This is a genomic window from Endozoicomonas sp., assembly GCF_965196975.1.
Classification (GTDB): Bacteria; Pseudomonadota; Gammaproteobacteria; order Pseudomonadales; family Endozoicomonadaceae; genus Endozoicomonas.
The window spans coordinates 5,952,545-6,010,215 of record NZ_OZ239981.1 but is presented as its reverse complement, the minus strand read 5'-3'; the positions used below and the strand labels follow the sequence as shown (position 1 = coordinate 6,010,215).

43 protein-coding genes (2 of these 43 running past the window's edge) are annotated in these 57,671 nt (G+C 45.6%); 17 read left to right on the top strand and 26 right to left on the bottom strand.

The window, feature by feature from the left end; all coding sequences use genetic code 11:
* From ACOCLE_RS26535 to pyrI, 4 genes are all read left to right on the top strand, one after another.
* A protein-coding gene (locus ACOCLE_RS26535) for an extracellular solute-binding protein (RefSeq protein ID WP_419534968.1) crosses the window boundary here: on the top strand, positions 1–942 show its 3' portion. It extends 708 nt beyond the left edge of the window; only the last 942 of its 1,650 coding nucleotides appear in the window; its start codon lies off the left edge, out of view; it ends in the stop codon at positions 940–942.
* Positions 943–1,004: 62 nt separating this feature from the next.
* Positions 1,005–1,952, top strand: coding sequence for a bile acid:sodium symporter family protein (locus ACOCLE_RS26530; RefSeq protein WP_419534967.1), 948 nt, complete (start codon positions 1,005–1,007; stop codon positions 1,950–1,952).
* Positions 1,953–2,229: 277 nt separating this feature from the next.
* A complete protein-coding gene (gene pyrB / locus ACOCLE_RS26525; protein ID WP_419534966.1) occupies positions 2,230–3,150 on the top strand; it encodes an aspartate carbamoyltransferase in 921 nt (306 codons plus the stop codon).
* Between the two features lie 10 nt (positions 3,151–3,160).
* A complete protein-coding gene (gene pyrI / locus ACOCLE_RS26520) occupies positions 3,161–3,619 on the top strand; it encodes an aspartate carbamoyltransferase regulatory subunit (protein WP_419534965.1) in 459 nt (152 codons plus the stop codon).
* 38 nt (positions 3,620–3,657) lie between these two features.
* On the opposite strand, the gene tnpC (ACOCLE_RS26515) is transcribed toward pyrI, so the two are convergent.
* Positions 3,658–5,163 carry an IS66 family transposase gene (gene tnpC, locus ACOCLE_RS26515; protein ID WP_419532963.1) on the bottom strand — a complete coding sequence of 502 codons (1,506 nt, stop codon included), beginning with the start codon at positions 5,161–5,163 and terminating at the stop codon, positions 3,658–3,660.
* Between the two features lie 256 nt (positions 5,164–5,419).
* Between tnpC (ACOCLE_RS26515) and ACOCLE_RS26510 the strand changes: the two genes are divergently transcribed.
* From ACOCLE_RS26510 to gdhA, 4 genes are all read left to right on the top strand, one after another.
* Positions 5,420–5,731: a hypothetical protein gene (locus ACOCLE_RS26510; protein WP_419534964.1), complete on the top strand. Its 312-nt coding sequence runs from the start codon at positions 5,420–5,422 to the stop codon at positions 5,729–5,731.
* 365 nt (positions 5,732–6,096) lie between these two features.
* Positions 6,097–7,509 (top strand): ATP-dependent RNA helicase RhlB, encoded by a 1,413-nt coding sequence (gene rhlB / locus ACOCLE_RS26505; RefSeq protein ID WP_419534963.1) that lies wholly within the window; start codon positions 6,097–6,099, stop codon positions 7,507–7,509.
* A 271-nt stretch (positions 7,510–7,780) separates the two neighbouring features.
* A complete protein-coding gene (locus ACOCLE_RS26500) occupies positions 7,781–9,184 on the top strand; it encodes a PhoH family protein (RefSeq protein WP_419534962.1) in 1,404 nt (467 codons plus the stop codon).
* Between the two features lie 161 nt (positions 9,185–9,345).
* On the top strand, positions 9,346–10,695 hold the full coding sequence (gene gdhA / locus ACOCLE_RS26495; protein ID WP_419534961.1) for an NADP-specific glutamate dehydrogenase: 1,350 nt from the start codon (positions 9,346–9,348) through the stop codon (positions 10,693–10,695).
* Here gdhA and bioF read toward each other — a convergent pair whose 3' ends face one another.
* The gene (gene bioF / locus ACOCLE_RS26490; protein ID WP_419534960.1) at positions 10,696–11,871 is read right to left on the bottom strand and encodes an 8-amino-7-oxononanoate synthase; all 1,176 of its coding nucleotides are present in this window, start codon (positions 11,869–11,871) and stop codon (positions 10,696–10,698) included.
* Positions 11,872–12,197: 326 nt separating this feature from the next.
* Here bioF and ACOCLE_RS26485 point away from each other — a divergent pair, with 326 nt between their 5' ends.
* The 3 genes from ACOCLE_RS26485 to yaaA all read left to right on the top strand — a co-directional run bounded on the left by ACOCLE_RS26485 (position 12,198) and on the right by yaaA (position 14,759).
* Positions 12,198–13,088 (top strand): IS982 family transposase, encoded by an 891-nt coding sequence (locus tag ACOCLE_RS26485; protein WP_419533099.1) that lies wholly within the window; start codon positions 12,198–12,200, stop codon positions 13,086–13,088.
* 282 nt (positions 13,089–13,370) lie between these two features.
* A complete protein-coding gene (locus tag ACOCLE_RS26480) occupies positions 13,371–13,847 on the top strand; it encodes an avidin/streptavidin family protein (RefSeq protein WP_419534959.1) in 477 nt (158 codons plus the stop codon).
* A gap of 135 nt (positions 13,848–13,982) precedes the next feature.
* Positions 13,983–14,759 (top strand): peroxide stress protein YaaA, encoded by a 777-nt coding sequence (gene yaaA, locus ACOCLE_RS26475; RefSeq protein ID WP_419534958.1) that lies wholly within the window; start codon positions 13,983–13,985, stop codon positions 14,757–14,759.
* A 9-nt stretch (positions 14,760–14,768) separates the two neighbouring features.
* On the opposite strand, the gene ACOCLE_RS26470 is transcribed toward yaaA, so the two are convergent.
* From ACOCLE_RS26470 to ACOCLE_RS26455, 4 genes are all read right to left on the bottom strand, one after another.
* On the bottom strand, positions 14,769–15,530 hold the full coding sequence (locus tag ACOCLE_RS26470) for a VacJ family lipoprotein (protein WP_419534957.1): 762 nt from the start codon (positions 15,528–15,530) through the stop codon (positions 14,769–14,771).
* On the bottom strand, positions 15,523–16,839 hold the full coding sequence (locus ACOCLE_RS26465; RefSeq protein WP_419534956.1) for a hypothetical protein: 1,317 nt from the start codon (positions 16,837–16,839) through the stop codon (positions 15,523–15,525). The genes ACOCLE_RS26470 and ACOCLE_RS26465 overlap by 8 nt, the downstream gene beginning before the upstream one ends.
* Positions 16,840–17,037: 198 nt before the next feature.
* A complete protein-coding gene (locus tag ACOCLE_RS26460) occupies positions 17,038–17,604 on the bottom strand; it encodes a hypothetical protein (protein WP_419534955.1) in 567 nt (188 codons plus the stop codon).
* Between the two features lie 162 nt (positions 17,605–17,766).
* Entirely contained in the window at positions 17,767–19,020 is a 1,254-nt protein-coding gene (locus tag ACOCLE_RS26455; RefSeq protein ID WP_419534954.1) for an OmpP1/FadL family transporter, read from the bottom strand.
* 292 nt (positions 19,021–19,312) lie between these two features.
* Between ACOCLE_RS26455 and ACOCLE_RS26450 the strand changes: the two genes are divergently transcribed.
* Entirely contained in the window at positions 19,313–21,355 is a 2,043-nt protein-coding gene (locus tag ACOCLE_RS26450; protein ID WP_419534953.1) for a hypothetical protein, read from the top strand.
* A gap of 78 nt (positions 21,356–21,433) precedes the next feature.
* On the opposite strand, the gene ACOCLE_RS26445 is transcribed toward ACOCLE_RS26450, so the two are convergent.
* The 4 genes from ACOCLE_RS26445 to ACOCLE_RS26430 form a co-directional block, all read right to left on the bottom strand.
* Positions 21,434–22,264, bottom strand: a complete 831-nt coding sequence (locus ACOCLE_RS26445) for an amino acid ABC transporter ATP-binding protein (RefSeq protein ID WP_419534952.1) — start codon at positions 22,262–22,264, stop codon at positions 21,434–21,436.
* Positions 22,265–22,286: 22 nt separating this feature from the next.
* Positions 22,287–23,378: an amino acid ABC transporter permease gene (locus tag ACOCLE_RS26440; protein WP_419534951.1), complete on the bottom strand. Its 1,092-nt coding sequence runs from the start codon at positions 23,376–23,378 to the stop codon at positions 22,287–22,289.
* A 22-nt stretch (positions 23,379–23,400) separates the two neighbouring features.
* Complete coding sequence (locus tag ACOCLE_RS26435; RefSeq protein WP_419534950.1) at positions 23,401–24,618, bottom strand: amino acid ABC transporter permease; 1,218 nt, start codon at positions 24,616–24,618, stop codon at positions 23,401–23,403.
* A 138-nt stretch (positions 24,619–24,756) separates the two neighbouring features.
* Positions 24,757–25,782, bottom strand: coding sequence for an amino acid ABC transporter substrate-binding protein (locus ACOCLE_RS26430; RefSeq protein WP_419534949.1), 1,026 nt, complete (start codon positions 25,780–25,782; stop codon positions 24,757–24,759).
* Positions 25,783–26,077: 295 nt separating this feature from the next.
* On the opposite strand from ACOCLE_RS26430, the gene folE reads away from it, so the two are divergent.
* On the top strand, positions 26,078–26,629 hold the full coding sequence (folE, locus tag ACOCLE_RS26425; protein ID WP_066014916.1) for a GTP cyclohydrolase I FolE: 552 nt from the start codon (positions 26,078–26,080) through the stop codon (positions 26,627–26,629).
* A gap of 61 nt (positions 26,630–26,690) precedes the next feature.
* On the opposite strand, the gene tdh is transcribed toward folE, so the two are convergent.
* The 5 genes from tdh to ACOCLE_RS26400 all read right to left on the bottom strand — a co-directional run bounded on the left by tdh (position 26,691) and on the right by ACOCLE_RS26400 (position 32,047).
* Entirely contained in the window at positions 26,691–27,716 is a 1,026-nt protein-coding gene (gene tdh / locus ACOCLE_RS26420; RefSeq protein ID WP_419537270.1) for an L-threonine 3-dehydrogenase, read from the bottom strand.
* A gap of 70 nt (positions 27,717–27,786) precedes the next feature.
* Positions 27,787–28,983: a glycine C-acetyltransferase gene (locus ACOCLE_RS26415; protein WP_419534948.1), complete on the bottom strand. Its 1,197-nt coding sequence runs from the start codon at positions 28,981–28,983 to the stop codon at positions 27,787–27,789.
* Between the two features lie 305 nt (positions 28,984–29,288).
* Positions 29,289–30,155, bottom strand: coding sequence for a CPBP family intramembrane glutamic endopeptidase (locus ACOCLE_RS26410; protein WP_419534947.1), 867 nt, complete (start codon positions 30,153–30,155; stop codon positions 29,289–29,291).
* Complete coding sequence (locus tag ACOCLE_RS26405) at positions 30,139–31,419, bottom strand: ISKra4 family transposase (RefSeq protein ID WP_419532972.1); 1,281 nt, start codon at positions 31,417–31,419, stop codon at positions 30,139–30,141. Before ACOCLE_RS26405 ends, ACOCLE_RS26410 begins: the two co-directional genes overlap by 17 nt.
* Positions 31,420–31,483: 64 nt before the next feature.
* Positions 31,484–32,047, bottom strand: coding sequence for a DUF6444 domain-containing protein (locus ACOCLE_RS26400; protein WP_419534946.1), 564 nt, complete (start codon positions 32,045–32,047; stop codon positions 31,484–31,486).
* Between the two features lie 214 nt (positions 32,048–32,261).
* Here ACOCLE_RS26400 and ACOCLE_RS26395 point away from each other — a divergent pair, with 214 nt between their 5' ends.
* Positions 32,262–32,975, top strand: a complete 714-nt coding sequence (locus tag ACOCLE_RS26395) for a hypothetical protein (RefSeq protein WP_419533971.1) — start codon at positions 32,262–32,264, stop codon at positions 32,973–32,975.
* Between the two features lie 247 nt (positions 32,976–33,222).
* Here ACOCLE_RS26395 and ACOCLE_RS26390 read toward each other — a convergent pair whose 3' ends face one another.
* The 5 genes from ACOCLE_RS26390 to cysD all read right to left on the bottom strand — a co-directional run bounded on the left by ACOCLE_RS26390 (position 33,223) and on the right by cysD (position 39,048).
* Complete coding sequence (locus tag ACOCLE_RS26390; protein ID WP_419534945.1) at positions 33,223–33,837, bottom strand: hypothetical protein; 615 nt, start codon at positions 33,835–33,837, stop codon at positions 33,223–33,225.
* 387 nt (positions 33,838–34,224) lie between these two features.
* Complete coding sequence (locus ACOCLE_RS26385) at positions 34,225–35,115, bottom strand: IS982 family transposase (protein WP_419533099.1); 891 nt, start codon at positions 35,113–35,115, stop codon at positions 34,225–34,227.
* Between the two features lie 73 nt (positions 35,116–35,188).
* Entirely contained in the window at positions 35,189–36,127 is a 939-nt protein-coding gene (locus tag ACOCLE_RS26380; RefSeq protein WP_419534944.1) for a hypothetical protein, read from the bottom strand.
* Positions 36,128–36,544: 417 nt separating this feature from the next.
* Positions 36,545–38,140, bottom strand: a complete 1,596-nt coding sequence (gene cysN / locus ACOCLE_RS26375) for a sulfate adenylyltransferase subunit CysN (protein WP_419534943.1) — start codon at positions 38,138–38,140, stop codon at positions 36,545–36,547.
* Positions 38,140–39,048: a sulfate adenylyltransferase subunit CysD gene (gene cysD, locus ACOCLE_RS26370; protein WP_419534942.1), complete on the bottom strand. Its 909-nt coding sequence runs from the start codon at positions 39,046–39,048 to the stop codon at positions 38,140–38,142. The genes cysN and cysD overlap by 1 nt, the downstream gene beginning before the upstream one ends.
* Positions 39,049–39,220: 172 nt before the next feature.
* On the opposite strand from cysD, the gene ACOCLE_RS26365 reads away from it, so the two are divergent.
* Positions 39,221–39,379 carry a hypothetical protein gene (locus ACOCLE_RS26365; RefSeq protein WP_419534941.1) on the top strand — a complete coding sequence of 53 codons (159 nt, stop codon included), beginning with the start codon at positions 39,221–39,223 and terminating at the stop codon, positions 39,377–39,379.
* 43 nt (positions 39,380–39,422) lie between these two features.
* A complete protein-coding gene (locus tag ACOCLE_RS26360) occupies positions 39,423–43,913 on the top strand; it encodes a hypothetical protein (RefSeq protein ID WP_419534940.1) in 4,491 nt (1,496 codons plus the stop codon).
* 108 nt (positions 43,914–44,021) lie between these two features.
* Here ACOCLE_RS26360 and ACOCLE_RS26355 read toward each other — a convergent pair whose 3' ends face one another.
* Together ACOCLE_RS26355 and ACOCLE_RS26350 are read right to left on the bottom strand one after the other, a co-directional pair.
* The gene (locus tag ACOCLE_RS26355) at positions 44,022–45,338 is read right to left on the bottom strand and encodes an anaerobic C4-dicarboxylate transporter family protein (protein WP_419534939.1); all 1,317 of its coding nucleotides are present in this window, start codon (positions 45,336–45,338) and stop codon (positions 44,022–44,024) included.
* 454 nt (positions 45,339–45,792) lie between these two features.
* Complete coding sequence (locus tag ACOCLE_RS26350) at positions 45,793–46,581, bottom strand: Nif3-like dinuclear metal center hexameric protein (RefSeq protein ID WP_419534938.1); 789 nt, start codon at positions 46,579–46,581, stop codon at positions 45,793–45,795.
* Between the two features lie 92 nt (positions 46,582–46,673).
* On the opposite strand from ACOCLE_RS26350, the gene ACOCLE_RS26345 reads away from it, so the two are divergent.
* Complete coding sequence (locus ACOCLE_RS26345; protein WP_419534937.1) at positions 46,674–47,783, top strand: S1C family serine protease; 1,110 nt, start codon at positions 46,674–46,676, stop codon at positions 47,781–47,783.
* Between the two features lie 169 nt (positions 47,784–47,952).
* Here ACOCLE_RS26345 and ACOCLE_RS26340 read toward each other — a convergent pair whose 3' ends face one another.
* From ACOCLE_RS26340 to ACOCLE_RS26325, 4 genes are all read right to left on the bottom strand, one after another.
* Complete coding sequence (locus ACOCLE_RS26340) at positions 47,953–49,065, bottom strand: porin (RefSeq protein WP_419534936.1); 1,113 nt, start codon at positions 49,063–49,065, stop codon at positions 47,953–47,955.
* Positions 49,055–50,560, bottom strand: a complete 1,506-nt coding sequence (gene tnpC, locus ACOCLE_RS26335; protein WP_419532963.1) for an IS66 family transposase — start codon at positions 50,558–50,560, stop codon at positions 49,055–49,057. Before tnpC (ACOCLE_RS26335) ends, ACOCLE_RS26340 begins: the two co-directional genes overlap by 11 nt.
* Positions 50,561–50,869: 309 nt before the next feature.
* Entirely contained in the window at positions 50,870–56,548 is a 5,679-nt protein-coding gene (locus ACOCLE_RS26330; RefSeq protein WP_419534935.1) for a hypothetical protein, read from the bottom strand.
* Between the two features lie 479 nt (positions 56,549–57,027).
* A protein-coding gene (locus ACOCLE_RS26325; protein ID WP_419532972.1) for an ISKra4 family transposase crosses the window boundary here: on the bottom strand, positions 57,028–57,671 show its 3' portion. Its footprint extends 637 nt past the window's final position; 644 of the gene's 1,281 nt are visible here — the last part of the coding sequence; its start codon lies off the right edge, out of view; its stop codon occupies positions 57,028–57,030.

The following is a 57,671-nucleotide window of genomic DNA, read 5'->3' as shown; positions in this document are numbered from 1 at the left end:
GCGATTCAAAAAGGTGACATCGTTAAAGAGAAGCTCAAACTTAAACACCCTCATGGTATGAATGCACTGGTATTCAATACTCGCAAGTCATTATTTCAGAATCGAAAGGTTCGCATAGCTCTCAACTTACTATTTAATTTCGAGTGGATTAATAAAAGCCTTCTTTACTCTGAATATCAGCGTACAAACAGCTTTTATGTCAACAGCCCAATGGCCTCCCTATCACCTCCGTCAACTGGGGAGCTCAAGCTGCTACAGCAGTACAAAGAACTTCTCCCACCTGAAATATTACATGAAGTATTTGAACAGCCAGAATCCGATCATAATGGTCAAAACAGGCATAATAAAATCAGAGCGTTACAACTTTTAAACGAAGCTGGATGGCAATTAAAACATGGTGAGATACGCCATACAGTAACCAACCAGCCGATGGTTTTTGAGCTTCTAGTATCACCTGCATCTTCAGAACGTCTATTCGCTTCCTACCGAAAAGCATTAGCTGAAGTAGGTATTCACATGAATATCAAAGTATTGGATCACAGCCTTTTTAGAAAACGAGCCCAGCGTTTTGATTTTGATATGATCGATTGGCACTTCTGGCACTCATCTTTTCCTGGCATTGAGCAGCAGCACTCATGGAGCAGCCAGGCAGCTAATGAACAAGGCAGCAACAATCTGGCAGGAGTAAAAGACCCTGTCATTGATAATTTACTGACCCTCTTCAATCATGTTAACCACTATCAAGAAAGCATTGATATCTGCAAAGCGATGGATCGTATACTGCTTTGGAATAACTATATGATTCCTAAATGGCACAAAGATAAAATATTTATAGCTTATAGAAAAAACCTAAAACACCCAGATATACAAAACCTTAACTGGCTCAATATCAACCTATGGTGGCAAGGTACGAATACCGTGTCAGTCGCGGGGAAACCCTGACCAAAAATACAGTCTATAGTTTCAGGATCTCTTTATTATCTTAAGGTTTCACAACTTCCGAAATGCGAGACTATTTTAGCCTTCTGTTGCCATTATGGGCTCTGTTAGCCAGCATCATTGGCTATGTTTTCAGTCCGGAGCTTACCCAGTTTAAGAATGCACTGATCCCCTTAATAGCGCTTATCATGTTTGTAATGGGGCTAACCATCACAACTCAGGATCTACAGGAGACCTTTAAAGAACCACGACCATTACTTATCGGAGTTATTCTCCAATTTCTACTTATGCCGGCTCTCGCCTGGTCTATCAGCCTTTTCCTGGAACTTCCCCGGGAAATACTGATTGGGATGATTCTGGTGGGTTCAGCCCCTGGGGGAACTTCGTCTAACGTATTGACTTACCTTGCAGGTGGTCGGGTAGCACTTTCAGTCAGCATGACAGCCATATCAACTCTGGCTTCTGTTATCGTAACCCCATGGGTTACGGCGCTTTACCTAAAAGAAGTCATTGAAGTTGACCGGGGTGCAATGCTGCTCAGCATTGCGCAAATGATCATTATTCCGGTGCTCTTCGGAATGCTCATCAAAGCCAAACTGCCAAAACTGGTCACACGGGCTCAGCCAATACTCCCTAAAATAGCGGTATTCAGTATTGCTGCGGCTATTTGTCTGGTAGTCGCATTAAATGCTGGTGCATTAATTTCCCTAGGCACTTTGACACTATTTGCTGTGGTTCTTCATAACCTGTCAGGTCTGATTGCAGGCTATACCCTGTCGCGTGCGATGGGGCAAGATCAAATCACTGCCCGAACCATTGCAATTGAGGTTGGTACCCAGAACAGTGGAATGGCATCAGCACTGGCTGTAAAGCACTTCTCTGTTTTAGCCGCCATCCCTTCTGCCTTGTTCAGTATCATCCAGAATATTATTGGTACAGGCCTGGCCAGTTTTTGGGCAGCCCGCCCTTCCTCAGACCAGACAGCCAGAAATCGCTTGACCAACGACAACTGAAGTGTAAAATTTCGAACAATTTGTCAACCAGATAGCTTTTATTACTTGGCAAAGCTGACTCTTTTACCAGAAAGAGTTAACCTGAGAGAAATGCATCCAAAATGGGACTCCGATGAAACTGCGCTTGTACACGAAACATAAGTCAGTCACAAGAGAAAGCAGGATTCTTATTATTGGTTCAAATTCAACCAAGCTATCAGTATTTCTAAAAAAAGCCCCTTAATCCAGGGGCTTTTTTTTGACTTAAAAATGACCAAAGGCGACAGGTATTACCCCCATGGGAAACAGGTTCTTTAACAGGAACATTATCTCCATAGCTGACCTTACCCGGGAAGACATGGAGCAAATTCTTGAAGTGGCAGCTGAGCTCAAACAAACGCCACGCCCCGGTCTATTGCAGGGCAAAGTGATTGCCAGCTGTTTTTTTGAGGCATCAACCCGTACACGTCTCTCGTTCGAAACGGCGGTTCAACGGCTGGGTGGCACCCTGATTGGTTTTGCGGATGGTGGCAACACATCGGCCAAAAAAGGGGAAACGCTAGCGGATTCCATCAAAATCATCAGCTCCTACACCGACGCAGTGGTGATGCGCCACCCCCAGGAAGGTGCTGCTCGCCTGGCCTCAGAATTCTCCAGCGCCCCCGTTATTAATGGCGGTGATGGTTCCAACCAACACCCAACCCAGACCCTTCTGGACCTGTTCAGCATAAGAGAGTGTCAGGGACGACTGGATAACCTGAAAGTCACCTTTGTCGGTGACCTGAAATATGGCAGAACAGTCCACTCTCTGGCTCAGGCCCTGACCCACTTTAATGCAGAATTTAATTTTATTGCTCCGGATGCATTGGCAATGCCGGACTACATCCTGCAGGAGCTGGATGAAAAAGGTATCAAGTGGCGTCGGGCTGAAAGCATAGAAGAAGTGGTTGCCGATACGGATATCATCTACATGACCCGGGTTCAGAAAGAACGATTCGATGAAACCGAGTATAAGCACATTGCCTCAAACTATGTGCTAACCAATGAAACTCTGAAAGAAGCACCAGCACATCTGAAAGTACTGCACCCTCTTCCAAGAGTCGATGAGATAGCCGTTGAAGTCGATCAGACCCCTCATGCCTATTACTTCGAACAGGCCAGAAATGGGGTATTTGCCCGTCAGGCACTGTTGGCACTGATTCTGAATGAAACACTGTGAGGAATGATCGATGAGTAACAAACTTCAGGTTGAAGCCATCTGCCAGGGAACCGTCATCGACCATATCCCTGCTGGCCAGGGCGTTAAGATCCTTGACCGTCTTCACTTGCTGAACAGTGAGGCCCGCATTACCGTTGGCTTCAATCTACCCAGTAAAGCCCAGGGTTTCAAAGATATCATCAAAGTTGAAGGCCGAATGTTCACTGAGCAGGAGGCCAATGAGCTCGCTCTCTTTGCCCCAAGCGCAACCATCAACGTGATTGATGACTACCGGGTAGTGGACAAGTTTACTATGGCCATCCCAAAAACTCTGCGAGCGGCCTTCCCATGCCCCAATTCTAACTGTATTACTCATAATGAGCCGGTAGAAAGCTATTTTTACCTTCGCCAAAAAAGCAATGATATTCAACTAAAGTGCCACTATTGTGAGAAGTCCTTTAGCAAAGAAATTGTTGCAGAACTGCGGTAAGGATATAGAAATACGATTTACTTAAATTATAAATGTAACTATTCAGCACCCAGCAAAGGCGTATTGTTGTAATTTCGAACCGCTTTAAGAAGCGCCTGAAATATGTTCAACCCCTGCTTTTTAGCAGATGATAAATAGCTTCGGATTCGGGTAAACATGGTACCTCCGTCTTCGCTTCTGAAGCAGCCTGAGATCTTCTGCTTAAGTTTGGCCATCCTGGCATCACGTTCACTGCCATTGTTATCGAAGGGAATTGAAAAGTCCGACATGAAGCGCAACGTTTCAACCTTAAACTCAATAAGCCTTTTGAACAGGTTGTAGGCCTTGGTATTCCTGACCTTCTTACGTCCAAGCACCTGTCGTTGTTTTTCCATATAAGCGGTTTCCTTCGTGAGAGCCCTTTGAAGGATTTGGTCGTATATCGTCTCAATGCGAAGCTGTATTGCACCAGGCATTTGAGTCAGACCGGCTGCTTTGTATTTCTTGCAGAAGTGCCAGGAGAGCGTAAGCAATTTCATCAGCCGCAGAGCCAGCTTATTCGCATCCCTATCGACAACTCCCTGAAGCTCTCTCAGATGATGGGCATTACAAAGCACATGCACTGCCGCATAGGCAAAGTAGGACTTCCAATGATCGTGAACCAGAATGCCTGCAAAAGTCAGCAGGATGCCCATTGCATCCATTGCTTCACAACCTCGCCTTTCTGAGAGGTAGTAAAGCGTCCATTGGTCATCTCGCATAATGTGTAACCACCACAGTGAACCGTCAACCCGCATGCCAGTTTCATCCGCTCCTGCAACCGGACTTTCTTGTAAAGCATCGCGGATACTCTGCTCAGTAGAGGCCAGGTTCTCATGGGTATAGGCAACAAAATTGGCAACAGAGCCTGCGCTGACACTCATGCAATAAATAGTATTGAAATACTCAGACACCCGGTGATATGGGATGAAGTGATACTGGTTTAAATGAACAGCCATTGCCTGAGTCACTTCTCCGTATTGAGCAGCGGCTTTCACTCCTTGGGGAAACTCAGCGGTGTTCCGTTTACCACAAGGACATACTTTAACGTCTGCCCAGTACGCGGTAACTTCAAATTCTCCGGGTCTACCTGGATCAAAAACCTGTCGCTCAATGTATTTGGTGGGTTTAATATCGATAAGCGAAGACTGGCAACAGCAACATTTTTCAACCTTCAGATGCCTGACATAATCGGGTAAGGCGACACGTCTCAAACAAGAGCCTTGATGACCTTTCTGGCCACCTGGTTTATTGCCTGAAGATGGTCTAAGGCTTTTGGGGTTCGGTGTTTCCTGTGAGGAGCAGGGGGCTTCTTTGGAAGATGTATCACCTTTATCACTCCCTTTTTTACTGGGCTTTTGATAACCATCTGACGATGGTGGCTTACTACTGTTTTGACTGTTTTTATTAACCCTTTCTTCCAGTTCGCTGCAACGTTCCCGTAAAAGCGCATTCTCGGTCCGAAGCTCTTCATTCTCTTTAAGGAGAGCTTCGGTAAACGGAGTAGCTGGGAAGTCTGGTTCCATACTGGAGATTTGTTAGAAAAATTGAGTATAAGATGATGGTCGAAAAATCAGAAAATTCCAGATTTATATGAAGGGTGCTGAATAGTTACTTATAAATAACACACGGCAAGAACACAGAAGTTCTCGATTTCATCCGGGGTCACCCGGATGCCCTAATGATCAGAAGCGATCCACCCCTTATGACAATAGGGGGACTAATGTCTAATTTAAAATCTGATAGAATCTGACTATTATTTAATTTTCAGGCAGTTAGTGGGTGATAACAATGAGTTCTTGTCCGTTATCTAACTATATTGGTAATCGCTGTATGCCAGACCCTGTTCAAGCAGAGTCTTTAGCAGCAAAAAATCAGAAGTTTGCAGAAGAGGCGAGCTTTTTTGCGGCTGTATTCAAGCATTTATCCGTCAGGTCGGTTCCCGACCCAGCATTGATTCTGGTTCTTAACAAGCAGTGGCTTGAAAGGAAAAAAAGAAAAGTTACCAAAAAAACCAAATCAGAGCAGTTATGGCTGGGCAAGAAGCCTGAGGACGACCCTTCTGACGACATGGATAAGCACGATACATTTTGATCAGATGTCACCATAAGTCACCTCACACATAGCCATAAAAATTTTCCACCTTGCCTTCAAAACGTGCCAGGTGGAAAATACTATTTCATTGATTCATGCTATTCCGTAGAGTTCGTTTGATTTGTCCATTAGATCGGCGCGATAATACGCTATGTCATTTATCGTGAAAATTCTGAATGCTATTCAGACTTTTTCACGAGGTACCACTTTCGTAACTGGTAAAGTAGAAATGGTACCTACCAGCTAACTTCTTCCTCGCCAATCTCTGCGACGACCAGGATAAAGATTGTATCCTTATAGCTGGCTCACCCGGCTTTCAACAGGTAAAGCCATTTTTCAGGACTGAAAGGAACGAGATTAAGGCATTGAGTGGTTTTCTAGGTTTTTTCAAGAAAAGAAGTGCAAATAAAGACTCTTCCACCCCTGAAAAGGGTAGAAAAGAGTCTTCTGGCAACAGCAAACAGGCTTCACGTTCCAGAAGCAGTAGCCAGAGCAAATCATCAAAACGTCCAAAACAAACAGGCAGAAAGTCAGTTCGCAAAACACCAGAGCATGACAATTGGAGTATCAGCCAGTTTCAGGTAGCTCCTGATCCTGAAAAGACCCGTTTTCATGATTTTGAATTGCCCAGTGAACTGATGCATGCGATTGCTGACCAAGGCTTTAAGTACTGCACACCTATTCAGGCGGAGGTACTGGGTACTACTCTGGCGGGTCGCGATGCTATTGGTAAAGCTCAGACAGGAACTGGCAAAACGGCAGCATTCCTCATCAGCACAATCAAGCAGCTGATTCAGACTCCACCTCCAGACACACGCTACCTTGGCGAGCCTCGCGCCGTTATCATCGCACCTACACGGGAGCTGGCTTTGCAGATTGGTAAAGATGCAGAAGCCCTGACACAGTATCTGCCAATGCATGTTGTCACCGTTGTGGGCGGCATGGATTATGAAAAGCAACGCAAACGTATCAGCGAGAATTATGTTGATATTCTTGTTGCAACTCCCGGGCGCCTGCTGGATTACTGTGAGCGCAAAGACCTGTTTCTGGATCTTGTCGAAGTTATGGTTATTGATGAAGCTGACCGGATGCTGGACATGGGTTTTATCCCACAGGTGCGACGTATTATCCGCATGACCCCGAGACCCGGAGACCGCCAGACGCTATTATTCTCAGCAACATTTACTGATGATGTATTAAGACTTGGGGAACAATGGACCTGGAACCCGGTAAAAGTAGAGATTGAGCCTGACAGTGTTGCTACGGACACAGTGGAACAGAAGGTTTACATACTTTCTTCTGAGCAGAAGTTTCCCCTGTTGGTCAATCTGATTAACCACCACCAGTTGGAGAAAGTCATTGTCTTCACTAATCGCAGAGATCAGACACGAAAACTGACTGAAAAGCTGCAAAGGATTGGCATCAAGGCAGACCAGATCTCAGGTGAAGTCCCTCAGAACAAACGTCTAAGGACATTAGAAAATTTCCGCTCAGGAAAAATTTCTGTACTGGTAGCTACCGATGTTGCAGGCCGTGGAATCCATATTGATGGGATCAGCCATGTCATCAACTACAACCTACCTGAAGACCCTGATGATTATGTCCACAGGATTGGCAGAACGGGTAGAGCAGGGGCAAGCGGCACCAGTATAAGCTTTGCCTGTGAAGATGACTCGTTTCTTATCCCGGATCTTGAGGCGCTGCTGGGCGATAAACTGAAGAAAGACTATCCTCCGGAGCAGCTTCTTGTTGATCCCCGAAGCAGCAAACACCATTAAACTCGTCGTGCAGGCGGAGTAAACACCTCCGTCTGGTCAAACGAGCTAAGATATTAATAAGAAAAAGAAATAACAAATCAAGAAATAGTAAATTTTTTATAATAAAAGGCGATACATCCTATTAAGCATAGAAGTAAAACACGTCAATTTAAACCCTTTTGGAGGACAAAAATTTTTTTTTATTCTTCATCGAAATTTAACCTTGCCGGATTAAATCTTTTCGATAAGAATCAAATATGAGTGACCCCAAAAACAGACAAGGGAGCTGCCTATGGGACATGCCTTGGAAACCAGGCCAAATAACTCACCCATCACTACCACCTACATATTGGACAGTAACGTCCTTATTCATGACCCTAACTCGATCCTTAATTTTGAAGAACATCAGGTACTAATTCCCATAACCGTTCTGGAAGAGCTGGACAAACTCAAGAACGGAAAACAAACCATTGCGGCTGATTGCCGTCAGGCCATTCGACTCATAGATAACATTCTTGGTACAGCAACACCTGCGGAGATTGAGCAGGGTGTTCCCATCCAGAGAAATCACATCAATAAAACGTCTGGTACGCTCTCCATCATGATGAGCCATGCCGATGATAAAATTGCAACACTGCCTAGCACTAATAATGACAATCAAATAATTAACGACATCTGTCAGTACCAGAAAGCCCATCCAAGCCGGCAGTTTATTCTGGTAACCAAAGACATCAATATGCGTCTCAAAGCCAGAGGCTGCGGGATTCTCACTGAGGACTATCACAGCGATCAGTTGGTCAGTGATATTGGTTTACTGACCAAAGGCTATATCCACTATGAAGGCAACTTCTGGGATCGAGTAAATGAGGTAAAAACCATACAACTTGATGGAAAAACCATCCATACACTGAACAAAAGTGAGTTTTCAGAAGAACTTTATCTCAATAAGTTTCTCTTAGACGACCAAGGATTTGTAGCAAAAGTCATCGATATATCAGACGACCAGGTAAGTCTTCAGCACTACAGCAGAGAAAGCTTGATGCATCAGGAAGCCTGGGGGTTAAGACCATTAAATATTAACCAGGCCATGGCCTTAAACCTTCTTCTCGATCCGGATGTTCATCTCGTTAACCTTAATGGAGCAGCTGGTTCTGGTAAGACGATTCTGGCTCTTGCAGCCGCTATTGAAATGACGATTGCAACCAAGCAGTACCGTAGGATTATAGCAACGCGTTCCACCCGAGGACTGGATGAAGATATTGGTTTCCTGCCAGGTACCGAGGCAGAAAAAATGGAGCCATGGCTGGGTGCTATTACCGATAACCTCGAAGCGCTGCATAATGATGATGAATCCACCAACAGCAGCGTGGAATACATTCTTGACCGAGTACCACTGCACTTCAAGTCGCTGAATTATATTCGCGGAAGGAGTTTCCAACAGAGTCTGATTATCATTGATGAGTGTCAGAACCTGACACCCCACCAGATCAAAACCATCATCACCCGCGCTGGTGTAGGCAGTAAAGTAATCTGCCTGGGGAACCTGGCCCAGATTGATACACCTTATCTGGCAGCCACCAGTTCCGGGCTGACCTACATGACCGAACGTCTGAAGCACTTCCCCCATGGAGGTTCTATGCAGCTTCAGGGAGTACCCAGATCACCTCTGGCCGCTTATGCAGAAGCCCACCTTTAATTAATTCATCACCTTCGCAAAGCCCCGGAACTTAAAAGCCGGGGCTTTCTATTTTTCGGTAATGATTACAGACACCAGAAAGAGGAAGTTGATAAGCTGGCTATGTGGTTCGGTAAGACAAAATATAGAAAATAAATCACTCTTTCCTGCAGGTGTCTTCCATGTTCGCCAAAAAGCTTGAGCTTGATGATTTCATGAATGGCCTGGCTCGCAGAAACCCTAATGAGCCTGAGTTCCATCAAGCAGTCCATGAAGTAGCTGAAAGCGTTATTCCCTATATTAATCATCACCAGAAATACATTGATGCCCGAATTCTGGAGCGAATGACAGAACCAGATCGAATCATTATGTTCAGGGTCTGCTGGGAAGATGATGGAGGTCATATCCGTGTAAACCGTGGATATCGGGTGCAGTTTAATAATGCCATAGGCCCCTATAAAGGTGGCCTTCGATTTACCAGCAATCTCTCACTGGATACTCTCAAATTTCTTGGTTTTGAACAGACCTTCAAAAATAGTCTTACAACCTTGCCCTTGGGTTCAGCCAAAGGCGGTGCTGACTTTAACCCAAAAGGTAAAAGTGACCGGGAAGTCATGCGCTTCTGCCAATCCTTTATGACCGAGCTACACAAACATATTGGTGCCCATACCGACGTTCCTGCAGGCGATATTGGTGTAGGCGCTCGGGAGATCAGCTATATGTTTGGCCAGTACAAACGCCTGCAGAATGAATTTAGAAGTGTACTGACGGGTAAAGAGTTAGCCTACGGGGGAAGCTTGATTCGTAAAGAGGCCACTGGCTATGGCACAGTCTTTTTTACCCGAGAAATGCTTAAAGCTCATCAGAATGAACTGGAAGGGAAGCGGTGTGTCGTTTCCGGATCGGGCAATGTTGCACTCTACACTGCACAAAAAGCCATGCAGCTCGGGGCTATGGTTGTCGCCATGTCTGACTCTGCTGGCAGCTTCCATGTTCCTTCCGGGATGACTCAAGAACACCTCGATTATCTGATCGACCTGAAAGAAAAACATCGTGGAAGAGTCAGCGAGTTTGCTGAACATTTTAACTGTGATTATTACCCAGATAAAAAAGTGTGGGGCTTTCCCTGTGATGTTGCATTTGCCTGTGCCACACAAAATGAGCTGGAACTTAATGATGCGAAAGCACTGGTCAAAAATGGCTGCATTGCGCTGGCTGAAGGCGCTAATATGCCAACTACAATGGAAGCCAGCCACTACCTGAGAGAAGCCGGTATCCTTTTTGCACCTGCCAAAGCAGCCAATGCTGGAGGTGTGGCTGTTTCCGGTCTGGAGATGTCGCAAAACAGCATGCGCCTTTCCTGGCCAAAAGAAGAGCTTGAAAAACGATTGGAAGAGATCATGTTCAAAATCCACCAGCAGAGCAAAAGGTATGGTCAGCAATCGGATGACACTATTGATTACGTACGTGGCTCCAACATTGCCGGCTTTACTAAAGTGGCCGACGCCATGCTGTCGTACGGTGTCGTTTAATTAGTTTGAAGTATTCAAAAACTCCTTAACCTTGGCTAACGCCGTCAGTAAATAATCAACATGCTTGCGAGAGTGACTGACGCTCAAAGTCACTCTCAAGCGAGCCTCTCCCCTGGGTACCGTTGGAGGACGAATAGCCGTAATCAAAAAACCAAGCTCTGCCAATTTCTGACTGACCAGTAGTGCCTGCTCCACCCCTCCCACCAGAATAGGCTGTATGGGTGTCATTGATTCCATCAGTGGTATGCCCATAGCATGACAACCATCCCTGAATAGTTTGATCAGATCGGTAAGGTGTTCGCGACGCCAGCTCTCAGATTCCAAAACCTTAAGACTGACTTGAGTTGCATCAGCAATGGCAGGGGGCATAGCCGTTGTATAAATATAAGAGCGGGAAAACTGTATTAATGTTTCAATCAGCTCTTCACTGCCAGCAACAAAAGCACCGGATGTGCCAAACGCTTTCCCCAAAGTTCCTACAAGCACCGGTACTTGCTTTATTGAAAGCTGCCAGTGACTGATACTCCCCCGCCCTCCTTCCCCCAGAAACCCAAAACCATGGGCATCATCCACCATAAGGCAGGCATCATTTTTCTCCGCTGCATTCGCCAGCGCACACAAAGGTGCCAAATCACCATCCATACTGAACACACCATCCGTCACAATCAGCTTACGGTGCGCATGACTACTCGATAAGCGATTCGTTAACGCCTCTGAGTCAGCATGACGATATCGCAGGACCCTAGCCCCCGAGAGTCTTCCAGCATCAAGAAGGGAGGCATGATTCAGCCTATCCTGACATACAAGATCCCCCCTTCCTACAAGGGCACTGATGACCCCCAGGTTGGCCATATAGCCTGTTGAAAACAGTAATGCTCTTGGCCTTCTGGTAAACGATGCTAATGCTTCTTCCAGCTCATGATGAGCCCGGCTATGGCCTATGATCATGTGAGAAGCACCGCCCCCAAGACCATATCGATTTGCAGCCTGCTGAAACCGTGCAATAACCTCAGGGTGATTAGCCAATCCCAAATAGTCATTACTGCAAAAAGCCAGATAGCGCTTACCATTAACCAGAACCTCTGGCTCTTGAGGACCATCAAGCACCAGCCGCTCACGATATAATTGCTCTGAACGTCTTTTCTCCAGGACTTCCCTCAACTGAAAGCCTGCCATAAGCCTTTGTTCCCCTTAAGACACCTGTAGCCAGATCATATCTTTGGCTTGATTAAAAAACCTGTTTAAAACTAGACATATTTATGGAATTAAGAAGGTTGATTTTGTGTCAAATTGAAAACAGTAATCCATTGAGCCCTCCTCATCAGCATCAGAGATGCCTAAACAATACGTAAATCAGTTCAAACCAGCCTGAGAAAAAATCTCTATCATCGTCTAGATTTAACAGGTTTACGCCATGTGCGACTTTTAGGTTTGCATAAGGAGACATGACTGATCCTGCTTTCTGCTATTAAAAGCAGTAGAAAGCAAAGAAGGTTTCAGTCATGCCCGTTGAAGAGTTTATCACTACAGTCTACTGCTTGATCGACGATTTGGTAAAAGAGCTTTTTCCTGTACCACTGCGACTTCGAGGGTTTCCACCAAAGCTCACTGATAGTGAAGCGATCACCATGGAAGTTGTCGGTGAATGGCTTGGGCATCATAAGGACACTGAGATTTGGAAGTATTTTACCCGACACTGGCGACACCTGTTTCCTGACATTCCTTCACGCTCGGCATTTGTCAAACAGGCCGCCAACTTATGGCATGTGAAACAACGACTGCAAATTCGTATAGTCCAGATGATGCATGCAGATAATGCAGATATCCATTTAATCGATGGTTTTCCGATTGATGTTGTCGTCAGAACCCGTGCACCACAGAGCCGTATCTTTAAAGCTGAGGCTGGTTATGGTTACTGCGCTTCCAAGGACAAGAAGTTCTATGGCTTTCAGGGGCATTTGCTGGTTGAAGCACGAGGGATTCCTGTGGGTTTTACTCTGACCGCAGCGAACGTAGATGAGCGTGATGCAGCCTATGACATGCTCGAGACCATTTCTGGCCTCTTGCTTGGCGATAAGGGCTATATAAGGCCTGAGTTTAAAGCTGATTGTCAGGAATTAGGTATTGATCTTCAGACGCCACTGAGAAAAAACATGCAAGATGAACGTCCGAAGTCGTTTGTAAAGCTGGTATTACGGGTACGACGGAGAATAGAAACAGTGATAGGTCAATTGACAGAGCGCTTTGAAATAGAAAAGTGCCATTGTCGAGATAGATGGCATATGACATCACGTATCGCTCGGAAGTTACTGGCACATAATATTGGTTCTTATCTGAATATAATTGCTGGTCGTCCTGCAATACAGTTTGAGAACCTTATTTCCGAAGATTAAAAAACGGAAAGCAAATAATTGCGTGATTTTGAAGATACAACTTGGACTTACCATTATGCTAGCCCGGATATTTCATAAACGTGCTCCCGTTCTCGCTTGTCCTTTGCCGCCCTAAGGGAGTTTTGCTCGGTCGACCGTACTCCCCGGTACGGCACTCCCTCACAAAATCCCTTAGGGCGACAAAGTCCTGCCCGAGATTCGGGGCAGTTTATGAAATATCCGGGCTAGTAATTTGAGATAGTTTCAGACAAAGTCGCACATCGCGTAGGTTTAGTAAGGAGTATGATGATGAAGTCAGGTATATATCTTCTTCTTTTGATGGTGGTATTGCTGATTACCGGACTATCTATTGAGGCAGCAAAGCGAGTTCCCCCCTCAATTGCCCAGGATTCAAACTCAGACAGTCATGTCAACTTTTCAGGCACGTGGAAAAATCAACGTGGGTCTCTATTAACACTGCAAAGCACAGGAGGAGACCTGTTAAAAGGTTACTTCACCACTGCAGTTGCCAATACTCAGGCCTGCATTGGTAAGGAAGTTCCAGTACAGGCGGTCCACAATAGCAATTCGTTTGCCTTAAGCCTGAGTATGAAGAGCTGTGGCTCTCCCGTTACAATTGCAATGAGTGGTTTGCTGCGCAAGTCTGAAACCGCAGGAGAACCCGATAAAATTGACACCATGGCCCTAATACAGTGGCAGGGTCAGGAGACTTGGAAATCAAGGGTCATTACCAATGACACATTCATGAGAGTGAATTGACCGGTTTGGCTTTCAACGATAGCTGTTATCAATAGTAACAATAGGCTTTATTAACCTTTTCACTCTATTAAACGAGCCCTCCCTGCTCTACTATTATCATCAATATCACCCTTTTGAATAATCAGGGAGTGTTTAATGCTGCTCGTTATTTCTCCAGCCAAAACTCTGGATTTCGAAACACCATCCATAACAAAAAAATTCACCCAGCCAGACTTTCTCGACCAGTCAGCTCTTTTAATTGAAGAACTGCGCGAATTAAGTCCAGCAGATATTAGCAGCATGATGAGTATCAGCGATAAGCTGTCTCAACTCAATGCAGCTCGCTTTCAGGCATGGTCTACACCATTCAGTCCAGAGAATGCCAAGCAGGCTCTGCTGGCCTTCAAGGGCGATGTTTACACAGGTCTTAATGCTGAAACCCTAAATGAAAAACAGCTTGCTTTTGCCCAGCAGCACTTGAGAATTCTCTCCGGCCTCTACGGTCTTCTCCGCCCATTGGACCTGATGCAGGCCTACCGTCTGGAGATGGGAACACGGTTTGCCAATCAGCGGGGAAAAGATCTCTATCAGTTCTGGGGAAGCATGATTACAGAACTGCTGAATAAAGAGTTAGCCAGTCAGAAGAGCCAGGTACTGGTCAACCTTGCTTCCAATGAATACTACAAATCTGTTCAGCCCAAACAGATTAATGGGAAGATTATTACGCCTGTGTTCAAAGACTGGAAGAACGGTCAGTACAAAATTATCAGCTTCTATGCCAAAAAAGCCCGAGGTCTGATGTGTCGATACATCATCGACCATAACATTGACCAGCCAGAAAAAATGAAAGGTTTTGACTATGAAGGTTATGCCTTCAATGAAGGCATGTCCTCCGATAAGGAGTGGGTGTTTACCCGGGAGGATCAAAGTTAAACAACCGTCTCAGTAGACAGACTGTAATTGCAGCTCCCGCTTTCTGGTATACAGAAAGCGGATTACGTCATAGCTGAAAGGCGATTCAAAATCTTCATAAGTAAACTGAATTTCTGACCGATAATTGATTCCATAGACTGCAAAGACAGCGGGATCAGAATAGTAATGTTCAGGTACCTTCAGAAAATTAATCTTGTCCTCAACCAGAATATCACCAGCAAGTCCAAAAGCATCACGAGCATTACTTGGTCCAAGCACGGGCAGCATTAGGTAAGGGCCAGCTCCCACACCATAATGGGCCAGAGTCATGCCCAGGTCATTGCGTTGATACGTTAACCCTATCGCTTCTGCAGGATCAAAAAAGCCAAGAATACCTACGGTCGTATTGAGAACCAGGCGCATACCTGAACGTATAGCAGCTTTACCTCTAAACTGCACAAGACTATTTAACGTATTAGGAACATCATTCATATTCTGAAAAAAGTTAGAAACCCCTTTTCTCAAAAAGGATGGAACCGTGACACGATAAAGGTTTAAAACCGGCTTTAGCAAGTAGCGATCCAGCCAAGAATTAAAGCGAAAAAAGAAGCGATTAAGGGGTTCAAGCGGGTCATTTACATTGATGAACGTCAGCTTTTTTATGTCACTCTGAACCTGACTTCCGTGCTGTTCATAGAAAGCAAGCCGATCCATAGGGTTTGAATAGGGTATCCTTTCCTGAGCGAATGCAGAACATACAAACAGAGAGATCAGCATGAACAAACTACGCATCGGGAAAGCGTCCTGTTTTAATGAAACTGACCATATCCTGTACATTGACTGAAAACTGAAGGTTACCCATATGACCGCCATAGGGATAAATCTTTGCACGATGCCCAAATGTGTCGTAAATAAAGGTTAAACCCGATTGATCCAGAATTAAGTCATCCGCATTGTGCATCACACCAACGTTTTTCGACCGTTTTAGCCAACGTCTCAATGCAGGCAAACTGCTCTGTAAAAATATTTCCTTTCTTGTCAGAAACAATTCGCTGTGTTGCTTTCGCTGTCTATTGAGAGACGGTAATAACATACGATCCAGATACTGCTTAAAGCTCCAGTGCATTGACTTATGAAAGAAAGGTGTTCGGCTTTCTGTCACTGAGATTGTTCGCCCCTTTGGGACAATCATCCCTGTTTGGTTCATAACATCTGCCGTAAAAACCAGTGACGCCAAAGAAAAGCGGAAAGCCACACCAATGAGTAATGCCAACTCACCATCGCTCATGGTTTGAATTTCACTACCCATTGCAGCCTTCAGACTTTCATCAATATCAAGGTTATTATTCTTCCTGAAGTACTCTGCCAGCTGATTAAAGAATCGATCAAACAAATCCGTCGTATTATCAACACCAGGAATTTTCACACTGGTGAGCTTATCCAGATTATTAACCGAATGCTCCAGATAAACCGGAGGATTAACTAATAGCACCCGTTGAAAACCGATCTCGGCTCTTTTGTCATCCAGGGCACCGACAAAGGCTGCGTCCAGAGCGCCCAGACTATAGCCAGCCAGATACACACCATTAATGGAGAATCGTTTATCAAACTGCTTTACCCGCCTTAAAGCAGCCTGCATCAGTCGATACAAGTCACTGGCATCCTGATACGAAATGCCCGGTAAGTGTGTACTGGAGGCATTTACCATAAAGTCTGAACTGGTTGGTGACGATAGCTGGATAACATGAAAACCAGCTCGGTAGAAAACGGTTTTTAGAAACTCAACTTTGCTGGCATTAAAGCGAGCTCCTGTACCTGCAATAACAAAAATAAGGGGTGCAGGTTTACTCTGCCAGGCCAACCTGAATGTCGTTCGCTTAGTATTTGAGAACGTTGGCGGAATAGGCCCTGGAACCAGCTGATGATAAATCTTCAGGTTGAGCTCATTGATAGGAGGTCCAGACAAGTCTGGCCGAAAGGACTCAGGAGTACCAAGAACAGTAGCCAGAAAAGGGTTCTTGATTGGGTACTGATAGGTTGCCTGAGAATACAGGGAATACAGGCACAAAAAAACCAGCGCTGCTCCCTTTAAAACTGCCATTCAGTTTTACCCTGCATGTGACTTCAAGTCTAAAGCATAGAGTAAAACTGCACTATTCCCAGACAGGTTCAGTACCTTTTCCTGAGTTCCAGAATTTTACACTACCTGATGCATTGTATTGTGATGGCCAGAGAGGGGTTTACCGGTAACAAAGGCTCTGAGCCTGTTGCGCTAAGCTTTTCTAGCCATATCATGCCGTCAGCGCAGCATGGAGGGTGAATCAATCCAGAAATAAACAGACCAGCTATCTTTAAACAATCCGGGAGAGTTCATTTTTCTAAGAGAGCCTCGAACCTGCTCTTCAAGCAAGTACTGGGTTTCTTCTCCACGCCCATCCAGAACACCTTGTCGCTCATACCACCCACCCGGGTTTTCACTCAAGCACTGATTGATGAATGTCTGAGCAAGCTCATAAGCCTGATGTGCCGTCTCCTGATCTGGATAAACCTTGTTACATACATAACTGTATTTATCAGCCCACTGCCATATCTGGCAATGATTCGCAATTAACTGATAACGACTGCTCCAGAGAGTGATTTTATTTTTATAGGATGGGCGAAGACGAATGCTTTCAAAGCCATTATTGCTTTTATTGAACAACGTCGAGAGAGACTGACAATCAGTCTGATCTACCTCAGAAGATAGTCCTGCACTTGATACATCTTTCTTACTAAACGAGCTGCAACCAGAGAGCAAGGCTGCCAAAAAAGATAGGAAAATAAACTGCTTTCCCAACCTTTTCCCAGAAACCGTCTTCCAAAACATTCGTTTTCCTCCTTAGGGCAAGCCAAAGTCATGCTTACGATCGTTAGAAGAGTATAGGGAGGGAAAGAGAAAATAAATAAAAAATGCCGGTCAGCAGGAAGAGCAAACCGGCATTTCTATTTTCAGCCCACGTTAAAGTGACCAGACGACTTCAGGGGGCAATCAGAACATGTAATTCAGCTGTGCACCCAGAATGTGTGAGCTACTGCTGTATGTACCTGTAATTGGGTTACCACTTGGTCCAGAGCTTGGGTTGCTATGCTTGTACTCTTCAATAGTACCATCCTGAAGTTTCACATAAGCATAAGCAAAATCAACATTCATATTTTCAGCAAGCTTTAAGTTTGCACCAAAAGTGAACCAGTTTCGATTAGCATCTGGAGAACGAACCGTCCGGTTCTCATTATTCACCGGAGACTCATCAAACATATAGCCGGCGCGAAGCAACCATTGGTCATTCAACTGGTAGGATGTACCAAGAGAAAGCGCCCAGGTATCTTCCCAGTTCATCGGAACGTAATTTACAGAGTTGCCAGTAGAAGAGCTAACAACGTTAAACTCTTCAAAGCGGCTCCAACGGGTCCATGTCACATCCGCCATCACCGTCCAGCGCTCATCCAGTTTATGAGTACCGCTAAGCATCAGTTTTTCTGGCATTGTGATGTCCAGCTTTACTGGGCTGGAAGGCATTTCCCCAACGGCAAAATCGCCCTTCAGGCTAAAATCAAGCTTAGAATGGTAGGCCAATCCAAGCGCTGTTTGTTCACTGACATTCCACAAAGCGCCTAAATTCCATGCTACAGTGTTGTCATCGCCTTCAATAGTGGCTTTGACGTCTGAAGCAGGTGAAAATGGTCGACTTGTTAATTCACCTTTAACATGAGAACCGATTAAACCAAAGCCCACAGAAAAATCATCTGTAAACTTATAAGACGCAGTTCCTTGAAGATTTATTACCTGAACGCTGGTTTTATCTCCAAATGACGCTCCCATCCAGTCATCTTCATAGTCCAACTCAATGCCATAAGGCGCATAACCAGCCAGACCAAAGCTCCACTTTTCATCAACGGGCATTACAAAGTAGCCAAATGGGACAAAGGCTGTCTTCTGAAAATCATCTGTTGACTTTGCAGCACTGGGGTTGGACGCGTAAGAACCGTTATCAAAATTCCCCCCTTCCAAAATCACATCCGCACCAACAGATACCTGAGTACCTTCTACAAAGCTGATGGCTGCAGGGTTGGAAGAAGAAATAGAAGCGTCAATCGCATTGGAAGCACGACCAGCAAATCCTGTTCCCAGATAGCTGGCGGACTGCTCATTAATACCGTAACCGGCGGCTTGAACGAAAGAAACCTGAGAAGCCAGTGCAATAGCAGAGGCAAGAATGACCTTACGGTTGAGCTGAAACTGCATAATACCCTCAAACCTGCTGATTCTGATGAGCCTTCATCAGAAGCCCATTAGGCGCTTATATAAAAATTGTTGGCGATGATACAGAGGCTTTTTAGACAGTTCTGTTATATTTTTGTTTCAGAACGAAAGAGGTAAGTAACTACTCATCGTTTATTGACGTTTATTTGTGAGGTGCCAAGTTACTTTAATACATACTCCAGCATAGCCTGACATCGTCAACTCAGATCCCTCCAGAATAATTTCCTTCAGCTGCCGATACCAATAACAATACTATCGCTCACTCCAATACATCATGCTCAATCTACCTAAATATCCATTTCATCAAAATGTAGAAGGCGCTGGCTCTATCCCGACCAACTACGAGCCGCGTTCTAAAGAAACTGAAAACTCTGAAGGGCTTCATAACCACCGGGTTGTGAAGCCCGCTCCCCCAAAACAATCAGTAAATGGGCAGCAACTTGAGAAAACCAGTGAAACCAAATCGCTCATGGAGATGACAGCCCAACAAACAGAAGCACAGCCAACTTCAGGTTTAAGGGCCGAGGAGCCGAACGCTCACTCAATGGCAACACAGGAAAGAAAGCTGGCAGACCTTCTAAAGCAAGCAGACGAACTGATTCGTGCAAATAGTGAAAAGAAGCTTGTGAACCTGTCTTGTGACAAATTGAATGAATCTCTGCTTAAAGGCCCAGAAAATGTCCTTGAAACACTCCAAAACATGGAGCTACCCAAAGGTTTAAAAGTCAAAATTACGCTTAAGTCTCAACCAGACAACCCAATAAGCCTGATACCTCCCGGAGATAACCTGAAAGACCAGAAAGACCTTCCTAAATTAATGAATACCGCTATCAGGATTCTAAAACAACACGATCAAACCAAACTGGGTGATATCGATAGCGCCCTTACCGAGAAAAAACTGAACGCAATCAACAAAGAACTGGTGTCAACGGACGATATCATTGAAGGAAGAGATACTGGTGGTACTGGAAAAGGTGCACAAGGGTTTGCCAAGCTACAAGAGCAAACCAAAAGATGTGAAATCTCAGTAAATCAGCCAGATCATGTAGAGGTTAAGCACCCGGATGCAATTCCGGTAACCCAGCTTCTGCAATTAGCTCATCCTCAATCTTCACCCCAACAACCAGAAAGATCCGACACAAATCTTTCCTCTCCCTCTTCCCTAGATCAGTCGAAAGGCAACATTCCCGAAAAAGAAACGATTACAGAATCTCCTGATATTAATCCGAATGAGACAGTAAAAGCGCATGATGCTGTAACTCCTGATGTGAAAGCGGATATCACCGAAGCAGCAAGCCCTGGGAATACCCTTAACCCTGATCCAGTTCTTAATACTGATAGCTTACCACCGCCCCCAGATTGGTTAATGGCATCAGACCCAGCCGAGGAAGAAAAAATTGAGCTGCCAACAAATACAGGTCAGACCAAACAAACCAGCAGTGTTCAAGCTGCAAAGGATCTCGATACCTCACTTGACGATATTTCTGTCAGCGTTGAAAACGATGGAGGTCATTTTTCAACAGATACAGAACAATCTGTGGTAGCCCCTTCTGAGAACACCCAGAAAAATGATACTCCACTGGAGCAGGCTACCAATCAGACGGCTATTCTGAATGATCTCTCACCTGATGCTCCACCACCTCCCCCTATATCTAAAGAGTGGTTGCAACAAGCTGCTTCATCACAAGGCCAAGCTGACAAGAAGGAAAACGTTTCATCATCCGGGGTATCAACAAAACAAAGCGCTACTAACGTTGAATCAACGCCAAAAACTGAAAGTCCGTCAATGGATGAGCAGACGTCATCAAAGCGCCCATTTGAAACTGAGCTGTTCATGAAAGTAGCAAACAAGCAGAAGAGAAAAAGCCCGGACTCTGCTGAAATTGATGCCTCACTGGCCAAGAAAAAGAAAACACAAACAGATAACCTTTCTTCATTGCACAGTGAGCTATCAGACAGTGTGAAGGAAAAAGAAAAAAGAGGTGGCCCAGACTCCACAGAGATTGACGCAAAGATCGCTGCGGAAAAGGACAATACAGCGAAAAATATCTCTCCTCTGCACAGTGAGCTATTGGATACAGTAAAAGAAAAGGCTACACGAAAAAGGCTAAACTCTAATGAAATAGATGAAAATTTAGCCGCTGACAGAGCTAAAAAAGCTAAAGAGACAAAAGAGAAAAGCCAAGATTCAAAGCCTCGATCAATTCAAGAAGCCCTGATGCTCGAACTCAACAAAAGGGATAAAGCCATACATGGTGATGACGAGCAAGAGATCAATGATGATCAGGAAATTGATAATACTGAGTGGGATGATTAGTCTAACAGCAAAATTGGCAGATTATGCAAAGATGGTAAGCTCTACCAATATTTGGCAGAGCCCATTCCTGATTTAACTTTAGTGATTCAATACCTGCCCAAGGAACTTACGGGTTCGCTCTGAACGGGGATTACTGAAAAACGCTTCCGGTGGTGCCTGTTCAATAATCTGGCCTTCATCCATAAAGATCACCCGATCGGCTACTGTCCGGGCAAAACCCATTTCATGAGTCACGCAGAGCATGGTCATCCCTTCCTGCGCAAGCTCGATCATGACATCCAGTACCTCTTTAATCATTTCCGGATCAAGCGCAGAGGTCGGCTCATCAAACAACATAACTTCAGGATTCATGCAGAGACTCCGGGCAATCGCTACCCGCTGCTGCTGACCTCCAGATAGTTGTCCAGGATATTTATTGGCCTGATCTGGAATTCTCACCCGCTCCAGGTACTCCATGGCCACCTTCTCGGCTTCCTTTCGGGACTGTTTACGAACCCAGATAGGTGCCAGTGTGCAGTTCTCCAGAATGGTCAGGTGTGGAAACAGATTGAACTGCTGAAACACCATCCCGACTTCACGGCGGATGGTTTCTATGTTCTTCAAGTCATTGGTCAGACGGGTTCCATCCACCACAATGCTGCCTTCCTGATGTTCCTCAAGACAATTAATGCAGCGAATCAATGTTGATTTGCCGGAACCGGAAGGGCCACAGATAACGATCTTCTCCCCCTTCTTAACATTCAGGTTGATATCACGCAGAACATGAAACTGACCATACCACTTATTCAGGCCGCTGATTTCGATCAGGCTGGTCTGCTCAGTTGCGGATTCACGCTGAATCGTTATCTCTGGCTGACCATCTTTCTGTAATGGCTTTTGCAGACGAGGCTCGTCAAGATAATCACTCATACGATTGGCGTCCCTGATTTAATTATCGGTGTAATTGTTGTTCGAGTCGCTGGCTGTACTTTGACATGCCAAAACAGAAGATCCAGAAAACCAGTCCTGCAAAGAGATAGCCTTCAACAGAGTTACCCAGCCAGACGGGATCATTCAGTCCGGCCTGAATAATGGCAAGGAGATCAAACAGGCCTATGACCAATACCAGACTGGTGTCTTTAAACAGGGCAATAAAGGTATTCACAACACCGGGAATGACCAGCCTCATGGCCTGTGGCAGAATAATCATGATCATCCCCTGCCAGTAGCTCAAGCCTAGGCTGTTAAACGCCTCAAACTGCCCTTTGGGTATGGCCTGAAGCCCTCCTCGCACCACTTCTGCCATATAGGCAGCCTGAAACAGGATAATGCCAATCAGTGCCCGGAGCAGCTTGTCAAAGACCACCTCTTCTGGAACAAACAGTGGCAACATGACTGAGGCCATAAATAGTACGGTGATCAGTGGAACACCGCGCCAGAGTTCAATATACGCAGTGCATAACGATCGTATCACCGGCATATTGGAGCGGCGCCCAAGGGCAAGCAAAACTCCAAATGGCAAAGAGGCGATCATCCCACACAGTGCCAGCAACAGTGTCAGCATTAAGCCGCCCCACTGATGAGTTTCCACTTTCTCAAGCCCCAACAGGTCACCGTAGAGAAGGAACCAGGAAACAACAGGCATCAGTATCAGGCTGTAGCCTAACACCCACTTTTTACCCGGCGTCACCTTGAACGATAGCCAGGCAATCAATATTGCCAGCTGGGCAAAAAAGAGATCGGCCCGCCACTGCTGCTCTTCCGGGTAAAACCCGTAAATAAACTGGTCAAGCCTTGCCGTGATAAAAGCCCAGCAGGCACCGTCACTGCTGCAGTCACTGCTGCTTTCACCAAACCAGGTCGCGTCCATAAATGCCCACTGGACCAACGGTGGTACAAACAGATACAGGCTGTACGCAATCAGCAGTGTTGCCAGCGCACTCAGGGGATTGGCAAAAAGATTATTTTTCACCCATGCCATCACACCTACGGCTCTTGCAGGTGGCTCACGGGCAGGAATCATTTTTATATCGTGACTGATCATTTCTCCCACCACTCTCTAATAATCAGCGCTCGATGAGCGCAACACGCTTGTTATAGATATTCATCAGCAGAGAAACACTCAAACTGATGGTGAGATAAACGGCCATCGTCATGGCAATCACTTCCACCGCCTGTCCGGTCTGGTTCAATGTGGTGCCTGCAAAGACACTGACCAGGTCCGGATAACCAATCGCGGTCGCCAGTGAAGAGTTTTTTGCCAGATTCAGGTACTGATTCGTCAATGGCGGAATGATCACCTTCATCGCCTGGGGAATCACCACCAGCGTAAGCACTTTGCCGGGTTTCAGTCCCAGTGACGCCGCCGCCTCTTTCTGTCCTTTCTGAACAGATTCAATACCCGCTCTCACAACCTCTGCAATAAAGGCAGCAGTATAAATGGTCAGGGCCAGCAACAACGCACCCAGTTCAGGAATGATGGAAATACCACCGCGGAAGTTAAAGCCTTTCAGTTCTGGCGTATCCAGAACCAGAGACGCACCAGAAAGGTGCCAAGCAAGCACAGGAATGCCCACTAACAGTGCAACCATATACCAGGGCGCACCGGAAATGCTTTTTCCGGTTTCTACTCTTGTCCTCCGGTTTATTGACCTGAGAAATAACGCCAGACCAATCGCAACCAGACAACTCACCATAACTGGTAGAAGCCCCTGCTCAATAATGGGCTTCGGCAGAAAAAGACCGCGCAGGTTCAGAAAAACACTCTCACCAAGGGCAAAGCTTTGCCGGGGATGAGGTAATGCAGCCAGTACGGCGAAATACCAGAAAAAGATTTGCAGTAATAATGGAATATTGCGGAAAGTTTCAATAAAGACAGATGCCATTCTGGCCAGCAGCCAGTTGGAGGACAGTCTGGCAATACCAACCAGAAAACCCAGTATGGTAGCGAAGAAGATACCTAATCCGGAAACCAGCAGGGTATTGAGTATGCCAACAACGAAGGTACGGCCATAGCTGTGGGATTCGTCATACTCCACCAGTGACTGAATAATACCAAAGCCCGCTTCCTGGGAGAGAAAGTCAAAACCGGTGCTGATACCACGATGTTCCAGATTGTTCATGGTGTTATTGATCACCCAGACACCGAGCATCACAACCACCAGCACAACAACCCCCTGCATGAACAGAGGTCTGAATGAGGCATCACGCCATAGCCTCAGGGCCTCCTTTACCAGGGAGGGTGTTGCATTCTTTTTATGGGATACGTGCTCAGGATCACTCACGACCGAACTCCCTTTTTATTCTTATCTCGTTCCCGCGCTATCAGGCCCTTCCTTCAGGTCCTGAGGGGAGTGCAGAACTGTCCATAAACCCGCCCTCACGCCGTGCGTGCAAGCGGGATATATTGTAGAACGATCGAATTAACGGAAGGGGGGAGCGTAGAGAATACCGCCTTCGTTCCAGAGCGCATTCAGACCACGATCAATCTGAAGCGGGGACTCTGCACCAACGTTACGCTCAAAGATCTCTTCATAGTTACCCACCTGCTCGATAATCCGCAGAGACCAGTCATCGTCCAGGGCAAGTCCTTTACCTTTGGGGCCATCAATACCCAGCAAACGGCGTACATTGGGATCAGAAGAAGCTTTTTGCGCTTTAATATTGCCAGAAGTCAGGCCCAGTTCTTCACCATTAATCATGGCGGCCAGGCTCCACTTAACAATGTTGAACCACTGGTCATCACCCTGACGAACTACTGGACCAAGAGGTTCTTTTGAAATCACTTCCGGCAGAACCACCGCAGAATCAGGCTTGGATAAACGAACTCTTAACGCATAAAGCTGTGACTGGTCTGAGGTCAGAACATCGCAACGACCGGCATCAAACCCACTTGCCGTTCCATCGGAAGTATCAAAGACAACTGGCTGATACTCCATATTATTAGTACGGAAGTAATCAGCAAGATTCAGTTCACTGGTGGTACCGGACTGAATGCAGACGGAGGCTCCATCCAACTCCTTGGCACTTTTCACACCCAGCTCTTTTTTGACCATAAAGCCCTGGCCATCATAATAAGAAACGCCAGTAAAATTGAGTCCCAGGGAAGCGTCACGAGTCAATGTCCAGGTGGTATTTCTGGAGAGGACATCAATTTCGCCGGACTGCAGTGCAGTAAAACGTTCTTTGGCTGTCAGTGGAACAAACTTGACCTTGCTGGCATCCTTCAGAGTCGCTGCGGCAACAGCACGGCAGACATCAACGTCCAGTCCGCTCCACTGCCCTTTATCATCCGGGTTACTGAAACCCGGAAGGCCGGTGCTGACACCACAAGCCACGTAGCCTTTTTCCTTTACCGACTCCAGCGTTGCCGCAGCACTTGCTACCTGTGCAAACCCCGCTGCAGCAAAAGCACCCAGCACGGCCGCTGTTTTCAAACTTTTCAGCATGAGAACATTCCTTTTGTGTTGTTGTTATTTTCAGCACGCGACTGTCCAGCACAGGTCAATCCAGCCTAGCCACCGGACAATCCCTGACGCGCTTTAACTCATGGCTTTTCAACCATACCTGCAAGAAAAAGCACTAGCAACTGTTATGCCGCTAATGTCATCAACCTGCCAGGGACTTTTGCTGGCATTATTGAACAAAACTGTCCTAATAAAGTATTTCTGAGCTTTCCGAGTTACGTATCAATTGTGTTAAACTGCCGTCCACTTCGATAACCATGCAGTGATAAGTCTTCCAATGTCTCAAAGAATCAGCGAACACTACAAGGCCATTATTGAGTCCGTCGGTGAAGATATTCATCGGGAAGGCCTTAGAGATACGCCGCTTCGAGCTGCCAAAGCAATGCAGTACCTGACCAGAGGTTATAGCCAGACACTGGAAGAGATCGTTAATGGTGCAGTGTTTGAATCTGACATCAGCGAAATGGTCGTCATCAAAGACATTGAGCTTTACTCAATGTGTGAGCATCACATGTTGCCATTTATTGGCAAGTGCCATATTGGCTACGTACCCAGGGGGAAAGTGCTCGGTTTGTCCAAGTTTGCCCGTATTGTGGATATGTATGCCCGCCGTCTGCAGATTCAGGAAAATATGACCAAGCAGATTGCCGATGCCATTATGGAAGTAACCGATGCCAAAGGTGTTGCCGTCGTAATTGAAGCACAGCACATGTGCATGATGATGCGCGGTGTTGAAAAACAGAATTCATCCATGACGTCTTCGGTAATGCGAGGCCTGATGAAAGATAATCAGCCAACCCGGGAAGAGTTTCTGCGTTTTATTCGCTAACAACCCTTATCAGTTGAGAAAAAGCCAGCGTACGCTGGCTTTTTTGATAAAGTAGTTTGTTTTAACTCCAGTCCAGAATCACTTTTCCAGACTGCCCGGAACCCATGATCTCAAAACCTTTCTCAAAATCATCAACCGGGAATCGGTGGGTAATGACCGGAGAGATATCCAGCCCAGACTGCAGCATACTGGTCATCTTGTACCAGGTCTCAAACATCTCGCGGCCATAGATACCTTTAATAACCAGACCTTTAAAGATCACCTGGTTCCAGTCAATTACCGTATCGCTGGCTGGAATTCCCAGCAGGGCTACTTTGCCACCGTGATTCATATTTTCCAGCATCTGTTCAAATGCACGACCATTGCCGGACATTTCAAGGCCGACGTCAAAGCCTTCAACCATGCCCAGTTCAGCCATCACATCTTTCAGCTCTGTTTTGGCAACGTTGACGGCACGGGTAGCGCCCATTTTACGAGCCAGATCCAGACGGTACTCGTTCACATCGGTGATCACCACATTACGGGCACCCACGTGCTTACAGATCGCTACCGCCATAATACCGATGGGGCCTGCACCAGTAATCAGTACATCTTCTCCGACCAGGTCAAAAGAAAGGGCTGTATGAACCGCATTACCAAATGGGTCAAAAATGGAAGCCAGATCATCACTGATATCATCAGGAATCGGGAAGGCATTAACCGCCGGAATGACCAGATATTCTGCAAAAGCGCCATCACGATTGACGCCAACCCCGACCGTAAAGTTACAGAGGTGACGACGACCAGCACGGCAGTTACGGCAGTGTCCACAGGTAATATGACCTTCACCGGAAACCCGCTGACCAATCTCAAAACCTCGAACCCCCTCACCCATGTCAACGATTTCGCCAACAAACTCATGGCCAACGTGCATGCCCACTGGAATGGTCTTTTGTGACCACTCATCCCAGTGATAGATATGCATATCTGTGCCGCAGATGGCGGTCTTACGAATCTTGATCAGTACATCGTTGTAACCCACTTCTGGTTTAGGATGCTCTTCCATCCAGATTCCGGGTTCCGCTTTGCTTTTGGCTAATGTCTTCACAGTTTCAGTTTTCTCAATGGGCTTGCTATTCAGCATAGCAAGCCAGCTTTCAATTAAATCAGCAGCAATCTCAGCTGATAACACCCAGCTCTCGACCAACCTTGGCGAAAGCGGCAATGGCTTTGTCCAGATGCTCTCTGCTATGGGCTGCAGACATCTGGGTACGGATTCTCGCCTGCCCTTTTGGCACTACCGGGAAGGAGAAACCAACCACATAAATGCCTTCTTCCAGCATACGATCCGCAAACTTACCAGCCAGTGAGGCATCCCCCAGCATCACCGGAACAATCGGATGATCGGCACCGGCTAGGGTAAAGCCCAGTCTGGTCATTTCAGAGCGGAAGTATTCGGCATTATCACGAACCTTCTGGCGCAGCTCTGCACCTGAAGCCAGCATATCAAACACCTTGATGGAAGCTGCAGCAATACTAGGAGCCAGCGTATTGGAGAACAGGTAAGGACGTGAACGGTTACGCAGCCAGTCAATGACTTCTTTCTTACCAGAGGTATATCCACCAGAAGCACCACCCAGCGCTTTACCCAATGTACCGGTAAGAATGTCCACCCGCCCCATAACACCACAGAACTCAGGAGTACCCGCACCTTTCTCGCCAATAAATCCGGTTGCATGGCAGTCATCCACCATGACCAGGGCGCCGTATTTATCCGCCAGGTCGCAGACTCCTTTAAGGTTGGCAATCACACCATCCATTGAGAAAACACCATCGGTGGCAATCAGTTTGGTTTTGGCACCAGCAGCATCGGCTGCCTGAAGCTGCGCTTCCAGATCGGCCATGTCGTTATTGGCATAACGGAAACGCTTGGCTTTGGACAAACGAACGCCATCAATAATACTGGCATGGTTCAGGGCATCGCTGATAATGGCATCATCAGGCCCAAGGATGGTTTCAAACAGGCCACCATTGGCATCAAAACAGGAGGGATAAAGAATGGTATCTTCCATTCCCAGAAACTCGGAAATACGCGCTTCCAGATCTTTATGTATGGTCTGGGTACCACAGATAAAGCGAACAGAGGCCATACCGTAACCATACTGATCCAGACCCTGCTTGCCCGCTTCAATCAGTTCCGGTGCATTGGCCAGTCCCAGGTAGTTATTGGCACAGAAGTTAAGCACCTCTTCGCCGGTGGTCACCTTAATTTCAGCCTGCTGCTGTGAGCTGATCACCCGTTCACTTTTATAAAGTCCTTCCTGCTTCAGCTCATCCAGCTGCCTGCGCAGCCCTTCATAAAAATCGGCCTTCATTTCGGCTCCTGTTCTCAGTAATTTCTAACGCCCCGCCTTTGAGCATCCGCCAAAAGTACAGTCTTTAGAGAGTTGCTTTTTGAGGTAGGTTCCCCGGTAAGCACACCCAATATGTCTGTCTACCCCAATAACACGGGCATGATTGCGTTTAAATCAAAGGCTGCCAGACCAATAGATATGGCTTTTCTGCCATCAACCAGATCATTGTAGATGATTGAACTAATAGTGGATCAGTAAGGCGCCCCATTGAACAGGCATTTGTACGTATTATCACCACTTTACGGTCAGAGGTGAGTAAAAGGTTCTCAGGCAGCGGCAGGATACGAGAAAAGCAGGAAATGACAGCTGTTCAGCAACCATTGGCCAAGCACCGCCATCTCCAGAGACCTGGACCTCTGATAAATCCAGCCATAGAAAGCACTCGCAATAAAGACCAGCGCTATATAGGAGAAACTGGCTGGATAATGGGCAAGACTGTGAATGAGAGCAGGCAGGAGAATTGCCATATACGTTCCCCAGGAGTAGCTCCCCAGATGACGTATCAGCATACTTTGCAGAAACCCCCGAAGCAGTGCAGCCTCAGCCAAAGAGGTTATTAACAGATTATTCAGGAGGAACAGCCAGAAGATCTCAGGCCAGGCTGGCTGCCAACGGACAAATCCGGTGCCAAGGGCCAGTCCGAAAACCACAATCAGCATGACGATAACTGGCAACAGGGCAAGACTGGCAGCTTGATGCCACTGACGCCCAGTCTGAAGCAGTGAAAAGGCAATGGGCTGCTTCGGCCCCATAAAAAACAGCAGAACAGCCAAAGCAGGCCATGGTTTATCCGCATTCAAATATAATGTAAATGGCACCGAGTCTGGTTTTACCGGCTGATTATCCCAAACCAGCACATTATGGAAACCAGGGGCAAAGTGCTTCTCCAGCAAAACCGCTGTTGCGATAAACAGAAATCCTGTGAACAACCAGCGGAACCAGACCGCCTGTACCATCGACAGTCTCCAGGCTGAGACCATCATAATGAGAATCAGGGGCAACGCTTCAAAGCTGATTACGTCCAGACCATACCCGACAGCAAAGGAGACTGCGGCAAGCAACCAGGTTGTGTATCGAGGCAGACACCAGGGGTGCTCTCTCAATTTGATAACTGACTCATAGGTTAGCTTCAACCTTTCCAGTCATGAACTCAGACCAAAGTTGTTCCCAGCGCCCCTTACTCTGGATCAGTGCTCTTGTTGTCAAAAGCACTTCCGCTCCTGTTGCTTTCCACCTCATTCCAGAACCACATAATCGTTGCTTTACCAGAGTCTTACAAGCCGCTTCAGTAACTCCTGAACCTATTGGCCAATGGCGTTTAAGCGCCTGATGATAATTCATTAACTGGTGATTGTTTGTAAAATAGCTCACAGCTTTGTAGCGCTTCTCTGTCAGTGCGATTGTCTTTTTCGGGAGCTCGGCTGATTCAATTTCCTGAAGGATTTTTTTGGCTGCTCCACGCTTGTTTTTCAAACTATGTAGCCTGTCTTCAAGCCACTGGTGTCGCTTCGCCTTACTGGTTGGAAACAGTGCTTCCGCTGCTCCAGCTAAATATTCAGATGCATGATAAAAATCGAGTATCTGCCCAGAGGTATGTTGTTTCAAATAACTCCAGTTTTCTCTAGCCCCGTCAGCTACCCCGATGTATGTGGCATTTGGGTAGAGTCGTTTTAGATCTGCAATCTCCTCGTCGAGCTTGCTCATAAAGCTTTGTTTACCATACTCTGGCGAACTGGCTGTATATATCGTGTGGAGCCTGTCTCCATCTGCAGAATATAGGCTCAATGTCCCACACATGGCTTCCCTCCAGCCTTCTTCACAAAGCAGCATGCAGGTTCCATCCAGACCAATGGCTATTGTTTCAACAGGCTCTTTTAGTGGAGGAAGGTGGTAGTGAGTGTCTTGCTGGTCTTCAATTAATGCACCTACTCTGTCCGATAAATGCTTGATATAAGAATTTGAAAGCGTCCTTTGATGGTTGGTCTCAAAATCTTCTTTTACCGCAGGCGCTGGCATCTGGCTGTATTTCCAGGCGATAGACTTGGCAAATTTGGGGGTAGCTGAACCAATAATACCGGCACGAAGATCAAGTGCTGCCAGAGTACTGCCACCTCTGACACCCTGATATACGGAGCGCTCCAAAGGTATACGACCGTATAAGGTTTCATAGTGCTTAAGAACCTTTCCTTTGTAGTTCCACTTCTGCTGATTAACGACGATAGGTTCTTTATTGGGTGATTCAAATAGCCCCAATAACTCTTTTGTTCCAAGCTGCCCGGCTTCATTGAGTGCACGCTGTAAACTATCTTCAAGATTCAGCATGTTGCCTGAATCTATAGAAACTTCAATTTGCAAAACGATGCTTTTGGTAGAGCTGGAAATAACAGAAGCGGGCATGACAGTTAACTATTATGAGTGGTGTTCCCATAGTAGCTGTGAAAATAGAGCACTATTGTTTCAATCATTCAGAGAGAGCACCCTGAGCAGCGGCTTTCACTCCTTGGGGAAACTCAGCGGTGTTCCGTTTACCACAAGGACATACTTTAACGTCTGCCCAGTACGCGGTAACTTCAAATTCTCCGGGTCTACCTGGATCAAAAACCTGTCGCTCAATGTATTTGGTGGGTTTAATATCGATAAGCGAAGACTGGCAACAGCAACATTTTTCAACCTTCAGATGCCTGACATAATCGGGTAAGGCGACACGTCTCAAACAAGAGCCTTGATGACCTTTCTGGCCACCTGGTTTATTGCCTGAAGATGGTCTAAGGCTTTTGGGGTTCGGTGTTTCCTGTGAGGAGCAGGGGGCTTCTTTGGAAGATGTATCACCTTTATCACTCCCTTTTTTACTGGGCTTTTGATAACCATCTGACGATGGTGGCTTACTACTGTTTTGACTGTTTTTATTAACCCTTTCTTCCAGTTCGCTGCAACGTTCCCGTAAAAGCGCATTCTCGGTCCGAAGCTCTTCATTCTCTTTAAGGAGAGCTTCGGTAAACGGAGTAGCTGGGAAGTCTGGTTCCATACTGGAGATTTGTTAGAAAAATTGAGTATAAGATGATGGTCGAAAAATCAGAAAATTCCAGATTTATATGAAGGGTGCTGAATAGTTACCTTATATCAAGCATTTATCGGACAGAGTAGGTGCATTAATTGAAGACCAGCAAGACACTCACTACCACCTTCCTCCACTAAAAGAGCCTGTTGAAACAATAGCCATTGGTCTGGATGGAACCTGCATGCTGCTTTGTGAAGAAGGCTGGAGGGAAGCCATGTGTGGGACATTGAGCCTATATTCTGCAGATGGAGACAGGCTCCACACGATATATACAGCCAGTTCGCCAGAGTATGGTAAACAAAGCTTTATGAGCAAGCTCGACGAGGAGATTGCAGATCTAAAACGACTCTACCCAAATGCCACATACATCGGGGTAGCTGACGGGGCTAGAGAAAACTGGAGTTATTTGAAACAACATACCTCTGGGCAGATACTCGATTTTTATCATGCATCTGAATATTTAGCTGGAGCAGCGGAAGCACTGTTTCCAACCAGTAAGGCGAAGCGACACCAGTGGCTTGAAGACAGGCTACATAGTTTGAAAAACAAGCGTGGAGCAGCCAAAAAAATCCTTCAGGAAATTGAATCAGCCGAGCTCCCGAAAAAGACAATCGCACTGACAGAGAAGCGCTACAAAGCTGTGAGCTATTTTACAAACAATCACCAGTTAATGAATTATCATCAGGCGCTTAAACGCCATTGGCCAATAGGTTCAGGAGTTACTGAAGCGGCTTGTAAGACTCTGGTAAAGCAACGATTATGTGGTTCTGGAATGAGGTGGAAAGCAACAGGAGCGGAAGTGCTTTTGACAACAAGAGCACTGATCCAGAGTAAGGGGCGCTGGGAACAACTTTGGTCTGAGTTCATGACTGGAAAGGTTGAAGCTAACCTATGAGTCAGTTATCAAATTGAGAGAGCACCCGACACCAGCAACTGGCCAGTGTCAGCATCAGTAAGACAGGAACAACACTTTGGACGGGGAGGTGCATGACATTACTGAATAGCGAGAACAATCTATCAGGCTAGTCGGCAAGAACGCTACCAGCAAATTTGCACCAGAATATGATGTTAAAAAAACCAGACAAAGAACATTAAAGTCAGTTTGATTACGCAACATAAGAAAGACGTTTTCTAAACAACAGTCATCTGACTCTATGAGTATTTTGGCCTGATCTAGTATTTGAGCCATGGTGACTACCCGAGAGTTTCTTCCAGTCCGCACTCTGCACAATATCTCTATCAGCAATACGCTCCCTCAGTATTTTTTTAAACTCCTTTATCTGATTTTCAGAATACTTATCTGCATTTTTAGCGATCTCTTTCAGAATTTGTCGATGTTTTGTGTGACAAGGAGGAAAACTTCTAATTTCTTTTATGATTTCTTCAAAGGTTCGATGTACTTGCACATCAGTTGCATCTGCAGGTAGATCATATAATGTAGGCTTTTTAGGAGGCTGACCACCTGCTCCACCAGATGCCCCACCCATTTTTCCAAAGAAGTTATCATATGCAATCAGCATTGATGCAGGCCTGTAACCTGGTGTCTTGTTATTTGCAGAATGTCTTTCCCCCTTAGGACTGCCGGCATCATTGTTATCACCATCATAAACTTCGACCATAGTAGGGTCATAATGCCGTGCAGGATATTCAGCCAAGATCCTCTTATTTGAATAGAAATTTGAGTTTGCTTTTAAATGACTAACACCATTCTTGGCATAGCAAACCCCAAGTTTTGAATGAATACCACAGCTTTGCATTTTCGAAGTTTGGCACTGCCGATTATCTCCAGATACACTGAGAGTATATTTTGAAGGCGGCGGTATTGTACAAATTGTCATTAATCTCGGATCCCCCTTCTCTTTTGACTTTCATAGATATACGCGATGTGCGACTTTGTCTGAAACTATCTCAAATTACTAGCCCGGATATTTCATAAACTGCCCCGAATCTCGGGCAGGACTTTGTCGCCCTAAGGGATTTTGTGAGGGAGTGCCGTACCGGGGAGTACGGTCGACCGAGCAAAACTCCCTTAGGGCGGCAAAGGACAAGCGAGAACGGGAGCACGTTTATGAAATATCCGGGCTAGCATGATGGTAAGTCCAAGTTGTATCTTCAAAATCACGCAATTATTTGCTTTCCGTTTTTTAATCTTCGGAAATAAGGTTCTCAAACTGTATTGCAGGACGACCAGCAATTATATTCAGATAAGAACCAATATTATGTGCCAGTAACTTCCGAGCGATACGTGATGTCATATGCCATCTATCTCGACAATGGCACTTTTCTATTTCAAAGCGCTCTGTCAATTGACCTATCACTGTTTCTATTCTCCGTCGTACCCGTAATACCAGCTTTACAAACGACTTCGGACGTTCATCTTGCATGTTTTTTCTCAGTGGCGTCTGAAGATCAATACCTAATTCCTGACAATCAGCTTTAAACTCAGGCCTTATATAGCCCTTATCGCCAAGCAAGAGGCCAGAAATGGTCTCGAGCATGTCATAGGCTGCATCACGCTCATCTACGTTCGCTGCGGTCAGAGTAAAACCCACAGGAATCCCTCGTGCTTCAACCAGCAAATGCCCCTGAAAGCCATAGAACTTCTTGTCCTTGGAAGCGCAGTAACCATAACCAGCCTCAGCTTTAAAGATACGGCTCTGTGGTGCACGGGTTCTGACGACAACATCAATCGGAAAACCATCGATTAAATGGATATCTGCATTATCTGCATGCATCATCTGGACTATACGAATTTGCAGTCGTTGTTTCACATGCCATAAGTTGGCGGCCTGTTTGACAAATGCCGAGCGTGAAGGAATGTCAGGAAACAGGTGTCGCCAGTGTCGGGTAAAATACTTCCAAATCTCAGTGTCCTTATGATGCCCAAGCCATTCACCGACAACTTCCATGGTGATCGCTTCACTATCAGTGAGCTTTGGTGGAAACCCTCGAAGTCGCAGTGGTACAGGAAAAAGCTCTTTTACCAAATCGTCGATCAAGCAGTAGACTGTAGTGATAAACTCTTCAACGGGCATGACTGAAACCTTCTTTGCTTTCTACTGCTTTTAATAGCAGAAAGCAGGATCAGTCATGTCTCCTTATGCAAACCTAAAAGTCGCACATGGCGTAGATATCTAAAAAAGAGAACGCACCATCTTCCTTTTCCGAAACGTCCACCTCTGAAATATCGGAAGAACCTTCACAGATCAGGTCTGCTTCTGACTGAAATTCTTGAGAGTCGTGCCAGTCATTCGAAGACTCAAGCTCCGAAAGGTGCTTCTCAAATTCAGCTAAAAACTCTCTTTCAGTCGTATCGGCTAAAGACTGAGAACTACGGTAATCCTCGCATTCTTCAGCAACTTTTGATTCCCAGAGAGTATCTGTCTCTATGTCTGTCTCTATGTCTGTTTCTGCTTCAGAAGATAGGCCACAATTATAATTAGAATGACTCCTTTCTAAACTCCACTCGCCCAACCCCTCATTCATTAATTCATTAAGTTCTTTTTGTTGTGAGACTCTAGAATTATGATGATTAATACTGTTCTCTCTTGCTAAGGGAGCTCTTGAATGATGACTATTAGCCTGAAGGGCAGTAGATCTTCGCTCACCAGCATTTTTTGCACCACTGGTATGAAATGGCTGATGATTAGTGTACCTTCTTGATACATGATCAATTTCTTTTCTACTTAAAGGCAAAGCCTCCTGATGCCGGGAATAATTTGACTCTGGCTCCACCTTCCCTCTAGATTGTTCGCACCTTGCTTCATGTAAAGCCTGCCTGGCACCTTCTTGCTTAAGTTTAGCCTCAGATCTTGCTTGTTCTTTTTTATCCCGTGCATCTTGTTTCTCTATAGCTTTGCGCTCTCGCTTTTCAGGCTTTGTTTCATGTGGCGATCTTTTTTCTCTGGCAGCAGTATCATCAAAATTACTTTTACAACCCGCATGTGATTGCTGACCTGCCATTACAGGCTTACGACTTCCCCGAGAGCACTCATCTACCGAATGATTTTCGGTTTTGGGAGACCCACTATTGGAAAGCAAAGCCATTAGCGGCAATAATTGTCTGGGATCAGAGCCTTTTGTAGTGAAATCTCTTAAATTTTTATTATCCGGAACATACTCCCTATGCCGTGGTAAATGATTAACAACTCTATGGCTACTAACGTCAAACGTGTTATGACTCACCTTTTGAACCGGACATTGGCGAGTAATCTCAGATGAGTGATGAGAAGGTTGAGAATTACTCTGTACTGAATGAATTGTCATAAACTACCTAGTCTAATCGGTTAAATCCTTTTAGTTATCAGAGGAAAAGCTAAATATAGACCAGAAAAGAAAATTTCAAATTGAAAAAGAAGTAAGCCACAAACAAAAAGAAAAGCAATGCCCCTAATTTGGGCATTGCCAATCATTGGAGGTGGTGAGCAGCAAGATAAAAAACTGTGTAAGGGAAATATGAGTTCCTTATTTTAAAGAAACTGACTCCGAAATCTCATAGACTAATTCTTCTATTGAGTCACAATCTTCCTCTTCGTTTCCAGCAACAATAACAACAACCTCTGCTTTTACCAGAGCATCTACCTTAGCTGCCCACTGCTCATCATCACTACTAAGCACAAATGTGTAAAACCCACGATCAAACAGTTGTCGTTCAATGGCGTTCGCATGCAGCCTGTTGACTTTGAAAACACCGCCTTTCTGACCCAGGCGTTGCTGGCGATGGACTCTGGATACGGTATCCAGATCATGAGCACGCTCACTGATACCACGCACCATACCAGCCGCAACGGTGGCGTTACTGAGTCGATCAATAACGATAAAAGCACCGGTCTGGCGGTTACGCTGGTAGCTGTCTACAGGCACCGCCCGAGTCAGCCTGAGATGACACAAACCAATTTCATTGAGTGCCAATTGTTCTGCAGAGTGATGGGCCAGCGAGTTTACATCAACCCGGTGGTCAACCCCGGCAAAACTGCCCGGCACCTTGCCGGCAGAAAATTTAATCTGATATTGCCTGCCAGGGCTCATGGGCTGCTCTGCCATCCAGACCAGATCCACATCCAGATCAGTAGCCACCTGTACACTGCTGTCCCGATGAATCAGCATATCACCACGGCTGATATCAATTTCATCCGCCAGAGTCAGCGTAACCGCCTGACCCGCATGGGCTTCCGACAAATCGCCATCCCAGGTCACAATACGTGCAACGCTGCTCACCTGTCCCGATGGTAATACCTTGACCTGGTCACCGGGCTTAACCTTGCCAGAAGCCAGCGTTCCCGAGAACCCACGAAAATCCATGTTAGGACGATTGACATATTGAACGGGAAAGCGGAAGTCATCCAGGTTACGATCCCGGGCAATTTCCACATTTTCCAGTACGTCCATCAGCGTACTGTCACGATACCAGGACATACGCTGACTGCGGTGAACAACGTTGTCCCCTTCAAGCGCTGACATTGGCACGAACTGGATATCCCCGAGCTTCAACGGCTCTGAAAAGTCGAGATACTGATTACGAATCTCTTCAAAGCGCGCCTTGCTGAAATCCACCAGATCCATCTTATTGATCGCCACGACAATATGCTTTATACCCAGCAAGCTGGCTATATAAGTATGCCGTCGTGTCTGGGTCAGCACGCCCTGACGGGCATCGATCAGAATGATCGCCAGATCACAGGTAGATGCACCGGTGGCCATATTTCTCGTGTACTGCTCATGCCCGGGTGTATCGGCAATGATGTACTTACGTTTTTCTGTAGAAAAATAGCGGTAGGCAACATCAATGGTAATGCCCTGCTCACGCTCTGCCTGCAGGCCATCCACCAGCAGGGCCAGATCCAGTTTTTCACCCTGAGTACCTACACGTTTACTGTCGTTTTCTACAGCGGCCAGCTGATCTTCATAAATCATGCTGGTATCGTGCAAAAGGCGACCAATCAAAGTGCTTTTACCGTCATCAACACTGCCACAAGTGAGAAAACGCAGCATCTCTTTCTGTTCATGACGGTTCAGGTATTCTTCGATATCGGTGGCAATAAGTTCAGATTGGTGTGACATCAGAAATACCCTTCCTGCTTTTTCTTTTCCATGGAGCCGGCACTGTCATGATCGATCACCCGGCCTTGTCGCTCAGAGGTTCTGGTCAGGAGCATCTCCTGAATCACTTCGGTCAGTGTATCTGCTTCAGACTCTACAGCACCGGTCAGCGGGTAGCATCCCAGTGTTCTGAAACGTACTTTACGCATCTGAGGCTCTTCACCCGGTTTCAGCGGCATCCGCTCATCATCCACCATGATCAGGTTGCCGTCACGCTCAACCACTGGGCGCTCTTTCGCAAGATACAGAGGAACAATAGGGATCTGTTCCAAGTGGATGTACTGCCAGATATCGAGCTCAGTCCAGTTGGAAAGCGGGAACACGCGAATACTCTCCCCCTTTTCAACCTGACTGTTATAGACATTCCAAAGCTCGGGCCTCTGGTTTTTCGGATCCCAGCGATGATTTTTGTCTCGAAAAGAGTAAACCCGCTCTTTTGCCCTGGATTTTTCTTCATCCCGGCGTGCGCCACCAAAAGCAGCATCAAACCCATATTTACCCAATGCCTGCTTGAGTGCCTGAGTTTTCATTACATCGGTATGTTTCGCACTGCCATGGGTAAATGGCCCAACACCCTGCTCCAGACCCTCCGGATTGGTATGCACCAACAGCTCAAGCCCCAGCCTTTCCGTCAGTTGATCCCGAAACTCAATCATTTCCCGGAACTTCCAGGTGGTATCCACATGCAATAAAGGGAAGGGAGGTTTTCCCGGATAAAAAGCTTTCATGGCCAGATGCAGCATCACGGCAGAATCCTTGCCAATAGAGTACAGCATGACAGGGTTTTCAAACTCAGCGGCCACTTCCCGGATGATATGGATGCTTTCTGCTTCCAGCTGTTTTAGATGATTGAAGTGTTGATCCGACATGCATTTCGACCCAAAGCGAAGTTATTGTTGTGCTCTAAGTGAAATACTATCAGCGAAAAAAGAATAATAAATTTAATATGTATACCGTTTTTACATATAAATATATCTCTTCTCCTATACGCCCCAGTAGATAGAGGATAACTTCCACCTTGCGAAAGAACAATCTAACTAAGTGAATTTAAAAGCTTTTCTAACCACCATCCGCCTTCAAAGCAAGCAATCCACTCCAAAAAAGCAGCACAACTCAGCAAATACAAATTCTGGCACCATGAACCAAAACGAGACATCAATGTCAAAAGAAGGAACCAGTTTCAAAAGCTCAGAGTTTTGAAATGCAACAAATAGTCTGCCAACAGCTATAAGGAAGTAATTTTATGGACAATACAGCACCAGTCATTACAGAAGCTCGACCGCAACCTCAACAATTTGCGGATTCCCAGAGCCATGCTGACCAGACCTCATTCTATACCCGCTATTTTGGAAACAGGGTAGTTAACACCCTATGTACAATTGCCTCCGCTGCTGCCCTCTATCTAATGCCTATCGCTGGCCTTGTGGTAAGCACAATTGTTGTCATCAAATTAATTTATGATCGAAATGTACGTGTTGTTCCACAGAATGAAGTTCAACCTATTGTCAGCCTTGCTAACGATGATGTTAGAGCTGCTGACAGCGGTCCTTTAGAAACGACTTCCGGGTCTCGCTGCGTCATTATTCCGCAAACAGGTCCCACTCCATCATTTACTCCTGAAGCCGAAGCGACACTCGCTGCTCAGACTGATGGTAAACCATGTCCCCCCCTGACTTCTGAAGAAGGGCTGCCATCAACCCAGATCCTGAAGTCCCCTGTTTTAGATTCTAAACCCGCTCTAGCAGCTGAATTAGAACCCCATGAGCCGAAAACTCGCAGACAAACACCTGATACAGCCATATCAGAAACTGCCTCACAACACTCCCTTACTGTTGATACAGACAATCCCATCAAAACCGCAATTGAAAGCATCAATAATCAAACTACGGACCGGTCAACCAGCCCTTTACCAGAACTCAGAACCTCTCAACCATTAGCACACAGCACACCAAGCACTTCACCTGAGGGGGCACTCGCAACATTATCTGATACAGAACCCACTGGCCGTGAACTGGTTCCAGCCAGTAGCACCTCGGCTTCCTCATTAAACGGTCAAAGTAACGACTTTAAAGCATTTTATTTTACTGTTGACGTGACATTCTCAGGAAAGAATGTCCAGGTAGGATTTAAGCCAGTGGACGGATCACAATTCCAGAGTCAATCTGGAACTATAGCTACATTAAGCATGCTACCAGAAAGTCAGAATGCATTAATGCCAGGCCAAAGTAATGAGCTACTAACGGGCCTTACCCCTTTAGAGCTAGCCTTTAAAGACGCAAATGGTATGCCCTCAAAGGCCGAGCCATTTGTATTTTGGGTATCTCGAGATTGGATTCGCAAACATATGAATGCAGGCCAAAATGGTGCATTTTTGACATTTAATAGAAAACAATTCAATAACCATCAACTGAGCCAACTACTAAAGCCAGCAATAGAAAATGGTCATCAACACCCAATGATCAATGGTGCTACTGTGAATGGAGTCGCCCCACTTCAGCGTTCTTTAAAAGCTGTAGATATCGAAAGCAGTAAATTAGCGGCACCAGAATTCGTACTTGAAAGTCACGACTCAACCTCGTTCGGTGAGCATTCAACTGAATCTTCTCCAAAAACGTTGTCTACACCACAGATTGTTGAGGATAAGCCTGTAGATCGATCCTTGCCGCCTGTTTCCATGGTAAAAGAACTGTGCAATTCATCATCTGAGCCGACAACGGACGATGAGTCTGATGATGACACGGATTCAATTAGCTCCACCGCTAGTAATAGTGAAGAGCTTTTTTATGGTGACAGTGATATTGATGACGTCTTAGGCTCATCATCCGAAGACAACTGGTCCTCCAGTGAGGAAAGTACTGAAGCTCAGGTCAACGATGAAGTATCATCACCCTCATCAGCAGTAGCAGCTATAAATAAAGAACAGACTGGACAGCTTTCAGTCGCAGTTATTACCTCTGATATACAGTTACCAGCTCACCTAAAAAACAGAAAAGATCAGAAAAAACCGAAAGCTCTAGAACAGGCCACTCCCCTAACCGCGCCTGCGACAAAAGAAAAAATCGATACAACCTTTGAAAAACTGTTTTGCTTCTTCCTTGGGCTGAGTGATAAGAAGAAGAACCCAAGCTGGGAGAATACAAATCCATACAAAGACAAAGAAACCAAAACAAAGTTAAAGACTAGGTATCTGGACAGATTTTTTACTATCGATCAAGTATTTGGGCAAGCCTGTGACCCTGTCAATCTAATTCGTTGTCTAATGGAGCCTTTCGATACCATGGATCCAAATATCCGATGGGGAGTCATGGCTAGAGCTGTAGAGCTTGATGATTTTGGAGCACTCATTAAAGGCAACGTAGAAAAAGGAAAATTAACACCAGCAGATATACCTGCAGAAAAACAAAGGGAACTTCTATGGACTGCAACAATGGAGGCTTACCTTAAATTTCTCGAGCGTTGCCAAAATGAATATTCAAGCACCAGGAAAGTAAAAAGAACAAAAGCTCTGCCCAAGAGCATCAATTTTGATCATATAGTTCTGCTAGCAAAGCTTAATTGCGATATTGAAAAATGCTCAAAACAGTTACAGTCTTTCACGACGCTTACAGCAGAGCAATTAACTGAGCAAAAGCAAAGCAGCCTCAGAGCATTGCGAACCAAAGTTTTAGAACTCCAAGCTAAAGCTAAAGAGGCTCTGACCATGCTAGACGCACTAGGAGTTGATAAGAAGTTAGTATCCAATATTTTAAATCCCTGCTCAGATAAAGCTGAAGATGACTGCAGCTCAAAAGAGCGGGAGAGTCATACACTTCATAAATTACTAAAACGCATTGACAAGAAGCTTGAAAACTTTTCATCTGAAACCATAGAGGAGCACCAAAACTCTTCAGCTCCAATGATCATGAGTGATGCCCAGACTACAGAGGTATCAAAAGCAGGACTTCTCAGTCAGGAAGCGCCCCCCCTTCTTGACAGCCATAACCTCGTTGAAGGTGTCTCTGAACCAACACCTGATAAACAAACTCGTAGTTCTGACGAAAGCTCTTCCTCAAGCGAAGAAGAAAGCGACGAACCGTCAGATTTACCTGTAAGTGGCACAGTTAGCCACACCGCAGCTACTCCTACTATCAGCCCTGCAGACTCTGACTTCTCAAGCGAAGCAGAAATCAAGACAATATACGACCATATCATACCTTTTTGTCTGAAGCTGCACAGAGGAAAAACGACAAATTGGCAAGGAGTCCATCCATACGGCGAAGAAAATTCAACTACATACATGAACCCTAAATACACAAAGAGAATGTTGAATGAGGTTGCTTTTGGCGCTGGCGCTGAGTTTATAAATTTTGTTAACACAGTAAATACACAAATAGTAAATATTCAGGATGAAAGAAGAGTTAAAGGCCTCCTTAATCTAATTGAACACCCCATAGTTGAAGGAAAGATAAACTTAAAGGGCACTGAAATCAGAGACAAGATGCTAGAAGTTACAAAAAAGCATTGTTTGAATTTCTTTGAAGCAGCTGCAAAACAATACAGCGAGAAAAATAAAACAGAAAACAAAAGAAAGAATACACCCCACTATACGTTTGATTTACTGTTACCATTACAAAAATTCAACTACGAATTTAGCCTGCTAGTAAGAGATGTTAATATAATTAACCATAGCACCCTAACGATTGAGGAAAAGATGGAGATGCTTTTGGATCTTCATGTGAGGGCTCATGAACTGCAAAGCAGACAAGAACAGCTTTACAAACGCTGTCTTGAAAAGAATATCCCCCTAAATAAGATAAGTTTTATCTTTGGAGGACTGGATTCCGACAAAAAACCCACAAGAATAGCGGAATTCCAAGAGCGAATTTCAAAGACATTACAAAAAACTATGGATCATGCTCATGAAACTCTAGAGCCTAATCATCCTTTTTGGGCTTTTGTGGACAATATTGAAAATACGACAAGGGACATACCTTCTCTTGCCGCCAGAGCATTTGATAAATGGGATATGCACTATGATAGCCTTTCAGTTCAAGGTATCACTCATTCAGGGACATTTGAGGCCATAAAATCCTGTGAGTCCGCAAGTATTTTAATGGAAGTTCCGCATGAAGAAGTCAGTGAACAAGTTAAAATGGATCTCAAACGTGAGGGCTATCGACTTCTACTATCATCTTCTGACGGAAAAAGTACTGAGTTAAGCCATCAAACTTTTTTAGATAAGCGTGGAGAGCATGCCGGCTCCGAACAAGCTGCAGCTGATGCAGCGTTAGATGAGATAACCCGTGGCATAGATGAGACTCTACTCAAGACAGACGCTCTAACAGAAAGCACTCGTTTAAAATTCAAATCAATGATTATGAGAAATTCCCACCAGGATGGGCTTGTGTTCCACACCCAATTATCAAAGATAGTCACAGACCATATATGTAAATCACTTCCAATGGATAACTGTGTTATCCAAGCTGACTCAGCGTCAAGAACCAGCTCATCACACTTTACACTCAAAGATAACAAGAAAACCCTTACAATGGTTAGAGAAATGGAATGGGATCTTAGACTCTATCAAAAAATGGAAGATGGTGACCTAGACCAGGTTACCTTGCCGCATCAAAAAAGGATTCGTATTGAAACTTCTCATGAGCTGGACCTTACAAAAGACACAGCCACTTGCAGTCCTGAAGAAATAGTTTCATTTACAGGACTGAAAATAAGTGATGTACCGGCAAAGGCATAGTTTCCTTTGATGGACCCAGTGTGGAAGCTCAAATACTCTTCCACTTACAGTGCTCAGCACATAAAAAAAGCCCTCTATTAAAGAGGGCTTTTTACTAATCAAAAATGATCAAAGCAGAATACTGCTGAAAACAAAGCCAGCAATCACAGAAAATACAATCGACAGTAAACCCGGGATCATAAAGCTGTGGTTAAACACGTACTTACCAATCTTGGTTGTGCCTGTGCTGTCAAAGTCGATAGCGGCAATGATCGGACCGTAGTTAGGTACAAAGAAGTAACCGTTAACAGCCGGGAACATAGCGATCAGGGAAGCCACTGGCAGTCCAAGAGCCACACCCAGAGGCATCAGTGTAGATGTGGTCGCTGCCTGACTGTTGATCATGATGGACAGAACAAACAGCGCGATGGCAAAGGCCCATGGAGCAGACTGCACCATATCGGAAATACCGCCTTTCAACAGGGCATCGTGGGCACCAAAGAAGCTGTCACCCAGCCAGGCAATACCGAAGATAGCAATGATCGCTCGAACACCGGCGATAAACACATCACCACGGCTTGCTTCAGTCACATCCGCTTTCGCCAGCCATACAGTCAGCGCAGCAACCGTCAACATGATGATTTCGATGGTGTGCGCCATGGACATGGCTGAACCGTTAAACTGAGGACGAAGCGCAGGCAGTGCACCCATCACAACCACCATCACCGCACCCAGCAGGAACAGCAGTACGGAGGTTTTGGCGCCAGGCTTCAGTTCTGATACAGAAACAGAAACACTCTCTTCAATCTTACGACGGTACTCAGGACCTTCTAAACGACGCTGATATTCTGGATCGTCTTTCAGCTCTTTACCCAGCTTATTAGTCACCAGAGCCGCCAGGAATAGACCAATAACCGTCGCAGGAATCGTAACGCCCAGGATTTGCCCCAGTGTCACGCCAAAGTTTGATGACATCACCGTCAGCATGGCTACGGTCGCTGCTGCAATCGGGCTGGCAACAATAGCCACCTGAGAGGAAATAACAGACATCGCCATTGGGCGCTCAGGACGAACACCGGTACGACGGGCTACTTCAGCAATAACCGGCAACACGGAATAAGCAACGTGGCCAGTACCTGCAAACATCGTGAAAACGTAAGTTACAGCAGGCGCCATGAAGGTAATGCGCTTTGGATTTTTTCTGAGAATCCGCTCTGCCACCTGAACCAGGTAATCCATACCGCCAGCGGCCTGCATACAGGCAACGGCAGAGACTACTGCCAGAATCATCAACATAACGTCAATGGGTGGAGACGTTGGCTGAATACCGAAAACAAAGGAGAGAATGGCAAGACCCACCCCCCCCATCAAACCAAGACCGATCCCCCCGATACGCGCACCAATCAGGATGCACAGAATCACGACGGCCAACTGCAGCCAGATCATAATTACCCCCAAACAACACAAAAGTGCTGTCCAAAACAACAAGACAAAACCGCCTCGCCGCTGTGGGAAATCCCTGAAGCTGAGAGAAAATGGTGTCCTGAGGACGGTAGAAAATCGAGAATAAAAAAATCGGTTTTGTAAGGTGAATAGCAAGCTATCTAACGAGCAAAATCGGATTTCCAGCCCAATTTAATGCCGCCACAATAGGGCAACATATTTTCGAACAGCCTCCTGGTAGCAGAGAGGCAGAGGAAAAAGTGAGGCAAGTGTACGAGAGTTATTTTTTATGCAGATTGACTTACAGCAACAATTTCAGCTGTGTTTAAATAATTAGTAAATTTGCTTTTCAGGGGTAATCACAGAAGAACAATCGGCCTGTTTTTTCTAACAATACGACACAAAGTTAATAAAACGATGAGGAACAGGCCGCTTTTAAGAAGGTTATTAGAGAACGTTATACCGGAGAGTCAATATCGACGAACTCATGCTCAATGCCCGTTTCGTCATGCAACCAGCGAGCCAGAGCCTGAACACCATAACGCTCAGTAGCATGATGACCTGCACTGATATAATGAATGCCATTCTCTCTGGCAAAATGCACTGTTGATTCTGAAATCTCACCACTGACAAAAGCATCCACCCCAAGGTTCAGCGCTTTATCAATCATGCTCTGAGCGGCCCCAGTGCACCAGGCAATGGTTTTGATGGGGTGGTTTCCTCCGGCAATCACCAGCGGGTCTCGCCCAAGCTTACTGGAAATCTCCTGACTCAAATCATCCAGTGACAATTTTCGCCCCGTTGTTCCCCAGTTACCAACCGGCAACTTGGCTCCTGGCTCCATTCCTCCCACCACATCCCACCCCATTAAGCGGGCAAGCTCTGCGTTATTGCCAAACGCTGGATGGGCATCCAGCGGCAGATGGTAGGCAACCAGGCTGATATTGTTCGCCAGCAGGGTTTCGATACGTTGGCGCTTTATACCCGTAATGACAGCATCTTCACCACGCCAGAAATACCCATGATGAACCAGAATGGCATCGGCCTGCAGCTCAACAGCACGATCAATCAGTGCCTGACAGGCGGTAACTCCCGTGACTATCTTCTTTATTGGAGAGTCCACTGCCCGGCTGGCATCGACTTGAATACCATTGGGGCAGTAGTCTTTAAAAAGGCCCGGCTGCAACTCCTGATCCAGTAATGCCACCATTTCTTTTAATGTCATATCTTGTGATGTCGGCGCCATCGGTTCTCTCCATCCATACATCGCTGTATATTAAGAATCATATTTTGTTGATCTCATTATAATCACATAACTGCAATTCCCATGGGCTCCGAATGAAAAAACTGCTTAAGTCGGTTGGCTTACCCATCCTGATCGGGCTTTTAGCCGCGCTCACAGTTCTGCTGATCAAGCCAGAGTTCGGTGGTATTTCAGAAAAATCCCGCAACCGTCTCATTGAACAATCATCCAGAGTGTTCAACTTCACCGGTCAGGTTTCTTACAGTGATGCGGTCAAAAGAGCAGCACCGGCTGTGGTCAGTATCTCTACAAACAGCCTGTCCCAGCGCGGTGACAGCAACCTGCCACTGCCTCAGAGAACCAATGCCCGCAATACCCCTGAAGGTTCCGGCGTTATTGTAGATCCTGAAGGTTATATCCTGACCAACCATCATGTGATTCAGAATGCCGCCAAACTGATGATTACTTTGCGTGATGGCCGTGAAGTCAAAGCCAGCATTATTGGTGCTGACCCGGAAAGTGACCTCGCCGTATTGAAAATAGACCTCAACGATTTGCCCTATCTGGACCTGGTAGACTCTGGCAGCGCCGAAATTGGCGATGTAGTTCTGGCCATTGGAAACCCATTTGGACTGGGGCAGACGGTGACCATGGGCATTATCAGTGCCACCGGCCGTAACGACCTGCAATTAAACACGTACGAGGACTTTATCCAAACCGATGCCGCCATCAATGTCGGCAATTCCGGCGGTGCCCTAGTCAATGCCTATGGCGATCTGGTTGGCATCAGCACACTATTATTTTCCCGTGGTGGTGGTAGTGAAGGGGTTGGCTTTGTAATTCCTTCCAATATGGCCCGCTTTGTGATGGATTCCATCATTAAATACGGTCGTGTGATTCGTGGCTGGCTGGGTATTGAGTCACAGCCACTCAGTTCGACACTGGCAGAAGCCTATGGAGTCAGCACGAAAGTTGGCATTTTAATTACCGGAGTTTATGAAGGCGGCCCGGCAGACAACGCGGGGCTAAGACGTGGAGATATTCTCACCGGCATCAATGGCCAGAGCACAAGGGATGGTCGCAAGGTAATGAATATGGTGGCCCGCATTCCACCCGGTCAACAGATGACCATGCAGGTGTTGAGAGATGGAGAAGCGATTGAATTAACCGCACAGGCAACAACACGACCGAAGATTGTTAACTGAATCTATAGAAGACACACGGAATGGCTCTTTGCCTTAAATAAAAAAACCGGGCTGATAAAGCCCGGAAAGAACGCACAGAACAACGATTACAGGAAGCTCTCACAAAGAGAAAGGCCTAGGCCTTTAAGTCCGGCTCCATCAGGGAAGAGCCGGAAGGTTCACATTCGAATTAGAACCAGTATTCAATACCAGTAGATGCTTCGCTGAAGCTGTTTGGTGTATCGGCTCTTTCAAGATCACGGTAACGAACATACACAACCGCATTAGAGTCAATCTTGTACATCAACTGAGTAGCCCAGACATCAGCTTCAGTGTCACCGGTTACACCATTAGTTTTAACATCTTCGTTTTTAGCGTAAGCAACTTTGGCTTGCCATTTCTGACCTTCGCCGAAGTTATACATCAAGCCAGTAGAGTAAGCGTCTTCTTCCTGCTTTTCACCGGCGTTGTTTTTAGCTTCTGCCATACGATACTGAGCAAAGTAACCAACTGGACCGTGACCACCTTGAACACCTACAAGATAGGTTTTGTTATCCCAATACTCACCTGTAAGATCACCTGCATCTGTATAGACGGCAGAATCGTAGTTCATCTCATAGGCAAGATCGAATTGTATCCAGTTTCCTTCGCCGTACTTAAACTGCTGATGAGCAGCTGCACCATGGTAATAGTTGCTGCCCGCTTTTTCACTTTTCGTGTCACCAGCACGATCGGCACCAGCGCCTGCGGCCAGGTCAAGAGTGAAACCAGACCAGAGCTCTTTTGAATCCCAGCGAATGGTATCGGACTGACGATCATTGAAATCATTACCCGCAATCTGACCGCCCCAGTCATAAACATCACCCAGACCTGGGTTGGAAGCAGGCCAGTCAACCAGTTCATAGATAGGCGTCAAAACCCGACCAACACGAACTAAACCAAACTGCTCACTATCAAAACCGATGAACGTATCGCGACCACCGAGATAGCCTCCACCGCCATTTTCGCCAGCAAAGTTAGGATCTACATAGCCTGTCTCGATTTGCCAGATAAACTTAGTATGCTCTGGCAGGCCATCAAACTTGGCATAACCGCGCCAGCCAAGGCGACTCTCATTATTGACCTGAATACCATCATTATTCTTTGCATCGTTATAATCACGATGAGCCACCTGTACGGAAATCACACCGTAAAAGTCATGACCGTATTTTTCTTCACCGTGGTTATCAGCAACCGCAGCAGTGGAAGCCAGTGCAGCCAGTACAGAACTTGCAATGATTGATTTCTTGTAACTATTCAGCACCCAGCAAAGGCGTATTGTTGTAATTTCGAACCGCTTTAAGAAGCGCCTGAAATATGTTCAACCCCTGCTTTTTAGCAGATGATAAATAGCTTCGGATTCGGGTAAACATGGTACCTCCGTCTTCGCTTCTGAAGCAGCCTGAGATCTTCTGCTTAAGTTTGGCCATCCTGGCATCACGTTCACTGCCATTGTTATCGAAGGGAATTGAAAAGTCCGACATGAAGCGCAACGTTTCAACCTTAAACTCAATAAGCCTTTTGAACAGGTTGTAGGCCTTGGTATTCCTGACCTTCTTACGTCCAAGCACCTGTCGTTGTTTTTCCATATAAGCGGTTTCCTTCGTGAGAGCCCTTTGAAGGATTTGGTCGTATATCGTCTCAATGCGAAGCTGTATTGCACCAGGCATTTGAGTCAGACCGGCTGCTTTGTATTTCTTGCAGAAGTGCCAGGAGAGCGTAAGCAATTTCATCAGCCGCAGAGCCAGCTTATTCGCATCCCTATCGACAACTCCCTGAAGCTCTCTCAGATGATGGGCATTACAAAGCACATGCACTGCCGCATAGGCAAAGTAGGACTTCCAATGATCGTGAACCAGAATGCCTGCAAAAGTCAGCAGGATGCCCATTGCATCCATTGCTTCACAACCTCGCCTTTCTGAGAGGTAGTAAAGCGTCCATTGGTCATCTCGCATAATGTGTAACCACCACAGTGAACCGTCAACCCGCATGCCAGTTTCATCCGCTCCTGCAACCGGACTTTCTTGTAAAGCATCGCGGATACTCTGCTCAGTAGAGGCCAGGTTCTCATGGGTATAGGCAACAAAATTGGCAACAGAGCCTGCGCTGACACTCATGCAATAAATAGTATTGAAATACTCAGACACCCGGTGATATGGGATGAAGTGATACTGGTTTAAATGAACAGCCATTGCCTGAGTCACTTCTCCGTATTGAGCAGCGGCTTTCACTCCTTGGGGAAACTCAGCGGTGTTCCGTTTACCACAAGGACATACTTTAACGTCTGCCCAGTACGCGGTAACTTCAAATTCTCCGGGTCTACCTGGATCAAAAACCTGTCGCTCAATGTATTTGGTGGGTTTAATATCGATAAGCGAAGACTGGCAACAGCAACATTTTTCAACCTTCAGATGCCTGACATAATCGGGTAAGGCGACACGTCTCAAACAAGAGCCTTGATGACCTTTCTGGCCACCTGGTTTATTGCCTGAAGATGGTCTAAGGCTTTTGGGGTTCGGTGTTTCCTGTGAGGAGCAGGGGGCTTCTTTGGAAGATGTATCACCTTTATCACTCCCTTTTTTACTGGGCTTTTGATAACCATCTGACGATGGTGGCTTACTACTGTTTTGACTGTTTTTATTAACCCTTTCTTCCAGTTCGCTGCAACGTTCCCGTAAAAGCGCATTCTCGGTCCGAAGCTCTTCATTCTCTTTAAGGAGAGCTTCGGTAAACGGAGTAGCTGGGAAGTCTGGTTCCATACTGGAGATTTGTTAGAAAAATTGAGTATAAGATGATGGTCGAAAAATCAGAAAATTCCAGATTTATATGAAGGGTGCTGAATAGTTACATTTATATTATCCAGCCAGTGGTCTCTACCAATGGCCTCCTTCCTCCTGAAAGTATTTCAGTCTAGGTATTCTTAGAGGACGGAGATTAATAATAACATAGATATAGGGAAAGGTACTTAGGGTCCAAGTATATGTTTATCCACTAAGCAGTAAAGAAAAAACAGAAGGTTAGAGACAGGTAAACCTGTCACTGTGGCTTTTGTCTACAAACAACGACTATTACATGGCCCACGGTCTAAGCTTTTGACCCTCTAAAGAAGAGAGTAGTTCGTCTTCCACCCCTCTGGATGTATGTCCTTTTAATAAGTCCTCTAATACCCCAGAACTTTTTGGTATTTCTTCATCATTTTGCAGTTGAATACTGCTTGAGGAACCAGAAATATCTCTTATTCTTGCAGACGCTGAGTGTGATGGAACGGTACTTATAAGCTTAGTACCCAGCTCAAACTCAGGATTTAACAAGTGCATTACACTGGGTGGTATAACCTTCTCAACCACACCGCTCATCTTAGTAGCATGTTCAGCCATATTTTGACTAATATGTTTTACCTGCTCAGGGTTAACAGGCAGCTTCGTTGCACTTTCAGGCACAGGACTGTCAGGGTTTCTGACGCCAGACTCTCTGAGTCGCATCAATGCCAGCAAGCACCCGTGAAGATCTTCACTAAATTGACGCTTATCGATGACATTACTGACCACTCTCAGTAGCCAGGGCTCTTTGTCTTTTCGATCAGACAAACGATCTCTCGAGTGAGGGGAAACAGCATTAAGTAATGCCATGGCTTTTTCTGGTTCCGCATCTGCCAGAAATACAAGCATCCACAAGAGAGCTTGGAGCTTTTGCTCATCCTCAGATTTCTTCAATTCATCTATCAATACCATAAAGGCTTCTTGAGGCGCAGCCCTTAACAGGCGATGGACAGATGATTTGCTCCCTTGTTGAATTTCGTACTCAACATTTGACTGCCACTCATGCACCTCACGCTCCAGCGATAAATTATCTTTATCTGACAATGCTGCTTTGATGCGATCTAGGTTCGCATCATATTGAGGACAATCAAGCGACACAGGTACAGGAGACATGCCATCAATAAACTGATTTAAATTCAAGACTCCAAGACCGGATTCCCCCTCAGGCATTTTGCTTATACCAGCATAAGGCAAGGGGATTTCGATGGTACTCGGTACAAAAAGAGAGAGCGCACCATTTAACATCTTGGCAAACCAGCGCACAACTTGATAAGGGCTTTGCTCTGAGAACAGCCTCAGTTTTAAGGCAAAAGCATGAGTGCCATCAGTTTGTTCAACCACCTTAGATTCACCAGAGTTGAGCGAATTTTGTATCAGTGAACTGCAAACTGGCCGAGCAAGAAGCCCTTCTGCCTCGACCGAAAGCTCATAGCTATCACTATTCAAAGAGACAGCACCTCCCTCAACATGGAAGGTGCTTCGAATATTTAACGCTCCAACTATCCAGCCCAGTAGCCAGTGAATCTTTCCAGTATCAACAACCCCAACGGCTTCAACAGTACCCGTTCTATCACCATCGAACTTAAACGCCAGTTCGGCCGACTTTAAATGCCCTGAATCTTCACACGTACAGACAACCGTTGCCGAAGGATTCTGATGATCTGGCTGGATGCTTACATCCTGCTTTAATTTGGGGTAGTGCTTGGTAAAATTCACCTTAAGCAATGCATTTTCCAAAGAAAACCCAAACCTTTCTCCATGCGTAACCTCACGAGTCTGGCCACCAGATTTCTCCTGTTTTCCAAGGCCTCCTTCAACCTTACCAATACCTACCGTAACCATCTCAGGGAAAAATGCATCGAATAAGGCTACCGCTGTCTTTTCTGGAGGCATTGTAGAGGCTGCGCTGATGAGAGCTGCTCGCTTTAACGGACTCAGCTCCGGTAGCCGGTAATCAAAAGTAACCCCCCTAACGTCAAAGCTAAGTGTCCGGTGCTCATTCGGTAATCCCGTTACCAGACCAGTCATACATTCGATGTAAACACGTCCATCATCTCCAGGTTTAAAAGTCACCGTAAGTGGGCCTAGCTCAAGGCCACCAAACGACAATTTTTGCAAAACAACCGGCCCATCAAGCTCTCCACCCATGCGTTGATACATTTCGGCAGTTTGCGCCAGAAAGCACAATACTTTTGGCAGTACATCAGGAATGGTCTCAGCAGGCTCTACCTTGACGTAACCAGAACTTAACGTTTCAGGATCAAGTTCTTTTTTGGCAAAAAGTTCCGCAACATCCGCAGCCAGTACGTTAAAATTCAAATTTCTGGTTTCCTGGCTGGCCTCAAGCAGGAAATATTCTTTTGCAGCCTGAACCACATACCCTTTTTGAGCTTCAATGACACTGCTGATATAAGGCTCCGCCAGTGAGCTCATGCTTTGTTCATGATCATGAATAAACTGACCGGCCCACTGAACGCAGCGAGTTACACTTCTTTCAAGCGTCTGCTCAACAATCACATCAATAGAGGGAACCAGAGCACGTTTCAACTCACTCATATCGGCTCCCATACGATGACTTAACGCTTCTACGACCGTATGGGTTAATTCCTCATGAACATTTTTGACGAATGCTGAAACCAGACTTTCTGCATTTTTCTCCTGACTCAACCAAACTGCCACGCCCTTAGTCATGGCCGATTGAATAGCGCCAAGCTTTTCTCTGGTTATTTGTTGAATACGGCCAACAGGGGATTCAGAATGCTTCATTTCACCATGAGCCCAACCAACACCGGATCTGACAACATGCTTTAATAGCGCAGTAGCCGCTGTTTTCATTTGAGCGTTAGTTGTTCCACCTTGATCTGGCAATGACTCCAGAGCCATCTCAGCAAATGATCGCATCGTATTATCTAAGGTTTCTTCGATGACTAATTTAACAGGAAGCACATTGACCAGATGATCAAGCTGCTCTCGAACATTATTAACCCAAACAGTCTCGCCTTTAATTCTTACAGCAGCGGCACCATCAAGCTCGTCTGCGTTTGATGGATCTCTTGATAAATTATATTCTTCAAGAAAAGTATTGAAGAGCCTCATCAGCCTACTGACAATTAGCTCATTACCTGAAATTAACGCCAGTGTTATGTTCCTTTGGTAATTCCTCAAACCAAAGGCTCTTCTGCCTGTTTGCCGATCAAAAGAATCTTCTAAAACATCAGACTTCATGTTTTCTAATAGATCAATGTTGCTCTGAATATCCCGAATTACCTTAAGAATGGCAGCCTGCTTTTTGGTTAATAAAGGAGATAATAATAAAAACTCTACATCCGCCTCTGAAAGAGCCCCAGGGTTAATAGTTAATTGCACCAGTATAATATCAGCTGCAGCTTCAAAGGCCTTTTTATCATCCTCATTCAGTGGATCAATAGAGGCGTCTTTGAAGTCACAAACAATGTGGTTTAGCATCTCCTGGTCAATTTTATTCTCATAACGCTCAAAGGCACGATCAATAGAGAACATTAACCCATCTTCAAGCATTGTTTGATAACCATCGAGATTGGCCTCAAGGACATCGCATGCCTTTTCAGCGCCAGCCAGAATGGTTGGCTCTAAAACAGCACACAAAATACTGTTGATGTGTTCCGCTGCGGCTGAAGAAACTGCAAGCTTTATTAAGTCTTCATCCTCAGAGCCATCCAGAAGATCGATGATATGAGGCATAATGTGCTCGGCAACCTCCTGAATCATATCTTGAATGAAAGGTGTTACCACGGGCAATACAGGCATTGCTGAGGGGGCTGCGTCAGCACCCGCTTTCAGGCGACCAGCATCACCTCTCATTTTTTGACGAAGTGTATCCAGAGCTTGCCTGACAACCGCTGTCACCCCTCCAGAAAAACCGGGAATCATCGACTGCAGAAAGCCTTCTGTTGAATCCTTTCTGGGAGCAGAAGCTGAATCTGGAGCTGGAGCTGGAGCTGGAGCTGGAGCTGGAGCTGGAGCTGTATGATCAGGATCAGTAACTGTCTCCACCACCTCCGGATTACGTTCACCGGTCTCAGGCAATGGGTTAGCCAATTCGTGCCTTAGTTCATTATAAAATTGGCTAAAATGCGTATTTTCTGGCTCCTCATTCTGTGGTGAAGGAATAGCCTGAGGATAACCCTGATTTAATGGCTCTTCGTTTGGGGTGGCAGTTATTTCAGGAGTCAGTAATGCTAAAACATCTCCCCCTTTCGGACATTTATTGATAGCATCCTTAGTTCGTATTAACCGACCTCTTACAGTATCACTAATCTGACGTTCAGCTATGTTGAGTGCTTTGTTAATATATACTTCGATAGTGTCTGTAATTTGATTTTTCAAAAATCGGTTTACCATATTAGGTAACCAGATTAAGAACAGTTTTAAGCCGCCCTTGATCATCCCAACCGTTGGTCCGAAATAATACCTCTTTCTAAACTCGGCGGAGAGTCCATTAGCAACAGTTTCAAAGATATGTTCAGGAAGAGCCTCTAGAGTACGCGGATTATTCATACCCCAATCAAGAGCTTCAGCTACAAGTCCCGACTGAGCTTTAACCAGTGCCTTATTAACCACTCCCTGAAATACGCTGAGAATTTCATCCAGGTTACCATCCGCCATTTCCAATAAATCTGGCATTACCTTGAGCAAAGCATCATTTAACACGTTATTAGCAACGGGATCATTACCAATATTGTTTCTGACCTGAGATACTTTTTCCGGAATACCTGCAATACCTTTATCAAGAAACTGCTTGATTGCAGGAGCAAGAAACGCTTCAATTTTTTCATCAACACTTTCAGGGTTCTGCTCTGACTCAGAAGCCATCGATTCAACAAACAGACTCATTGACCGCGTGAGCAGGCTGTAAATTTCTCTGGCTCCTGATTTGCTTTCTGACCATTCTGAATAGCTTTTAAGGTTCTCTGTAAAAACATGACTTAAGGACTCAGCCACATAGTCTCTGATGACAGGTGTCAACGTATTCGTGATTCTCTCTACACGAGTGTATTCTTGAGCATCATAAAAATCATCGTCTTCAGTGAGTTGTGATTGGGCATCAAAAAATTCATCTTCACTTTCAGACAATACCTCAGGTTCGAGAGCGCGTTTATCCAACTTCACTACAGCAAACCGGATACCCTGCTGGATTGCATCGTCACTGATGTGTCTTTTGATGAACTCCTTAAAATCTGGTTGAGCTCCCTCCACATGAGCTGCAGACCATCTGAGTCCTTTAACCAATTCTTTACCAAGAACGCGAACCAGATCCCGTTGATCCTGCGGGTTTGATAGTGCTTTCATACAGGCACCCTGCCCAAAATCACAGGTATATTGCTGGACCTTTCTTGTTAGAATCTGTGCAGTCTTACCAGCTACCCAAAACGTGCCATCTTTTGCAGTCGTTGCAGCTTTACCTACAGCCCAAAGCGTTCCGTCCTTTGTAGTCGTTGCAGCTTTACTTACAGCCCAAAGCGTTCCATCTTTGGCAGTCATGATACCGCGCCCCATTCCTGAGCATGCTTGAGTGGTTTTACCCCGAAACCAACTGTTCCAACCTACAGGCTCAGAAGAAGGATCCTCATGAATAACTGCTGACTCCTGATCTCCAGCATTCTCGATTTGACCAACCTCTGGCACGGGTATTTTTGGAAGGGGGCTCACAGGGATAGGAGCTTCGGCAACTGTTTTTTGAACAGACAGGGCTGGGTCAGACGGGACAACCTGTATATTTTGAACCTCAACACACTTTATTGAATGCGAAGAAGGATCTACAGGAAGACTACTGCATTTAACACTGCTTTGTACTGTTGAGACCGGCACTACAGGAGATGCTTTGGTCACTCGCTCTGCATCAAAAAATGCCGGTGAAATAGCGGATTCAATAGCCGGTGAAATAAACACTAATGATCCTCTTATTCCCTTTAACATCCTGTTTCAGGAAAAGTGGTAAACGCTTAGGAATACTGATTAAATGCAATCGCAATAACAAAAAACACATATTAATTTCGATATAGCTTTTTGAATCAAAACGTATTCTCTGTCAATTTAAAACTATAGTTTCGTTAGAATATTTAAAAGAAGAAAAGTTCCTTGGTATTTGACCATTAATCCAAAAAATCACGTAAAATAAATGTAAATCGATATATATATCTTTGGGGTTTATTCCTAACATCATCACACTACTAATAACCACCTGCAAGAAATGGAAGCCAGAAATTAATTAACCCTATATTTCTAAAAAAATCTCCAAAACCATTATCAGTTGCTGTTTTATTTTTAATTAAAGTCATTAAACAGCAGCCAAAGCAACGCCAACCTCTTAACATTTAACAATCGAATTAGAAAAACAGTATGGGTGCTCTCTCAATTTGATAACTGACTCATAGGTTAGCTTCAACCTTTCCAGTCATGAACTCAGACCAAAGTTGTTCCCAGCGCCCCTTACTCTGGATCAGTGCTCTTGTTGTCAAAAGCACTTCCGCTCCTGTTGCTTTCCACCTCATTCCAGAACCACATAATCGTTGCTTTACCAGAGTCTTACAAGCCGCTTCAGTAACTCCTGAACCTATTGGCCAATGGCGTTTAAGCGCCTGATGATAATTCATTAACTGGTGATTGTTTGTAAAATAGCTCACAGCTTTGTAGCGCTTCTCTGTCAGTGCGATTGTCTTTTTCGGGAGCTCGGCTGATTCAATTTCCTGAAGGATTTTTTTGGCTGCTCCACGCTTGTTTTTCAAACTATGTAGCCTGTCTTCAAGCCACTGGTGTCGCTTCGCCTTACTGGTTGGAAACAGTGCTTCCGCTGCTCCAGCTAAATATTCAGATGCATGATAAAAATCGAGTATCTGCCCAGAGGTATGTTGTTTCAAATAACTCCAGTTTTCTCTAGCCCCGTCAGCTACCCCGATGTATGTGGCATTTGGGTAGAGTCGTTTTAGATCTGCAATCTCCTCGTCGAGCTTGCTCATAAAGCTTTGTTTACCATACTCTGGCGAACTGGCTGTATATATCGTGTGGAGCCTGT

Excerpts from the sequence above, each read along its gene's own strand:
- ACOCLE_RS26485 (WP_419533099.1), top strand. The coding sequence starts at position 12,198 with ATGCCCGTTGAAGAGTTTATCACTACAGTCTACTGCTTGATCGACGAT.
- ACOCLE_RS26465 (WP_419534956.1), bottom strand. The coding sequence starts at position 16,839 with ATGGCAGTTTTAAAGGGAGCAGCGCTGGTTTTTTTGTGCCTGTATTCC.
- ACOCLE_RS26405 (WP_419532972.1), bottom strand. The coding sequence starts at position 31,419 with ATGCCCGCTTCTGTTATTTCCAGCTCTACCAAAAGCATCGTTTTGCAA.
- tnpC (WP_419532963.1), bottom strand. The coding sequence starts at position 50,560 with ATGGAACCAGACTTCCCAGCTACTCCGTTTACCGAAGCTCTCCTTAAA.
- ACOCLE_RS26430 (WP_419534949.1), bottom strand. The coding sequence starts at position 25,782 with ATGCTGAAAAGTTTGAAAACAGCGGCCGTGCTGGGTGCTTTTGCTGCA.
- ACOCLE_RS26450 (WP_419534953.1), top strand. The coding sequence starts at position 19,313 with ATGCTCAATCTACCTAAATATCCATTTCATCAAAATGTAGAAGGCGCT.
- ACOCLE_RS26455 (WP_419534954.1), bottom strand. The coding sequence starts at position 19,020 with ATGCAGTTTCAGCTCAACCGTAAGGTCATTCTTGCCTCTGCTATTGCA.
- ACOCLE_RS26415 (WP_419534948.1), bottom strand. The coding sequence starts at position 28,983 with ATGAAGGCCGATTTTTATGAAGGGCTGCGCAGGCAGCTGGATGAGCTG.
- ACOCLE_RS26500 (WP_419534962.1), top strand. The coding sequence starts at position 7,781 with ATGGGACATGCCTTGGAAACCAGGCCAAATAACTCACCCATCACTACC.
- yaaA (WP_419534958.1), top strand. The coding sequence starts at position 13,983 with ATGCTGCTCGTTATTTCTCCAGCCAAAACTCTGGATTTCGAAACACCA.
- ACOCLE_RS26480 (WP_419534959.1), top strand. The coding sequence starts at position 13,371 with ATGATGATGAAGTCAGGTATATATCTTCTTCTTTTGATGGTGGTATTG.
- gdhA (WP_419534961.1), top strand. The coding sequence starts at position 9,346 with ATGTTCGCCAAAAAGCTTGAGCTTGATGATTTCATGAATGGCCTGGCT.
- ACOCLE_RS26360 (WP_419534940.1), top strand. The coding sequence starts at position 39,423 with ATGGACAATACAGCACCAGTCATTACAGAAGCTCGACCGCAACCTCAA.
- bioF (WP_419534960.1), bottom strand. The coding sequence starts at position 11,871 with ATGGCAGGCTTTCAGTTGAGGGAAGTCCTGGAGAAAAGACGTTCAGAG.
- ACOCLE_RS26350 (WP_419534938.1), bottom strand. The coding sequence starts at position 46,581 with ATGGCGCCGACATCACAAGATATGACATTAAAAGAAATGGTGGCATTA.
- ACOCLE_RS26390 (WP_419534945.1), bottom strand. The coding sequence starts at position 33,837 with ATGCAAAGCTGTGGTATTCATTCAAAACTTGGGGTTTGCTATGCCAAG.
- folE (WP_066014916.1), top strand. The coding sequence starts at position 26,078 with ATGTCTCAAAGAATCAGCGAACACTACAAGGCCATTATTGAGTCCGTC.
- cysD (WP_419534942.1), bottom strand. The coding sequence starts at position 39,048 with ATGTCGGATCAACACTTCAATCATCTAAAACAGCTGGAAGCAGAAAGC.
- ACOCLE_RS26470 (WP_419534957.1), bottom strand. The coding sequence starts at position 15,530 with ATGCGTAGTTTGTTCATGCTGATCTCTCTGTTTGTATGTTCTGCATTC.
- ACOCLE_RS26440 (WP_419534951.1), bottom strand. The coding sequence starts at position 23,378 with ATGATCAGTCACGATATAAAAATGATTCCTGCCCGTGAGCCACCTGCA.
- ACOCLE_RS26380 (WP_419534944.1), bottom strand. The coding sequence starts at position 36,127 with ATGGCTTTGCTTTCCAATAGTGGGTCTCCCAAAACCGAAAATCATTCG.
- ACOCLE_RS26445 (WP_419534952.1), bottom strand. The coding sequence starts at position 22,264 with ATGAGTGATTATCTTGACGAGCCTCGTCTGCAAAAGCCATTACAGAAA.
- ACOCLE_RS26530 (WP_419534967.1), top strand. The coding sequence starts at position 1,005 with ATGCGAGACTATTTTAGCCTTCTGTTGCCATTATGGGCTCTGTTAGCC.
- ACOCLE_RS26460 (WP_419534955.1), bottom strand. The coding sequence starts at position 17,604 with ATGTTTTGGAAGACGGTTTCTGGGAAAAGGTTGGGAAAGCAGTTTATT.
- ACOCLE_RS26395 (WP_419533971.1), top strand. The coding sequence starts at position 32,262 with ATGCTGCTTTGTGAAGAAGGCTGGAGGGAAGCCATGTGTGGGACATTG.
- pyrI (WP_419534965.1), top strand. The coding sequence starts at position 3,161 with ATGAGTAACAAACTTCAGGTTGAAGCCATCTGCCAGGGAACCGTCATC.
- ACOCLE_RS26345 (WP_419534937.1), top strand. The coding sequence starts at position 46,674 with ATGAAAAAACTGCTTAAGTCGGTTGGCTTACCCATCCTGATCGGGCTT.
- ACOCLE_RS26400 (WP_419534946.1), bottom strand. The coding sequence starts at position 32,047 with ATGGAACCAGACTTCCCAGCTACTCCGTTTACCGAAGCTCTCCTTAAA.
- cysN (WP_419534943.1), bottom strand. The coding sequence starts at position 38,140 with ATGTCACACCAATCTGAACTTATTGCCACCGATATCGAAGAATACCTG.
- ACOCLE_RS26385 (WP_419533099.1), bottom strand. The coding sequence starts at position 35,115 with ATGCCCGTTGAAGAGTTTATCACTACAGTCTACTGCTTGATCGACGAT.
- pyrB (WP_419534966.1), top strand. The coding sequence starts at position 2,230 with ATGGGAAACAGGTTCTTTAACAGGAACATTATCTCCATAGCTGACCTT.
- ACOCLE_RS26355 (WP_419534939.1), bottom strand. The coding sequence starts at position 45,338 with ATGATCTGGCTGCAGTTGGCCGTCGTGATTCTGTGCATCCTGATTGGT.
- tnpC (WP_419532963.1), bottom strand. The coding sequence starts at position 5,163 with ATGGAACCAGACTTCCCAGCTACTCCGTTTACCGAAGCTCTCCTTAAA.